Origin of the sequence: Salinivibrio sp. VYel1 (assembly GCF_009377945.1) — a bacterium.
GTDB classification, from domain to species: domain Bacteria; phylum Pseudomonadota; class Gammaproteobacteria; order Enterobacterales; family Vibrionaceae; genus Salinivibrio; species Salinivibrio siamensis.
The window spans coordinates 1-57671 of record NZ_RSAM01000018.1 but is presented as its reverse complement, the minus strand read 5'-3'; the positions used below and the strand labels follow the sequence as shown (position 1 = coordinate 57671).

The 57671-nt window shown below is 50.3% G+C and carries 55 protein-coding genes (1 of these 55 running past the window's edge); 29 read left to right on the top strand and 26 right to left on the bottom strand.

The window, feature by feature from the left end; genetic code table 11:
- From EHW58_RS14770 to EHW58_RS14735, 8 genes are all read right to left on the bottom strand, one after another.
- Positions 1-686, bottom strand: the 5' portion of a protein-coding gene (locus EHW58_RS14770; RefSeq protein ID WP_046074150.1) for an ABC transporter substrate-binding protein. Its footprint begins 94 nt before the window's first position; the window shows 686 of its 780 coding nt (coding positions 1-686); the start codon lies at positions 684-686; its stop codon lies off the left edge, out of view.
- A 38-nt stretch (positions 687-724) separates the two neighbouring features.
- Positions 725-1441 (bottom strand): ABC transporter substrate-binding protein, encoded by a 717-nt coding sequence (locus EHW58_RS14765; protein WP_194163230.1) that lies wholly within the window; start codon positions 1439-1441, stop codon positions 725-727.
- Between the two features lie 179 nt (positions 1442-1620).
- On the bottom strand, positions 1621-3444 hold the full coding sequence (gene phaC, locus EHW58_RS14760; protein ID WP_046074152.1) for a class I poly(R)-hydroxyalkanoic acid synthase: 1824 nt from the start codon (positions 3442-3444) through the stop codon (positions 1621-1623).
- 79 nt (positions 3445-3523) lie between these two features.
- Complete coding sequence (locus EHW58_RS14755; protein WP_046074153.1) at positions 3524-3871, bottom strand: phasin family protein; 348 nt, start codon at positions 3869-3871, stop codon at positions 3524-3526.
- Between the two features lie 58 nt (positions 3872-3929).
- Positions 3930-5141, bottom strand: coding sequence for an acetyl-CoA C-acetyltransferase (locus tag EHW58_RS14750; RefSeq protein WP_046074154.1), 1212 nt, complete (start codon positions 5139-5141; stop codon positions 3930-3932).
- A gap of 15 nt (positions 5142-5156) precedes the next feature.
- The gene (locus tag EHW58_RS14745; protein ID WP_046074155.1) at positions 5157-5897 is read right to left on the bottom strand and encodes an SDR family oxidoreductase; all 741 of its coding nucleotides are present in this window, start codon (positions 5895-5897) and stop codon (positions 5157-5159) included.
- A 508-nt stretch (positions 5898-6405) separates the two neighbouring features.
- Positions 6406-6831 (bottom strand): cysteine desulfurase sulfur acceptor subunit CsdE, encoded by a 426-nt coding sequence (gene csdE / locus EHW58_RS14740; RefSeq protein ID WP_152797200.1) that lies wholly within the window; start codon positions 6829-6831, stop codon positions 6406-6408.
- Positions 6832-6850: 19 nt separating this feature from the next.
- A complete protein-coding gene (locus EHW58_RS14735) occupies positions 6851-8062 on the bottom strand; it encodes an aminotransferase class V-fold PLP-dependent enzyme (protein WP_152797198.1) in 1212 nt (403 codons plus the stop codon).
- Between the two features lie 356 nt (positions 8063-8418).
- On the opposite strand from EHW58_RS14735, the gene EHW58_RS14730 reads away from it, so the two are divergent.
- The 4 genes from EHW58_RS14730 (at position 8419) to rlmM (ending at position 11532) form a co-directional block, all read left to right on the top strand.
- On the top strand, positions 8419-9324 hold the full coding sequence (locus EHW58_RS14730; RefSeq protein WP_152797197.1) for a transcriptional regulator GcvA: 906 nt from the start codon (positions 8419-8421) through the stop codon (positions 9322-9324).
- Positions 9321-9959, top strand: coding sequence for an alpha/beta family hydrolase (locus tag EHW58_RS14725; protein ID WP_152797195.1), 639 nt, complete (start codon positions 9321-9323; stop codon positions 9957-9959). The genes EHW58_RS14730 and EHW58_RS14725 overlap by 4 nt, the downstream gene beginning before the upstream one ends.
- Positions 9956-10336 (top strand): DUF423 domain-containing protein, encoded by a 381-nt coding sequence (locus EHW58_RS14720; RefSeq protein WP_152797193.1) that lies wholly within the window; start codon positions 9956-9958, stop codon positions 10334-10336. Before EHW58_RS14725 ends, EHW58_RS14720 begins: the two co-directional genes overlap by 4 nt.
- 119 nt (positions 10337-10455) lie before the next feature.
- Positions 10456-11532, top strand: coding sequence for a 23S rRNA (cytidine(2498)-2'-O)-methyltransferase RlmM (gene rlmM, locus EHW58_RS14715; RefSeq protein ID WP_046074221.1), 1077 nt, complete (start codon positions 10456-10458; stop codon positions 11530-11532).
- Between the two features lie 85 nt (positions 11533-11617).
- Here the strand turns inward: rlmM and xni are convergent, their stop codons facing one another.
- The 5 genes from xni to queF all read right to left on the bottom strand — a co-directional run bounded on the left by xni (position 11618) and on the right by queF (position 18887).
- Complete coding sequence (gene xni, locus EHW58_RS14710; RefSeq protein WP_152797192.1) at positions 11618-12409, bottom strand: flap endonuclease Xni; 792 nt, start codon at positions 12407-12409, stop codon at positions 11618-11620.
- Between the two features lie 117 nt (positions 12410-12526).
- The gene (gene ppnN, locus EHW58_RS14705; RefSeq protein ID WP_077607288.1) at positions 12527-13882 is read right to left on the bottom strand and encodes a nucleotide 5'-monophosphate nucleosidase PpnN; all 1356 of its coding nucleotides are present in this window, start codon (positions 13880-13882) and stop codon (positions 12527-12529) included.
- Between the two features lie 119 nt (positions 13883-14001).
- Entirely contained in the window at positions 14002-15558 is a 1557-nt protein-coding gene (locus EHW58_RS14700) for a diguanylate cyclase (protein ID WP_052708027.1), read from the bottom strand.
- Positions 15559-15635: 77 nt separating this feature from the next.
- A complete protein-coding gene (locus EHW58_RS14695; RefSeq protein ID WP_152797191.1) occupies positions 15636-17981 on the bottom strand; it encodes a GGDEF domain-containing protein in 2346 nt (781 codons plus the stop codon).
- Between the two features lie 57 nt (positions 17982-18038).
- Positions 18039-18887, bottom strand: coding sequence for an NADPH-dependent 7-cyano-7-deazaguanine reductase QueF (gene queF / locus EHW58_RS14690; protein ID WP_046074164.1), 849 nt, complete (start codon positions 18885-18887; stop codon positions 18039-18041).
- Positions 18888-18950: 63 nt separating this feature from the next.
- Between queF and syd the strand changes: the two genes are divergently transcribed.
- Together syd and EHW58_RS14680 are read left to right on the top strand one after the other, a co-directional pair.
- Positions 18951-19499 (top strand): SecY-interacting protein, encoded by a 549-nt coding sequence (gene syd, locus EHW58_RS14685; protein WP_152797189.1) that lies wholly within the window; start codon positions 18951-18953, stop codon positions 19497-19499.
- Positions 19496-20275, top strand: coding sequence for a Zn-ribbon-containing protein (locus EHW58_RS14680; protein WP_152797187.1), 780 nt, complete (start codon positions 19496-19498; stop codon positions 20273-20275). The genes syd and EHW58_RS14680 overlap by 4 nt, the downstream gene beginning before the upstream one ends.
- Here the strand turns inward: EHW58_RS14680 and EHW58_RS14675 are convergent.
- From EHW58_RS14675 to EHW58_RS14660, 4 genes are all read right to left on the bottom strand, one after another.
- Positions 20272-20550, bottom strand: a complete 279-nt coding sequence (locus EHW58_RS14675) for a hypothetical protein (protein ID WP_077578881.1) — start codon at positions 20548-20550, stop codon at positions 20272-20274. The two genes, EHW58_RS14680 and EHW58_RS14675, sit on opposite strands and share 4 nt — an antisense overlap.
- 36 nt (positions 20551-20586) lie before the next feature.
- Positions 20587-20820, bottom strand: a complete 234-nt coding sequence (locus EHW58_RS14670) for a DUF2789 domain-containing protein (RefSeq protein ID WP_046074168.1) — start codon at positions 20818-20820, stop codon at positions 20587-20589.
- A gap of 875 nt (positions 20821-21695) precedes the next feature.
- Positions 21696-22019, bottom strand: coding sequence for a DUF3301 domain-containing protein (locus EHW58_RS14665; protein ID WP_152797185.1), 324 nt, complete (start codon positions 22017-22019; stop codon positions 21696-21698).
- Complete coding sequence (locus EHW58_RS14660) at positions 22009-23061, bottom strand: DUF3549 family protein (RefSeq protein WP_046074170.1); 1053 nt, start codon at positions 23059-23061, stop codon at positions 22009-22011. The genes EHW58_RS14665 and EHW58_RS14660 overlap by 11 nt, the downstream gene beginning before the upstream one ends.
- A 139-nt stretch (positions 23062-23200) precedes the next feature.
- On the opposite strand from EHW58_RS14660, the gene EHW58_RS14655 reads away from it, so the two are divergent.
- Together EHW58_RS14655 and truC are read left to right on the top strand one after the other, a co-directional pair.
- Positions 23201-23518 carry a YqcC family protein gene (locus EHW58_RS14655; RefSeq protein ID WP_046074171.1) on the top strand — a complete coding sequence of 106 codons (318 nt, stop codon included), beginning with the start codon at positions 23201-23203 and terminating at the stop codon, positions 23516-23518.
- Positions 23515-24267: a tRNA pseudouridine(65) synthase TruC gene (gene truC / locus EHW58_RS14650; RefSeq protein WP_227986324.1), complete on the top strand. Its 753-nt coding sequence runs from the start codon at positions 23515-23517 to the stop codon at positions 24265-24267. The genes EHW58_RS14655 and truC overlap by 4 nt, the downstream gene beginning before the upstream one ends.
- A gap of 46 nt (positions 24268-24313) precedes the next feature.
- On the opposite strand, the gene EHW58_RS14645 is transcribed toward truC, so the two are convergent.
- The 3 genes from EHW58_RS14645 to map all read right to left on the bottom strand — a co-directional run bounded on the left by EHW58_RS14645 (position 24314) and on the right by map (position 28237).
- Positions 24314-24691: a DUF3461 family protein gene (locus EHW58_RS14645; RefSeq protein WP_046074172.1), complete on the bottom strand. Its 378-nt coding sequence runs from the start codon at positions 24689-24691 to the stop codon at positions 24314-24316.
- A gap of 78 nt (positions 24692-24769) precedes the next feature.
- A complete protein-coding gene (gene glnD, locus EHW58_RS14640) occupies positions 24770-27388 on the bottom strand; it encodes a bifunctional uridylyltransferase/uridylyl-removing protein GlnD (RefSeq protein WP_152797183.1) in 2619 nt (872 codons plus the stop codon).
- A gap of 54 nt (positions 27389-27442) precedes the next feature.
- Positions 27443-28237, bottom strand: coding sequence for a type I methionyl aminopeptidase (map, locus tag EHW58_RS14635; RefSeq protein ID WP_152797181.1), 795 nt, complete (start codon positions 28235-28237; stop codon positions 27443-27445).
- A gap of 446 nt (positions 28238-28683) precedes the next feature.
- Between map and rpsB the strand changes: the two genes are divergently transcribed.
- From rpsB to EHW58_RS14540, 19 genes are all read left to right on the top strand, one after another.
- On the top strand, positions 28684-29412 hold the full coding sequence (rpsB, locus tag EHW58_RS14630; protein ID WP_046074175.1) for a 30S ribosomal protein S2: 729 nt from the start codon (positions 28684-28686) through the stop codon (positions 29410-29412).
- A gap of 132 nt (positions 29413-29544) precedes the next feature.
- Positions 29545-30387, top strand: coding sequence for a translation elongation factor Ts (gene tsf, locus EHW58_RS14625; protein WP_046074176.1), 843 nt, complete (start codon positions 29545-29547; stop codon positions 30385-30387).
- 82 nt (positions 30388-30469) lie between these two features.
- On the top strand, positions 30470-31198 hold the full coding sequence (gene pyrH, locus EHW58_RS14620) for a UMP kinase (RefSeq protein WP_046074177.1): 729 nt from the start codon (positions 30470-30472) through the stop codon (positions 31196-31198).
- A gap of 53 nt (positions 31199-31251) precedes the next feature.
- Positions 31252-31809: a ribosome recycling factor gene (gene frr, locus EHW58_RS14615; RefSeq protein WP_046074178.1), complete on the top strand. Its 558-nt coding sequence runs from the start codon at positions 31252-31254 to the stop codon at positions 31807-31809.
- Between the two features lie 75 nt (positions 31810-31884).
- Positions 31885-32655, top strand: a complete 771-nt coding sequence (locus EHW58_RS14610) for an isoprenyl transferase (protein WP_046074179.1) — start codon at positions 31885-31887, stop codon at positions 32653-32655.
- A gap of 15 nt (positions 32656-32670) precedes the next feature.
- Positions 32671-33522, top strand: coding sequence for a phosphatidate cytidylyltransferase (locus EHW58_RS14605; protein WP_046074180.1), 852 nt, complete (start codon positions 32671-32673; stop codon positions 33520-33522).
- A gap of 18 nt (positions 33523-33540) precedes the next feature.
- Positions 33541-34737, top strand: a complete 1197-nt coding sequence (gene ispC / locus EHW58_RS14600; protein ID WP_152797179.1) for a 1-deoxy-D-xylulose-5-phosphate reductoisomerase — start codon at positions 33541-33543, stop codon at positions 34735-34737.
- Positions 34734-36089 carry a sigma E protease regulator RseP gene (gene rseP, locus EHW58_RS14595; RefSeq protein WP_046074182.1) on the top strand — a complete coding sequence of 452 codons (1356 nt, stop codon included), beginning with the start codon at positions 34734-34736 and terminating at the stop codon, positions 36087-36089. The genes ispC and rseP overlap by 4 nt, the downstream gene beginning before the upstream one ends.
- A 33-nt stretch (positions 36090-36122) precedes the next feature.
- Positions 36123-38555 (top strand): outer membrane protein assembly factor BamA, encoded by a 2433-nt coding sequence (gene bamA, locus EHW58_RS14590; RefSeq protein WP_152797177.1) that lies wholly within the window; start codon positions 36123-36125, stop codon positions 38553-38555.
- A 20-nt stretch (positions 38556-38575) separates the two neighbouring features.
- A complete protein-coding gene (locus EHW58_RS14585; RefSeq protein WP_046074184.1) occupies positions 38576-39085 on the top strand; it encodes an OmpH family outer membrane protein in 510 nt (169 codons plus the stop codon).
- 14 nt (positions 39086-39099) lie between these two features.
- A complete protein-coding gene (gene lpxD, locus EHW58_RS14580) occupies positions 39100-40125 on the top strand; it encodes a UDP-3-O-(3-hydroxymyristoyl)glucosamine N-acyltransferase (RefSeq protein WP_046074185.1) in 1026 nt (341 codons plus the stop codon).
- An 83-nt stretch (positions 40126-40208) separates the two neighbouring features.
- A complete protein-coding gene (fabZ, locus tag EHW58_RS14575) occupies positions 40209-40661 on the top strand; it encodes a 3-hydroxyacyl-ACP dehydratase FabZ (protein WP_046074224.1) in 453 nt (150 codons plus the stop codon).
- Between the two features lie 2 nt (positions 40662-40663).
- Complete coding sequence (gene lpxA, locus EHW58_RS14570; RefSeq protein WP_046074186.1) at positions 40664-41452, top strand: acyl-ACP--UDP-N-acetylglucosamine O-acyltransferase; 789 nt, start codon at positions 40664-40666, stop codon at positions 41450-41452.
- A complete protein-coding gene (lpxB, locus tag EHW58_RS14565) occupies positions 41452-42606 on the top strand; it encodes a lipid-A-disaccharide synthase (protein ID WP_152797171.1) in 1155 nt (384 codons plus the stop codon). The genes lpxA and lpxB overlap by 1 nt, the downstream gene beginning before the upstream one ends.
- Entirely contained in the window at positions 42599-43198 is a 600-nt protein-coding gene (gene rnhB / locus EHW58_RS14560; RefSeq protein ID WP_152797169.1) for a ribonuclease HII, read from the top strand. Before lpxB ends, rnhB begins: the two co-directional genes overlap by 8 nt.
- A gap of 46 nt (positions 43199-43244) precedes the next feature.
- A complete protein-coding gene (gene dnaE, locus EHW58_RS14555; protein WP_152797167.1) occupies positions 43245-46724 on the top strand; it encodes a DNA polymerase III subunit alpha in 3480 nt (1159 codons plus the stop codon).
- A gap of 55 nt (positions 46725-46779) precedes the next feature.
- A complete protein-coding gene (accA, locus tag EHW58_RS14550; RefSeq protein ID WP_077578861.1) occupies positions 46780-47739 on the top strand; it encodes an acetyl-CoA carboxylase carboxyl transferase subunit alpha in 960 nt (319 codons plus the stop codon).
- A 95-nt stretch (positions 47740-47834) separates the two neighbouring features.
- Positions 47835-49145, top strand: coding sequence for a tRNA lysidine(34) synthetase TilS (tilS, locus tag EHW58_RS14545; protein WP_152797165.1), 1311 nt, complete (start codon positions 47835-47837; stop codon positions 49143-49145).
- Between the two features lie 194 nt (positions 49146-49339).
- Positions 49340-50689 carry a sodium-dependent transporter gene (locus EHW58_RS14540; protein WP_152797163.1) on the top strand — a complete coding sequence of 450 codons (1350 nt, stop codon included), beginning with the start codon at positions 49340-49342 and terminating at the stop codon, positions 50687-50689.
- A gap of 69 nt (positions 50690-50758) precedes the next feature.
- Here EHW58_RS14540 and EHW58_RS14535 read toward each other — a convergent pair whose 3' ends face one another.
- From EHW58_RS14535 to EHW58_RS14520, 4 genes are all read right to left on the bottom strand, one after another.
- Positions 50759-50947, bottom strand: coding sequence for a DUF4250 domain-containing protein (locus EHW58_RS14535; protein ID WP_046074193.1), 189 nt, complete (start codon positions 50945-50947; stop codon positions 50759-50761).
- Position 50948: 1 nt separating this feature from the next.
- Positions 50949-51152: a YaeP family protein gene (locus EHW58_RS14530; RefSeq protein ID WP_046074194.1), complete on the bottom strand. Its 204-nt coding sequence runs from the start codon at positions 51150-51152 to the stop codon at positions 50949-50951.
- Between the two features lie 62 nt (positions 51153-51214).
- Positions 51215-52069: a GGDEF domain-containing protein gene (locus EHW58_RS14525; RefSeq protein WP_077578858.1), complete on the bottom strand. Its 855-nt coding sequence runs from the start codon at positions 52067-52069 to the stop codon at positions 51215-51217.
- A 120-nt stretch (positions 52070-52189) separates the two neighbouring features.
- Complete coding sequence (locus tag EHW58_RS14520) at positions 52190-53320, bottom strand: patatin-like phospholipase family protein (protein WP_077578856.1); 1131 nt, start codon at positions 53318-53320, stop codon at positions 52190-52192.
- 165 nt (positions 53321-53485) lie between these two features.
- On the opposite strand from EHW58_RS14520, the gene EHW58_RS14515 reads away from it, so the two are divergent.
- A complete protein-coding gene (locus EHW58_RS14515) occupies positions 53486-54106 on the top strand; it encodes a superoxide dismutase (protein ID WP_152797161.1) in 621 nt (206 codons plus the stop codon).
- Positions 54107-54172: 66 nt separating this feature from the next.
- Here the strand turns inward: EHW58_RS14515 and EHW58_RS14510 are convergent, their stop codons facing one another.
- Together EHW58_RS14510 and tsaA are read right to left on the bottom strand one after the other, a co-directional pair.
- A complete protein-coding gene (locus tag EHW58_RS14510) occupies positions 54173-55888 on the bottom strand; it encodes a proline--tRNA ligase (protein ID WP_077578853.1) in 1716 nt (571 codons plus the stop codon).
- A 44-nt stretch (positions 55889-55932) separates the two neighbouring features.
- Positions 55933-56658 (bottom strand): tRNA (N6-threonylcarbamoyladenosine(37)-N6)-methyltransferase TrmO, encoded by a 726-nt coding sequence (tsaA, locus tag EHW58_RS14505; protein ID WP_152797159.1) that lies wholly within the window; start codon positions 56656-56658, stop codon positions 55933-55935.
- Positions 56659-56779: 121 nt separating this feature from the next.
- Here tsaA and gmhB point away from each other — a divergent pair, with 121 nt between their 5' ends.
- Positions 56780-57334 (top strand): D-glycero-beta-D-manno-heptose 1,7-bisphosphate 7-phosphatase, encoded by a 555-nt coding sequence (gmhB, locus tag EHW58_RS14500; protein ID WP_077607274.1) that lies wholly within the window; start codon positions 56780-56782, stop codon positions 57332-57334.
- The last annotated feature ends 337 nt before the right edge of the window (positions 57335-57671 follow it).

Genomic DNA, 57671 nt, shown 5'->3' with positions numbered 1-57671 from the left:
CCACGGTTTAAGCGTTCTACCCAGCGTGTGCTCTCAGGATGCTGGCGACTCAGTAGAACATGGAGGGGGGTGACACGCAGAGGGGTAGGGTGAAAAGTGATGTGCTGACGCGTGTCATCAGGCATCACAGTGCGTAGGATATCCATCACTACATATTGGTTACCAATAATTACATCGGTTTCGCCAGTGAGTAAGCTGCGCAGCTTCTCGACTTCGTTAGGATAGCGGCGTATCACCACGTCGCCACCTTGCTGATTAAAGTTTGCCAGCATGGCATCTTCTATATAGCTCTCGCTGATCCCGACGCGTAAGCCGTTTAGGCTGGCTAACGACTGCCAATCAAAGTGTCGGTTTTTGAGATGAAAAAACACCACGGTTTCGGTATAAATGGGAGCAGAGTAAACAAAGTCATTTTCACGTTTTGGGGTGTAGCCCCAGCCAACGGTCCCATGAACCGCGCCTTCTTGCGCCTTCATTTTTGCTTGCTGCCAAAGTGTAAACGCGATCTCTATCTCTAGCCCTTGTCGCTTCCCTGCCTCTTTAACGATATAGGCAATCACCCCTTGATGCGCTAAGCGATCTGAGAGGAAAGGGGGGTAATCGCCTGCCAACAATTTTAGCTGAACCTGTGCGGCGGCGATGGAAGGTAAATAAAGGAGCAGGGTCACGAGCAGTATTCGCCGCATAACACCTCCAAGATATAAAACGTCGTTACGGCCAAGGCCTAATGATTGTAGTGGGCGTGGCGAAAATGACTCCAGATCATTTGATACCGCCCATCCGCTTTGAGTCGCCGTAATGCTTTGTTAAAGCGCTCTGCCTGATCATAGCTATGCTTTGTTTGTCGGCTAAATAAAACGTACAGCGGGGTAATTCTTATTGGTCGCGGATGATGGGCAACGTTTGGTTTTTGGCTAGGGGCCACCTCTTGTGCGATCACCCTTTTGAGTACGTCTATATTGCCTAACGCCAAGTCGATTTGCTGAGCGAGTAGCGCATCGATTTTTGATTTTTCATCAAGGAATTCTTGGATTTTAACGTCAACGCCTGACTTTTGCAGTTCAGTCAGTGTCTTAACGTCAATAAAGCCTTTGGTCACCCCGATGGCAAAGCCATCTAGATCTTGTGGGGACTGCCAATCAAACTCGCGTTCGGTAAGGTAGAAAAAGCCAACGCTTTCGGTATAAATTGGGTCCGAGTAGATGAAGTTATTCGCACGTTCTTGTGTGTAGGCCCAGCCTATGGTGCCGTCCCATTCGCCGGTTTGAGCGAGATTCATCGACTGATGCCATGGGAAATAACCTAGTGATACCGCGATGTCTGCCTCTTGCGCCGCCTGCATCACGATTTCAGTGATCGGGCCTCCATCAGGCACAGTCTGAGTAATAAAGGGCGCATATTCACCCGATGTCAGACGCAGTGTTTGAGCCTGTACGCTCATCGAAATGAAAAGAAGAGTGGTTAATAGACAGTACCATGCCCATCTCATATTGACGCTACACCGTTTTGTTTCCATGGCTTTGAGTGTAGTTCAATCATATAAAAAAAGGTGCACCTCAGCGTTTACCACCGAGTGTGCACCACTATTCTCAATATTGAGACGCAGGCTGTGACGTCTGATCAGGCCTGTTCTTCTTCAGGGGTTGGTGTTGCCTGAGCTTGCTGAGCCTCCGCTTCAATAGGCAGAACGTGGCGAACATATTCGCCGGGCGCCGTATCAAGCACAGGATAGGTCTCAGAGCCTATTGAGTATGGCTCCACTTGTTCTTCTGGACTGTAGCTACGTAACCATTTTTCCCAGTGGGTCCACCAAGAGCCAGTGTGATGTGACGCATTATCGAGCCACTCATCGGCACTATCAGGCAAGCTATCGTTGGTCCAAAAACCGTATTTTTTCTTCACGGGGTGGTTCACGATACCGGCAATATGCCCTGACTCGCCCAGTACAAAGGTTTTATTCCCGCCAACATTCAGTGCACCACGATAGGTGCCTTGCCAAAGTGCGATGTGATCTTCTTTGGTTGAAATGAAATAGCTGGGCACTTTGATCTTATTGAGATCAATCCAGACGCCACCGACTTTGACCCCTTTGTCTTGCACCAATTTGTTTTCAAGATACAAATCGCGCAGGATAAAGTTGTGGGTTTTCGCCGCCACGTTGGTGCTGTCACTGTTCCAATACAGCAAGTCAAAATCGACAGGACTATTTCCCTTGAGATAGTTCTCAATGTAATAGTTCCAGTACAAGCTGTTTTCGCGAAGCAAGCTGAAGGTGACGCTGAGTGAACGGCCATCCATATAACCACGCGCCGTGTTTTGCGCTTCAATGGCTCGAATCAAGCTGTCATTGATATAGGCACCAATTTCCCCCGGCTGCGAGAAGTCGAGTAAGGTGGTGAAGAAACTCGCCGATTTAATCCGTGCTTTCATGCGCTTCGCGGCATAGTAGGCGATAGTACAAGCCAGAACGGTACCACCGATACAGTAACCCACACCGTTAATCTGCGATTGGCCGGTAATGTCTTCGATGGCACTGACCGCCTTGACGGTGCCTTGGGTCACGTAGTCTTCGAAACCAATTTCGGCTTGTTCGGCAGAGGGGTTACGCCAGGACATCAAGAATACCGTATGCCCTTGTTCAACCAACCAACGAACCAGTGAGTTTTTCTCTCGTAAGTCAAGAATATAGTATTTGTTGATGAACGGAGGCACGACCAAGATGGGGGTGGTATGCACTTTTTCCGTCATCGGACGATACTGAATGAGTTCGAATAACTCATTTTTATACACCACGTCGCCAGGTGTGTTGGCGACATCATCACCCACGCGAAACGCGTTATTATTGGTCATGCGCACTTTAAGAATATCCGCGCTAGACTCCATATCCTGCTTAAGCTGTTCCATGCCGCGCAGTAGATTTTCGCCCTGAGACTCCAATGTCATTTTGAGCAGTTCAGGGTTAGTCGCAATATAATTACTCGGGGCCATGGCGTTAATCGCTTGGCGTGAGAAAAATGAGAGACGTTCACGGGTTTTATCATCAAGGCCTTCAATGGCATCGATGGTTTCCATATAGGTACGCCCAAACAGCAGATAGGACTGTTTGATAAAGTTGTAAAGGACATCTTCCTGCCAAGCCTTATCCTTAAAACGTTTATCGTCGCTGCCTTCGCTCACTACCTCTCCCGTGTTATCACGCGCGAGCATGGCGTTCTGCCAGATTTGCATCTGTTGTTCCCACCACTGCATTTGCACTTGTAGAAGTGCAGCGGGTTGTTGAGCCGCGCCTTCCAGCAACTGAGCAGTGTCTTGCAGGCTGACTTCCTGCATGGCTTGATTGAACGGTGTATTTACGGCTGCCTTGCCCTGCTCAAGATCCTGCCACCATTGCTGGTTTTGTTCTTGCAGCCTGGCAAGGTAGTCCGAAAAGAAGTGATGAAACATAGTCTTGCCCTCTTGATCGGATAAGCACTACAAAGGCCTGCCGTCAATGACAGCAGGCACTAGTGCAAAAACCCTGCCTTTATGCTGGGGTGCCGGCTTTCATATTCTCAGCCGTGAGTTTGTCGATATCTTCTTTAAACTCTTTGGCGATGTTTTGCAGCTTGGCGCTGTCATCCATCATTTGCTGAGACAGCTTGGTCAAAGCGGCCAGCTGTTGGCTGCTGAATGACGTCATACTTGAGACATCTTTCACTTCGCTGGCTGCTTTCATTTGCTCTAGACCGAGCTCGCTATAGGTGCGCATAGCATTCATTTGTAGCTCAGTCAGCGTCTCAACATTTTTGGCTACCAACTTGTTGAAATTAACATAGGGAGCCAGGGCTTTTTCAGATTGCTCAGAAAACGCTTTAAACATATCTGTGTACATGGTGTATCTCCTGATAGTGTTGTGTATGGGTTTCTAACCCAAGGTCGCAAGTGTCCGTTTATGCTTGTGTACGCTTAACAATTAAAGCTGTACCCATGCCGCCGCCAATACACAAAGAAGCCACCCCGTGGGTTTCGCCTCTTCGCGCGAGCTCGTGTAGCAAGGTCACCACAATGCGGTTACCTGATGCCCCGAGCGGATGACCGAGTGCAATGGCACCGCCGTTGACATTGGCACGCGCCAATATCGCATCAGGTGTTGTTTTGTGGTGCTCCGCCAATTGGTGTATGACCCCCAGTGCTTGTGCTGCAAATGCTTCATTAAGCTCAAATAAATCAATGGTGTCGAGAGTCAGGTTGGCTTTCTCCAATGCCGTATTGACAGCCCCCACTGGGCCTAAGCCCATGATGCTCGGATCGACACCGTGCTGAGCGTAGGCGGCAACTTCTGCGAGTGGTGTCAGCCCGTGTTCTTTGACTGCGGACTCAGACGCGAGGATCACCGCACTCGCGCCATCATTGATACCCGAGGCGTTACCGGCCGTTACTGAGCCTTCTTTATCAAATGCTGGGCGCAGCTTGCTGAGGCCCTCTAGCGTGGCGTCTGCTTTTGGGTACTCATCGGTATCAAAAGTAATGGTTTGCTTGCGCTGCTTAATCTCAATCGGGATGATTTCATCTTTAAACCGACCCGCTTCAATGGCTGAAACGGCTTTTTGTTGGCTGCTAAGCGCAAAGCTATCTTGTTGCTCACGGGTAATCCCGACTTCTTTGGCAACGTTTTCGGCGGTGACTCCCATGTGATATTGGTTGTACACATCGGTAAGCCCGTCATTAATGAGCAAGTCTTTCATGGCGAAGTTGCCCATTTTTTGCCCAGTGCGGAGGTTGCCCGCTGCCGCAAATGGGATTTGTGACATGTTCTCAACCCCAGCCGCGACGACAACCTGCGCATCGCCGGCTCGGATGTGGGTGACAGCATCCATGATACTTTTCATGCCGCTGCCACAGACCATATTGATTGAATAGGCGGGAACATGGGTCGGGATATCCGCGTAAATCGCAGCTTGACGACCGATCCCCATCCCTTGTCCTGCGCTGACCACGTTACCCACGATGACTTCATCAATCGCGGTTGGGGCAAGTGATGTTTCACTTAGCGCGCCTTTAATGGCGTAAGCGGCCAGTTGCCCCGTTGGGACGTCTTTGAGCGTGCCTGAGAAGGCACCGATGGCGGTGCGTTTTGCCGCCACAATAAAAATCCGTTCCATCAATCTTTCCTTGATTTATTGCATGTAGAGGCCGCCGTTTACCGACAGCGTCTCACCCGTAATGTAAGCGCCTGCGTCGCTGGCAAGGTAAGCCACTGAGGCTGCAATTTCTTCTGGCTTGGCCAAGCGCTTCATCGGGATCTGGTTGGTGATTGACTCCAACACATCGTCGCGCATGGCGGTAACCATTGGTGTCGCGGTATAGCCTGGCGCCACGACGTTGACAGTGACACCGGCCCGCGCCCCTTCTGCCGCGAGTGACTTACTGAAGCCCATCATGCCGGCCTTGGCGGCGGCATAGTTGGCTTGGCCAAATTGGCCTTTTTGGCCATTGACGGATGAGATGTTGATGATGCGTCCTCCCCCTTTTTCGCACATGGCGGCGAATAAGGGCTGAGTGACGTTAAAGAGGCTGTTGAGGTTGGTATTGATGACATCATGCCATTGTGAGGCATTCATTTTCTTGAACACACTGTCGCGGGTAATCCCCGCATTGTTTACCAGTACATCCACCGTGCCTTCTTCTTCTAAAAGCTTAGCAATCCGTGAGGCGCATTGTTCGGTGTCGGTGACATCAAGCTCAAATAGACGAACTTGGTCGTGGTTAAATTTCTTTTCGTCAAACCACTCTTGGGCGCACTCTGCTCCCCCTGTAAAGTGGGTCGCGATGACGCGATATCCGTCTTCTACCAATTTCTCGGTAATTGCCGATCCGATCCCACCTTTCGCGCCGGTTACTAATGCCAGTTTTTTCATTTATGACTCCATTCACTACAACAAGCAAACTAAACGAGATGCCTGAAGCCGCATCTGGAACCACTTCAAACCAGAATTACAGTCATCTTTTTCTCACAGCAGCAATAGTTGTGCCAAAAATCAACTTATCATTCTGCCGATATTGTTAGGCAGCCTAACGGATGGGTGTGACCCTTTTATGACTGCATGCTTCTAAGCTAACGAATCTAGACAAATACGCAAAGTATAAAAACCTGATGTTCTGCATTCGAGATCTTGGTCAAACTAATAGGGAAACACTGCAATTAATTGTTAGCAGTATGTTTATTTTGTGTTTTTTTGTGGGTTTGTCATCGAGTTGCTCAGTGCTCGGCTAAGTCCATGAAATGGATTGCATTAGCGGTGTAACTTGCGGCTTTTTGGTTGGAAGTGCCTTGTTAAATAGTCATTATGGTCAAAAAACAAACACTACTTGTGAGGTGAGTGGCGAGCGATCGCGGTGGCGACAGGCCACCACGTGTGCAAAGGGCTAACGAGTGATCTGATGAATGTATTCAATGATGGCGTGCAAGCCATTGGTGCGTGACTCACTTAAATGGTGCGCCAGTCCCGCTTGCTGGAAAACGCGGTCTATGTCGAGGGTGTGAATGGTATTACCGTGTTGGCCGTGAACACAGGCAAGCACGATCGCTAATAAGCCTTTAACAATTCTGGCATTGGAGTCGGCGGCAAAGTAATGGGTGTCCCCCTCGGCCTGATGGAGAAACCAAACCGCACTCTCACAGCCGTGCACTTGGTTTGCTGTTTGTTTTTGCGCATCGGTAAAGGTTGGCAGCCGTTTTCCCCACAAAATTAATTGTCGGTATTTATCTTCCCAGCTGGTGTGTTGCGCGAGCATCTCGGTGACCGTCGTTTGGTTAAGCTCGGTGCCAAAAGGGTGATGGGGTAACGCCATTGTCTATCCTGCCTTATGATTAAATATCGAGTAGATCCAGGGTCTTATCTAATGCTGCAATAAACTGTGCGATGTCCTGGTGTGTATTATAGGCCGCTAAAGAGACCCTGATGGTGCCATCGACACCAAGCGCCTTAATAAAAGGATGGGCACAATGATGGCCAGAGCGAACGGCAATACCTTGTTGGGCCAATAATTCAGCCACGTCTGCATGATGCTCGTCGCCAACGACAAAAGAGACCATGGAGCTGGTCGCCTGTGGCGCGATCAAATGAATGCGCGGCCTCGTGCGTAAAGCTTCTATAAGTTGTTGGTAACAGCTTGCTATGTGTGCCTCCACTGCTTGGCTGTCTTGTTGTTGGAGCCAATGAATGGCAGCGGCAAGGCCAATTGCGCCGGCGGTGTTAGGCGTGCCTGCTTCAAAACGGGCGGGAATGGGGGCGAGAGTATGATGGTCAAACGACACGTCTGTGATCATCTTCCCGCCCCCGTGGAAAGGCGAGAGCGCGCTCAGCGCTTCTGGTTTTCCATACAAGACACCAATCCCTGTGGGCCCATAAAGCTTATGGCCAGAAAAAACATAGTAGTCAGTGTCCAGTGTTTGCATACAGACAGGTTCATGGACGATGCCCTGTGCGCCATCAATGATCACGGTTGCACCAAATTTGTGCGCAACTTGGGTCATTTCCTCGATGGGATGGCGGGTGCCGGTGACATTGCTAACATGACTGATCGCAACAATGCGTGTCCGTGCGGTTAAGCGTTGCTGATACACCTTCATGTCTATTGTGCCCGTGCGAGGGCAGCAGGGGATTTTTACCAGTTGAGCGCCAGTGCGTTGCGCCATCAATTGCCAAGGGATCAGGTTGGCATGGTGCTCCATTTCGCTGACCAGGATCTCGTCTTGTGGGGTAAGCGAGTGGCTTAGGCCATAGGCGATCAGATTAATGGCTTCTGTCGCGCCGCGGGTCCAGACGATATTGTGTGGGTTGGCACCGATAAAATGTGCTACATCTCGCCGCGCTTGCTCAAACTGTTCGGTTGCGGAGAGGGACGCTTGATGCTGACCGCGGTGTACATTGGCCGTCGGCATCATGTAACTGCGACTGATCGCATCAATCACTGGCTGCGGCTTCTGGGCGGTAGCGGCACTGTCTAGATATACCCAGCCTGGCGTATTGAAAGCGGGAAACTGGGCGCGTAGGGAATGGGGATCAAAACCGTCGGTCATAGTCATCGTCCGAAATAAAATCCCGTCTATGATCGCTATCTCGTGGATGTAACTCAAGCCTGTTGTTGGCTCTCACCTTATTACAGACAAAAAAAAGCACTGAGCGAGGCTCAGTGCCAACAAATATGTAATGACAGACAATGTCAAAATACAGGAAGTTAAAAGTGGTAGATACGACTACCTGTCTAACCAGTGTTAGACAAATGCAAACACAACATCGCAACCACGGAAACAGTCTAAATAGAGAGACGTCACAAGTGGATGCGGGGAGCACTATAGGAGTTTGCTGGTATATCAGCAATCGACAATTTATAATGCCAATGATTAGAAAAATTAATGCATAGAGGTGTCAGCATATGGCGAGGCGTCTTCCTCCACTCAACGCGCTGCGTGTGTTTGAAGCAGCCGCACGACATTTGAGCTTTACACGAGCGGCAGAAGAGCTGTTTGTCACTCAAGCGGCCGTTAGTCATCAAATCAAGGCATTAGAAGAGTTTCTCGGTTTGAAGCTGTTTCGCCGGCGTAATCGTTCGTTACTATTGACCGAAGAAGGACAAGGGTATTTTCTTGATATAAAAGATATTTTCTCTGAGCTTTCCTATGCGACGGATAAAGTGCTGGAGCGCAGTGCCAAAGGGGCGCTGACGATTAGTTTGCCGCCCAGTTTTGCGATTCAGTGGCTAGTACCTCGATTAGCTGATTTTAATACCGCGCACCCTGATATTGATGTTCGGATAAAAGCGGTTGATTTGGAAGAAGGGTCTCTGACCGATGATGTCGATGTTGCCATTTACTATGGCCGAGGTCACTGGTCGGGATTACGCTGTGATCTTTTGTATCAAGAATGCTTGCTGCCTGTATGTTCGCCACTGCTACTGGAGTCTGGGCAGCCGCTAAAAACTCCAGATGATTTGGTTCATCATGTTTTATTGCATGACCGCTCGCGTAAAGAATGGAAAGCATTTGCGAAAGCCCATCAACTTAGTGAGGTGAATGTTGAGCATGGGCCGATTTTTAGTCACTCATCCATGGTGTTGCAGGCGGCGGCACATGGGCAAGGTGTCGCGCTAGGAAACAATGTGCTTTCTCAACCAGAGTTGGCATCTGGGCGCTTGGTTCAGCCTTTCGAGCAAGTACTAAAGAGCGATAATGGCTTCTACTTGGTCAGCCAGCAACGCGATGCTGATACCGGACGTATTACCGCATTCCGAGAATGGATGTTGGCGACGGCAGCGAAAGAACAAGAGAAAATGAATTTATGACAGGTTTAGAGGTTGACGGGCCGGAAACGGCAACAGACTGGGTGATTTTTGCCCATGGTGCGGGCGCTGGAAAGGATCACGAGTTCATGGCTGATATGGCCGCGCGGATAGGGAAACACTGCAAAGTGGTGCGATTTAACTTTCCCTATATGGAAAAGCGCGAGCAAGAGGGAAAAAAGCGCCCGCCCGATCGCGCTCCAAAATTGCTTGCCCATTTTGAGTCTGTGATTGAGCACGTGGATGGTTTGCGCCCTGCTGGGAGCCGATTATGGTTAGCCGGTAAGTCGATGGGTGGGCGTATGGCGAGTCATTTGACTGATCATGCCTCTGTCAGTGGGGGGATTTGTTTGGGCTTTCCATTCCATCCCCCAGGGAAGCCGGAAAAGTATAAAGGAGCGCATCTGGCGACCGTTGAGCGTCCACTGCTGATTATACAAGGTGCACGCGATACGTTCGGCCGTGAAGACGAAGTGATGCATTATCCGCTGTCTCCCTCGGTTCAAGTGATTGTTGTCCCGGATGGCGATCATAGTTTTAAGCCTCGTAAAGCCTCAGGGTATACAGAGTCAGATAATCGCCAGTGGGCGGTGGATAGCCTATACCAGTTTATTAAACAACAAGGTCAGCAAGGATGAAATTACATCATTGGGTGTGTGTAGCGGCGATCGGCGCAGGGTTAGCCGTGGGGCTAGGCGCTTTTGCCGCGCATGGATTAAAAGCGGTGCTGTCAGATTATCAGTTAGCCATTTTTAAAACGGGCGTAGACTACCAAATGTGGCACAGTCTCGCCTTATTGGGGATTTGCGGTGTCGCCTCCCAGGTTTCTTCTCGCTGTTTTGCCATTGTGGCTTGGGCTTGGCTTATCGGTGTTGTGGCGTTTAGTGGTAGCTTATACCTCCTGGCGCTGACATCTTGGTATTGGCTTGGACCCATTACCCCAATGGGAGGTGTGAGCTTTCTGGTCGGCTGGGTGGGGCTAGCCATAGGAGCCTGGCGTTCTTCTCAGCGCTGAGTCCGCTGACATGAATAAAAGCCTCGCGGGCATTTCTTTCTGGTCTGGATGGCAGATATAATGCGCAGCTTATTTTTACCGCCACACAGCGTGGTGATATGTTCGAGCCAGAGGGTGTTATGAATCAGGTTCTGCTTTATTGTCGTGCGGGGTTTGAGAAAGACTGTGCCGCAGAGATCCAACAAAAAACCACCGACATGGGGGTATATGGGTTCCCGCGCGTGGTCAATAACAGTGCGTATGTCCTGTTTGAGTGTTACCAAGAGGGCGATGCCGAGCGTGTTGTTCGTGATCTCCCGCTAGACTCACTGATTTTTGCCCGGCAAATGATCGCTATCACCGCGTCTCTTTCTGAGCTTGACCCTGACGATCGTATTTCACCGATTTTGGCAGTGGGCGAGCGTTTACCCAAAGGCGGCGACTTACGGGTGGAAACCCCAGATAATGATGAAGCGAAAGCCCTGTTGAAATTCTGTCGTAAGTTCACCGTGCCATTGCGTCAGGCGCTACGTAAGCAAGGCGTGATGCTGGCAAAGGATAACCCGAAAAAGCCGGTGATCCACGTGTGCTTTACCGCCCCAGGCACCTGTTTGATCGGCTATTCACTGACAACCAATAACTCCCCGCATTATATGGGGTTACCACGCATGAAGTTTCCGGCTGATGCGCCGAGTCGCTCCACCTTAAAATTGGAAGAGGCATTTCATCACTTTATTCCCAAGCAAGAATGGGAGACGCGTTTAGCGCCCGGCATGTGGGCGGTCGATTTAGGTGCGTGTCCGGGAGGTTGGACCTATCAATTGGTCAAGCGCTCGATGTTTGTCCACGCGGTGGATAATGGGGCGATGGATGAACAGCTCATGGATACAGGGCAAGTGTTTCATCACGCCGAAGATGGATTTAAATTTGAGCCTACGCGAAAAAATGTCACTTGGCTGGTGTGCGATATGATTGAAAAGCCTTCTCGTGTGGCCCAATTGATGGGTGAGTGGCTGATTGAAGGGTGGGCAAAAGAGGCAATATTTAATTTGAAATTGCCCATGAGCCGCCGCTATGAGCAGGTGACGGAGAACCTCGACACTTTAGGTGCATTTCTTGATGACTACAAGGTGGCCTATGAAATGCGCGCGAAGCATCTGTACCATGATCGCGAGGAAATCACGGTGCACTTACGGCGGGTAAAACGTCAGCGCTAGGTGCAGCAGTGTGGGCCTATCTTAGCACTACATACCGGCTTTATACTTATTCATCACCACTGAACTTCATCACCACTGAATACGGTTACGAGGGTTGGCCCTCAGCGGCAGGTTCAAAACGGATATCTTGTAGGTTAAAGCCTAGTGGGATATCCGTTTTTAGTTGCGCGACCTTTTTGCAACGTTGAGCTAGCTCATAATGACCGTTGAGTTTTTTTTGCCACTTAGGTGCCAGATCCTCAGCAGCGAACACTGCATCGATAGTGGCATAGTCGCTCAGCAAGCTGGCGGCCGTTTTGGGACCGATCCCTGGCACGCCACTGATCTCACTACTGCTGATCCCTGCGAGCCCCCAAAAATCGCAAAGCTGCTCTGGGCGAACGCCGAATTGTGCTTGGACGAAGGCGAGATCTAACCAGCGCTGCTGAAAGTAATCGCGGATCCTGACTGTCGGTTGCAATAGCTGACAGTAGCCTTTGTCAGTCGATACGATTGTGACATCTTGCCGGCGCTCGGCCACTTTTAAAGCCAGGGTGGCAATCATGTCGTCAGCTTCATCGCCTTGAGAAAGCAACGAGTCGACGCCGTGCTGCCAAAATGCATCTTGAATCGCATCTAATCCTTGCTCGAGTACTGCAGGCATTGGTTTACGGTGTTGTTTGTATGCCGGCAAGATCTCTGCGCGCCAGCCACGATCATTACCCAGGTGATCAAAGACAGCAATAATATGGCTCGGCTGGCTATGATTGATGATTTTATTGAGGGTTTTGAGGCAGGCATTCACCGTGGTGTCGATGGCATCGCCTTCAGGCTGAGCCGCGTGGACACGGCGAATGAGGTTCATTGCATCGATAATGACAACATGGAGGTTAGACATAATAAAAAACCAGTAATAACGCGCAGCATGAGCCGCGCATTATACCTGTGTTAGTGGCATAACGCAGTGTGCGAGATGCAGGTTATCGACAGCTCGCCGGCTCAGTGCGCGTTCAGGCTAGGAAACAATCTCATAGCACGGCACATAGGCGGTGCCTGGCAGCTTCATCCGTTGTTGGTCGACGAAGCTTTGTAACAGTTTGTCCATTTTTGCCATCAAATACTTGTCCCCATCAATTTTAAATGGGCCGTGTTGCTCGATATTGCGCATCCCCTCGTCTTTAACATTCCCTGCCACAATGCCCGAGAATGCCTGACGTAACGCTGAAGCGAGTAACTCTGGGCGCTGATTCATGTGCAAGTTGAGGTTAGCCATGTTTTCGTGTGTTGGCGCAAAGGGATGTTGGAAGTCCGGCTCGATTTTCAATGACCAATTGTACGAGTAGGCATCGCCGGTGGCTTTGCGATGCTCTTTGACGGCAGGCATGGCATTTTTCATTAATCGTGCGGCTTTGGCTGGATCGTCAATCACGATTTCATAATATTGGGTGGCTTCCTCGCCCAATACATCACGAATAAAGGCATCGATATCGCGAAAGTAATCTTCACTTTCTTTCGGGCCGGTTAACACGATAGGCAAAGGCTGTGAGCGGTTATCAGGGTGCATCATGATGCCAAGAATATAAAGCAGCTCTTCCGCTGTCCCTGCGCCACCTGGGAAAATGACAATCCCATGCGCGATACGGACAAATGCCTCTAGGCGCTTTTCAATATCTGGCATGATCACCAGCTCGTTAACCATGGGGTTCGGCGGCTCAGCAGCGATAATAGAGGGCTCGGTTAAGCCAATAAATCGGCTGTCATACGTGCGCTGCTTGGCATGGCCGATGGCTGCGCCTTTCATTGGCCCCTCCATCGCACCAGGGCCACACCCCGTACAAATATCCAGTTCACGCAGACCAAGCTCATGACCCACTTCACGCGTGTATTGATATTCGATGTCGTTGATTGAATGCCCCCCCCAGCAAACCACTAAATTAGGATCGACTCGCGGACGGAGCGTTTTCGCATTACGCAAGATACCGAATATTAAGTTAGTGATATGCGGTGAGCTATCGAGGTTGAGGGCAGGACTATGCTCGAGCTGCACATTGACGTGAATAATGTCGCGTAGTACCGAGAACATATGCTCTTGAATGCCGCGAATGATCTTACCGTCGACAAAGGCATGATCCGGTGGATTAACCAGCTCGAGTTTGATGCCCCGCTCTCGGCGCAACACGCGAATTTCAAAGTTGGCGTGTTTTTCAAGAAGTGCTTTGGAGCTGTCTGTATGGCTGCCTGAATTTAAAACGGCCAATGAGCAGTTGCGGTATAAGCGGTACAGATCACTGCTGGCGCTGGCTTTTAAACGATCGACCTCGATTTGAGAAAGCAGATCCATCGTTCCAATCGGACTAATGTGTGTGATCATAGCGACAACCTCTTACACGCCGACATCCTGTTTAACGCAAGCCAGGCTGTCGAGCGGTGCTATAAAAATCAGTGTGTTAATTAAAAATACACACGCTAGCCACAATTGACCAGTAAAAATTAACACCAGATGATTTGGTTGCGACCACTGTTTTTCGCTTGATAGAGCGCTTGGTCAGCACGCTCTAGCACCGGCGTGGGGGTATCCTCACCTTGGAAGAGGGTGGCACCAATTGAGACGCTAATTGAAACGCGCTCGTTTTTAAACTTCAGCGGGAGTTTGCGAATGGTGTGGCTAATATTGGCCAAAATATCGGTCCGCGTTTCATCATCCGCATCAGGCAGTAAAATGACAAACTCTTCGCCACCAAAGCGGGCAATAAAGTCGGTGTCGCGCAGACATTGGTAGATGCTGCGCGCGATAATTTTCAACGCTTTATCACCGACTTCGTAGCCAAATTGTTGATTCACTTGTTTAAAGTGGTCAAGATCAATGACGGCAAGGCAAAACTCGCGCTGGTACTTTTTCCATAACCGGTACTCATGCTCCAAACGATCGTTAAGGGCGGCACGGTTGTAGACGCGGGTCAGCGGGTCTAACAGGCGTTTACGTTCTTGGTCGCCGACGCGACGATGTTGATCGAGGGTTTGCTCTGCTAAGGCGCTAAGTTGGTTCTGATTGTGTGCCAACTGCTCTTCCAAGGCTTGTTCGCGATTTTTGAGCGCTTTGTTTTCTTGCGCGATCACTTTCAGCTCTGCAAGCGCTTGGGTTAATGCGGCTTCTGGGTTGGCTTTTGCCGCGCCTTTCCGTTTGAGTTCGTGTTCAATATCGTTAATGGTGCGATCGAGGCGCTGATCGACACCTTGATGTGCCAGCCGTAGTTGTGTCGCATGATCATGCGCACGGGTATTTTGTTGGCTTATTGAGACGAGGTCATCATTGACTTGACTGAGAAATTGCTGCGAAGCCCGCCGCTCTGATTGGGTGGCTTCCAGAATCAGTTTGAGTGCCGCCAACGTCAAAGACACCACGGTAGCCGGTGATATATCGGTCAGCAGTTCACGGCGGATTTCAAGCAACTTATCGCCTGCTTGACCGTTGATATCGAGCTCTGTAATCAGGTTTTGTAGTTCATCAGCGACGCGACGTATCTGATCGTTGTCGATGTCTGGTGTTTGTTGGGTGCGGGGCCTAGCAACTTGCAAGGTCACGGCGCGTTCGTAAAGCTGAAGTAACTTAATGAGGTGTTGTGTGCGTTCGGTATCACCGTTCGCCGGTTGCGCTAATAGATCTCGCAAGTCACGTTTCAATTGAGCGGGGAGACCTGTCACTCGCTGTAGTGTTTCACCACTGGTGTGAAATTGCTCATCGAGGTGTGACTGTGCTTTTGCTTGTGTCATGTTTTGATGACCCACCATGCGTTCAATAACGGCTAAACGCGGAAGCAACGCGCTAACATCCTGCGTTGAATACAATACGTCACGGAACTCGGCCAGTTTTTGGTCGACCAAGTTATTTTTACCCGAGCACGTGGCGATAAAGCGCGAAACCAGCCGTTTAAGGCTATGGATTTCTCGACGCGACTTAAGCGCCAGCTCCCGATACGTTGAGGGCGACGCATTATTACCCGCCTGAGCGGGCTGGGCCGACAACGGTGATGGGGTGGACTTAGTCATTTTATCGAGGAAATACCTGATTATATTCGCGTTTTGGCGCCATTGGTAGCGAAAACAGTTTCACTAACTACCTGTAGCTATACCGACTTATTGCTCTGATCATCAATAACTGACGATGGCTTTTTATCAGATTCGTGATCCTTCTGCCAGTTCAATAAGTCGTTCGCTGAAGATTTAACCTTTACCAATCCAGAGTCAATCCCTTTCAAGCAAGCATGACGTAAGTTGGTGTTCACGAAGCTCGCGGCGGGCGCTGTGTTAATCGCGCTAAAGTGTACCCAATGACTTTCTCCGGTCTGTTGCGCGAGATCACTGGCTTGATGAGTAGCCGTTAATAAAATCTCGATTAACTCTTGGTCATTAATCGATGTGTACGCGCGCGGTAAAAAAGGGTATTCCGCGAGACCAATGGCGACTTGCGGCGTGAGCGCTGGAGGTTGGTGACCTGCATTCACCGTTTGTGCCTGACAGCTTTGGTAGTGGCTGACAAAGTCTGCGATCAAAGACTGCACAAAATGAGCAAGCGCATCAGGCTGGGTATCTTGATCCCAATTGGTCTCGATATAAATAAACAAGGTATCGGCGAAATGATATAAGCGGCCAGATTGAGTGACACGCTCGGACAAATAGTCGCCAAGCTGACGCTCGATATCTTGCGCCCTTTGATAGCCGAGACGCAAAAATAGCGCTTTTAGAAAGGCTACATCGAACATGGCAAAGCGTAGCCGATCACTGAGTGGCTGGTGGATCATGTCGTTCAGATACCATTGCTCAAAGTTGGCGTTACTTTTTTCCAACGAACGCGGTAACTTGGCATTCAGCATGCGTAAGTTCCTCAGCCCGGTGCGCGGGTGCGTATAAAAGTCATCACGCAGCTCTTCGAGTTCTCCCTGACGCATCACCGCGGCACGATGACGAAGGTAAACAATGGCCACTAACACCCCAAGGCTGCCTAGTAGGAAATAGTTGACCTTTTGTAGGTGGAGCTGCTCTTGGTGTGCGCTATCTAGCTGGCGCTGCAATTCATCCATCTGTAGCTGTCGCTCGACCACACGCTGTTGTTGTTTAAAGGTATCGGCTTGTTGCTGTTGCTCTGATTGTGTTTGCTGTGCGCGCAGCTTTTCATAATCACGTTGCATCATCAGAGCCGCTTGATACTTGCCTTGCGATTCCAAGGCTTTGGAGAGGGCGTGATGCGCCATCGTCATGGTTTTGCGGTCTTTTTCTACCTCTGCTCGCTCCAGTGCGGTGCGAATTTCTTTCTCTGCTTGCTTTGGTTGAGACAGTGCAAGATGAATACGTCCTTGTAACAACATTGCCTGTGTGGTCAGCGGCGAGTTGGGTAGGCTACCGACCAGTCTTAACGCATCTTGAATGTATCTGTCACTGAGCGGGAAATGCTCTAGCTGATAATAAGTGCGAGCGATGGCTAGGTGGACTTGCGCAAGCGGTTGGAGGCGACCGAGTGCTTGCTCAATTTCAAGCGCATTAAAATAATGCACCAAGGCAAAATTATAACGGGCTTGCTGCTCATAAATGGTGGCCAAGAGGCGCTGTGACGCTGATAAACGCCGGCTTAATGAGAAGTGCTCAAAAAAGGCAGCGGCTTGGTTCGCGTGCTCAAGGGCTTGATTGAGCACGCCTTGCTGGTTATACAGCTTGGCCAGCTTCATATTGGCATCCGCAATCAATGCCGTGTATTCGTTCTCGCTTGCTATCCAGAAAGCACTGAGTAACTCGGTAAGGGCACTTTCATGTTGCTTTTGGTCGAGTAAAAAGCCGCCCAACGAGAGCTGAAACTCGACTTTATCCCGCAAGTCTTGGGGATCATTGCTAAGCTGGCTTCGCGCATTCTCATAGGCGACAAGCGCGGTTTCACTGTCTGCGGTTGCCGCGAGAATATTGGCACGCAGTAAAGCGCTTTTAAAGCGGCTTGCTTGGCCGTTTAAGCTGTTTTCCGGCAAGGCTTTAATCGCTTTTTGGGCGGCATCGAGTGTCGCTAAGGCGCGCGTCGAGTCGCGATCAAGGTGCCAGATAAGAGAGGCCTCGGTCAGTAAAACTTGCACTTGTACGTGTTTTAAGTCGTATTCATCGACCACTTGATACGCTTTTTGTAGCGCGGCTTTAGCCTCTATGGGTTGATCGAGATACGCATAGGCTCGGGCACTGATCAAATAGGCATACACGGTATGCAATGGCGTGCGAATCGAGCGATCCGTGTCGTTATTGACGTGTGAGCGGTTGGCACCTGTGGTTAGGCGGCGTTGGGCTAAAAACCGATTGCTGATTTCCAACGATTGCGCTGGAGAGGTCTCGAGAAGCTTTTCGGCATTGGTTAGCACAGGTGAGGAGTGGATAGCGGCAAACGCCGTTATCGACGTTAACCAAAAAAGCAGGCCTACGAGTAGTCGGCTGATGCGCATGCGCCATCCTCTAAATAAAGCGATGAGAGAAAGGCTGCCCGCAGGCAGCCTGTGGTGTTATTGTCTTGCCAAACGGTTGTTTTCGCTTGGTGTTTTACCCATGTTCGTACGGTATGGATTAATATCTAAACCACCGCGACGCGTGTAACGGGCATAAACGGTGAGCTTTTCTGGCTGGCAAAAACGCATGATATCCATAAAAATGCGCTCCACACATTGCTCATGAAACTCATTGTGCTCACGAAATGACACCAAGTAGCGAAGCAGCTTCTCACGGTTTATCTTGTTGCCTTTATAGGCGATTCTCACCGAGCCCCAGTCTGGCTGATTGGTAATCAGGCAATTTGATTTGAGTAAATGGCTGTGAAGGGTCTCAGACACAACCGCGCCTTGAGCGGCACCGTCGAGCCAGTCTGGGTTAAATGTGTAGTCATCGATGCTGATGTCTTGGTGATCGATGCATTCACCCGCTAGGCCAGCGATGGTTTCTCCCTCTAACTCACTGAGCGGTGATAAGGTGACATCCACCTCTTCGCCCGCACAGGCGGATAAATCGGTTTGCAATGCGTTAGCTACCTGTTGCCAGTTATCAAAGCGGGTTTGATTAAAGCTATTGAGGTACAGCTTAAATGATTTTGACTCGATCAAGTTGGGGCTAGAGGCCGGTAGACGGACTTCGCCAATCGCGACCTGGGGCAAACCATTTTTGTTGAGCCATGACAGCTCATACAAGGTCCAGGTGTCGTAACCGGTAAAGGGCATCGGCGCATTATCTAGTCCGATGGCCTGACGATTTAGCGCGCGAGGGACGGCACGCAGTTGTGACGGATCGTACTGGGTTGGATAATCTGTTTTTTCGCCAAGTGATAAATTGGCGAGGGCATCGGCATCTTGATAATTGCTCATACGGATCTGCTATTGATTCAAGTAGAATGGGTAAAGTTTACTGAATCTTGCTATAGGTTGCGAATGGAGAACACAGTACATCGTGCCCTTTGGGCGCTAACACAGAATTATATGGCGGTATGGCAGAGTCATTATCAACATTTACCCTGTACAGATGCCTACATTGGCTTGCCATCTCCATGTGTTGTGAGCGAAAACGATCACCAACTACAATGGCAACCGGTCAAGCGCGACGCTTTGGCCGATTTTTCCAATGTAGAACAAGCAATTGCGTTGCGTTTGCATAGCGATATTAAAGATTTTTACAACGCATTTTATTGTGCAGATTTATCGGTTCGTTATCAGGGGGAGTCGATAAGCTTGCTTCAGGTATGGAGTGATGATGACTTGGCGCGCTTACAAGAAAATATCTTGGGGCATCTGATGATGCAGCGTCAGCGCAAGCTTACGCCGAGTGTCTTTATTGCGACCACAGCCGATGAAATGGTGATCATTGCAATTGATAACATGAGCGGAGAAGTGATCAGAGAAACCCTTAATAAAGGGACGCGTGATGTGATTGCCCCCAACCTGGAAACATTTCTCGCGGCATTAGAGGTTGATGTGGCATGATTCTCACGGAACTGACCTTTGAGTGCTTTGATAATACCACCGTTAGTGCGGTCGACCGTACTATCAACGGCCTCATGGATGCATTACGTTATAATGGCCAGGTGCTTGGACGCGAGTTTCCGATCTTGATGCAAGAAGGCCAGTTTCAGCTTCGTGTTGTCTGCCCAGATGAAGACGCCTTGCACCCACGCTTTCACAGCCCACAAGTGAAACGGGCTTTACAGCAGCTAGCCGATGCGTGCTTAACCCAACCGAAAGTGCGTGTGCTGGGGCGCGATTTGAACTCAGAACAAGCCGCTCCAAGTGTCTCACCGGCCTGGCAAGTGCTTTACACCACCTTTGTTCACACGTGTTCGCCGCTGCGTTGTGGTGATACCCTGCTCCCCATCCCGCTTTATCGCTTACCCGCCACCTTTAACGGTGATCACAAAGCGGTCATCAAATGGCAAACAGAATGGCAAGCCTGTGATGAGTTACAAATGGCCGGTGCCAGCGATGCCGAATTTGCAGGCTTGAATGAAATTGGGTGTCCCAATACGCGCCTATTTCAACGCGGTTGGGATTTACGTGGGCGGATAGAGTACTTAACAGGCACGCCGACTTACTACTATCAATATCGTGTTGGCGGTAAAGATAAAGAGAGTGAGCTTCATCGTCCATGCCCTCAGTGTGGCGAGCCTTGGCGGCTTGAGGCCCCGTTACACGATATTTTTCTGTTTAAATGCGACCGTTGCCGGCTAGTATCCAACCTTTCTTGGGACTTTAAACTGGCTTAGCGGCTTGAATACTGGGCTTCTAGCGTCGCTAATCGCTCGCTTAACTCGGCCACGTGTTGTTCGAGCTGGCTGATACGCTCAGCATCAGATAGCTTGATGTCATCGACGGGTATCTCGGGTAGCGGTGTATTGGTCTTCGCGCTCTTCACCGCTTGAATAATCAAGGGGAGGGGGACTTGCGTTGTCAATTGGGCTTTCACCTTTGCCACGGTGACGGTTTGCCCTTTTGCGTCGAGCACCTTGAGTGCTCGCGCCAGCTCAGCTTGATAGCTCATCAGTTAATCCTAGCGACAGAACAGGAGAGAGAAAGATTAGGGCTTTCTCAGCAGCGCATCAAGCATATCAACCTGTTCCGCCCAATCCGCGTCTTCCTTTATGGCTTCATCAATAAACGCCCGTTGTGCCGCGTTCCAAAATGGGGCATCGACCAGTGTTTGCCCTTCAACCAAACAGTGGCTGGATAGGAAGTGCTCAATTGAGGCCTTATCGGTTGCTAAGCCCAGCTGCTCAAACAGGTGCTGTAAGTCGTGTTGAAAGGTTTCCATTGTCCCTCCCGGCTGCTCGATACGCGTCTATACTCACTATAGTAGCAGCCTCCGCCCCATGTTGTGATGAAGCGGTGCCTGTGAGCATAGGACAATGCATAGAAAAGGTCCCTGCTCCGTGTGAGATATCTCTTACAAGAGCGTGGGATAAAAGCAGAATCTTGCTACGAAAATTGACCCCCTTGTTTTTATTTTTTCTTCTATTACATGTGCTTACTGTTTATTCTTTGGTTTAAGATAAAAAATGAGAGATTGAGCAGGTGAGAATGGCTTGTACCAAACGCTCAGTCGCGTAATCTTATCGGTGTCGGAAGGGAACTGACACAGGGAACAGGAATCACCAAGGACTTGGTACCTCAGGATGAGGCAGTACTTCAGGAAGAAGCGCTGGCATGGATTGCAAAAAGGACAACGGATGGAGCCGTTCTCTACAAGCAGGAAGCTTGTACGTCAGGAAGACTTAGGACAACCCAGGATGGGGGCTTAAGGACTACTTCAGGACGAAGTCATGGACACCTCCAGGATGGAGAGCTTATCGAAAACGGGAATTTCGGTTTGTCAGGATGACGAAAGGACACCTCCAAGACGGAGAGACATGGAACGACGCTGAAGGATTTGGCGACTGATCAAGGAATGATGCAGGGAGCACCTTTTAGTAGCAGGATGGCTGCAAGTAAAACTCTAGGGCGCGGCGCAAGCTGCGCCCTTTCCTTTTTTCTGGCCGGTTAAACCGACACCGGTGACTCCCTGTCACGCACCGTTAGCACTAACCTTGCGTGTGCACCATACTTCTAATCTAGTACAGCTTTTCACGTCGCGCGAATAATTATCCCCGCCTTTTTAGTATCAACATGGTTGGCGTTGTCGGGTGACATCTAACCGTCGGTTTGGCCTGCTCTTGGCATCGCATGAACCGGTGTGTCTATAGCCTTTAATCTTAACCCTCGAAGCTGAGCGTGACCGATATAATGATCATCCCCGGTGGCAGAAAACTCGAACCAGTATTGAGTGAGCCATTGCCACCCTTGCTCAGTTCTCCGTATGGTGTGACGGCCTCGTGCGATAGACAATAATTGCAACTCCATCCGCTGGCAGTATTGGCGAATGTACTGGTGCGCTTGCTCGGATTGTCGCCGCTGTTGCCAGAACAGTAAAGCGACAACAACAACCAAGAGAATGGTCAATAGATCAGTGATCATGGTGGGTTTGCTTCACCGCTTGCTGCATGCGTGCCATTGCTTGAGTCAGAGCGGGTGATGTATGGCCATGTAAACGACCCAATAGCGCGCCACGAAGGGGAGGTAACATCACCAGATCCGCATAAACCTGTTGAAATAACGTCGCATCGTGCTGATCGGCGAGAGCAATCAAAAAGCGATCCAGAGCAGCATCATCGGTCAAGTGATGCCAGCAGCGACCGGCTATCGCGACAAAAATCTCGCGATGGTGTAATTCAGCGCGATCAAGTACCGCATCAATCAGTTGATGCCGAGTGGCTGATGGGGCGCCCGCATGTGCGCGGATTAATGCGCTGACCAAAAAAATATCAACCTCTTGCGTCTGACACATTTGCTGAAACATATCGCGCAAGCTTGCCGCGAGTTTGTCATTGATTTGGCAGTGCTCCAAGCACCCGAGAAGGGCGTACAGTGGCGTGGTCGGTAGATGATTGAGCGCTTTGCGGACGCGAGTGGCATTGTTTTGCTCGGCCATGCGTACACAGGTATCAGCGAGCCCTTGTAGGCCCACCCCTTGCCAATTATCCCAGCCAAGCTCGCCATTTAAATAATGCTGTGCATGATCATAATACTGGCTAGCTGGCCGGCCCAGTTGATAGGTCAATGTGGCATGAAACATCGCCATTTTGTCGTCGGTGGGCGTAAACGTATAAGGGTTATTGGCCAGTTTCTCACGCTGCTCTTTATTCGGTGTCGCGGTTAAGCGCTCTCCCATGGCCGCACTGACATACTGTAAAAAGTCTCCCATCGCGGTGTGATTGAGGAGGCCGCGTTCATCGAGAGGCATTTTTAAGAACCATACCCAAGGAGCGCCGCCTGGCGGCCAAAAGGCGATAGCCATATGCGCGTGTTGACGCAAGGGGTAAGGGTAAGGTTGTTGATTGGCCTCAACCGCACGAAAGGCCGTTTCATCCAGTTGACAAACACGACGGCCTAGGTCGTAAATACTGAATTGACAACCGGCGTGGTCGAATAGGGCGCTGAGGGCGTGAACCGTTTCCATGATGTCCGCTCTTAGTTATCGCTTGATGCGCGCGAGTATATCAGTTTTTCCTGGCTAGATGCTTGTCTTGTTGATGTTGTCTTTGTCGGGATCATGCTATGCTTCGCGGTTTCTAATTTGAGTAATGATGGGATTGTCAATGACACTTTACCAACAGTGTGAGCAACTTCTGGATGAGCTTGAGCAAGTGTTAGATGCGTGTGACCTACTCCAGTCCGAGCCACCATCACCTAAACGACTGGCCAGCCGCGAGCCTTTTGCGGTGGATACGCTTGATTGCCATGAGTGGTTACAGTGGATATTTATACCCAAAATGCGTGCCTTGGTGGTTGCTCGCCAGCCGTTGCCAAGAAATTTTGAAATCGCCCCCTATGTGGAAGAAGCGATGAAAGAGCAGCAAGGGGCGACGGCGGTGGTCAAAGTAACTTATCGTATTGATGCGCTTTTAACCCAATGATGAGTGAACAACCATTATCCATTTTATACCGCGATGAGTCATTGGTTGTGGTGAACAAGCCTGCAGGGATGCTGGTCCATCGTTCGTGGCTGGATAAAGGGGAAACGCGTTTTGTTATGCAGACACTAAGGGATCAGATTGGTCAGCATGTTTACCCTTTACACCGACTCGATAAACCGACGTCTGGTGTGTTGGTGTTTGCGCTGTCGAGCGAGGTGGCGTCCTTGATGATGCCTCAGTTTGCGCAAGGGCAGATTAAAAAAGCCTACTATGCGGTGGTCAGAGGCTGGATCACAGAGGCCAGTCGACTCGATTACCCACTGGTGGAAGAACAAGACAAAATAGCAGATAAAAAGGCGAGCCAGCCGCCCACGGCCAAACCGGCCGTGACGGATTATCAACCGCTGGCGTCGGTGGAGCTGCCTATCGCAACAGGACGGTATGCGACCAGCCGTTATAGCCTCGTGGCGATGCAGCCGCAAACGGGAAGAAAACACCAATTGCGTCGCCACATGCATCACCTCAGTCATCCGATTATTGGCGATACTACGCATGGCGACGGAAGGCACAATCGTGTTTTCCGCGAGCATTTTCACTGCCATCAGCTTTTACTTCATGCCAATGAGATGCAGTTTATCCATCCCGTTAGCGCTGAGACGGTCAAGGTACAGGCGCCGCTCGATACCACGTGGCAGCGTGTCCTGTCGGCATTGGAGTGGGATGTGCCTTGCACAACCTCCTTGGCGTAAACAGCCCGCTGCAGGCCGCACCTTGCAGGCCGCACCAATATACGTGTTAGAGCTTATCTAGCTCGGCTTCGATTTCGGCAATCTTACTGGCGACCACTTTTTCCAGATGACGGAGATCGGTGAGTACTTTTTGCTTCACGTCTTGTTCGGTGTGCTCGTGCTGAACGATACGATCCAGTTCATCGATCACCAGAGACAAGCTGCGGTTGATCTCAGTGACCTCTCGAGAGCGTCCGGTGCCACTGTCGACAACCACATTCTTCCGCTGGCGTGGATACTTAAATTTCATGCTTCGCGCAAAAAGGTCGCCCTTTTGCTTGCTGAAGTACACTTTGAGCGTGTCATAACTGGCTTCTTGACGCAGAGAATAACGCTCAATCTTTTCCGGATGTTCAATACCGATATTTTTCAACTGCTGATACATAGCCACCTCATGGTTGAATGTTTTCTCGATTAAGCGACGAACTCACCGTCGCTTAGCATAGTTGATGGGGGTTGCTTGTTACTTGGCGCGAGCGAGCGCTTTCTCCAGTGCCGCTTTTAACTGTTCCTGATGCTCGGAAGTTAATGCTTGGTTCTCTGCGTCGGTGACGATAAAAAAGTCTTCGGCGCGCTCGCCAATGGTGGTGATTTTAGCGGCATGGACACTGACATTTTGGCGTGCAAAGACGGCCCCGACCCGAGCCAGTAGTCCAGGTGTGTCGAGTGCTACTAGCTCCATCAATGTGCGACGACCGTTTTTCGTGGGTAAGAAAAGTACCTGGGTTTTAACCGAAAAATGCTGAAGTTTTTGCGGTGCTCGCCGTTTGGGGATAGTCATTGTCCCGGTTTCTCCCAGCGCCTTGCTGACCCCTTTGATAATGCTCGGGTGACGGTCAAGAGGAATGGCATCGTCATTTTGGTCTAGCACCATAAAGGTATCGAGGGCGTGACCATCTTTACTGGTCATCACTTGTGCATCATGGACGCTCAGGTTTTTCTTATCGAGAGCCGCTACCACGCGCGCAAACAAACTGGGCCGGTCTTGGCAGTAAACAAAAATCTCGGTCCCGCCACGGGTTGCTTTTTTACTTACCAGCACCAGTGGGGCGTCGCCGGTGTGATGAAGGAGATGCTCACTGTGCCAAGCAATTTGTTTATGGGTATGGCGCAGAAAGTAGTCCGCCTTGAAACGCTGCCATAACACTTCTATATCCCTCGGGCTATGGCCTTGCTTACGTAACATGGCAGCCGCTAAATGTTTGTTATGACGAATGCGTTCACGCACATCTGGCGGGTTTTCTAAGCCTCGGCGGAGCGCTTTTTGTGTAGAGTAATACAGCTCTGCGATCAGTGTGCGCTTCCAACTGTTCCATAAGTCTGGGTTGGTGGCATTAATGTCTGCGACGGTGAGACAAAGGAGGAGATCCAGTCGTTCTTCGTCGCGCACTTCTTTGGCAAAATCGGTGATAACATCAGGATCGTATATATCGCGGCGCTGTGCGGTGACGGACATCAATAAGTGATTACGGACGAGCCAGCTAACAATATTCGCTTCTGGTTTTGACAAGCCATGCTCTAAACAAAAATCATGCGATTCAATGGCGCCAATTTCGCTATGATCCCCCCCACGTCCCTTGCCAATGTCATGGAAAATGGCTGCAATCAACAAAAGCTCGCGGCGTGCTAAACGGGGGAAGACATCACAACAGATCGGATGGCGGTCTCGGTTGGCCTCGTCATCAAATAAGCGCATATGTTTGAGCAGTCGGATCGTGTGCTCATCAACCGTGTAGACATGGAACAAGTCAAACTGCATCTGCCCAACAATTTGACTCCACTGTGGTAAGTAGGCTGACATCACCCCGTGGCGATGCATTAAGCCAAAGGCCTTGTGCAGCGCATTGGGGTGACGAACCAAGGCCATGAATTTTTCGCGCGCGTCTTCTTGCTGACACAAAAAGTGATTGAGTCGACGTCTTGCTGTACGCAACTGCCGCAGGGTAGGCGCTGCAATCGCTTCAATCGACGTGTCATTGGCAATATGCAGCATCATGTCGAGAATGGTTTCCGGTCGCGCTTGAAATAGCGCGGGTTTGCGCGCTTCGATGGTGCGTCCGCAGCGCTGAAAATCATCACTTAAGACGTCGATTTCTCCAGCGCGACCATTATCGATGATCACTTGATCAAAGATTTGTAGCAGCATTTTGTTGAGCTCACCGACCCGCCCAAGCGTGCGGAAGAAGTCTTTCATCATGGTTTCGACCGCACGATTCCCTTCACCGCGGTAACCGAGTAGTTCCGCGACCGATGTTTGATGCGCGAAGGTGAGGCGATTCTCGTAACGGCGCAGCTCAAGGTGAAGCGCAAAGCGAATTCGCCACAATACATTTTGACACTCATTGAGCTCGCGATATTCCGCGTCGGTTAAAAAGCCAAAATCACTCATCTCTCGTAAGCTGGTGGCACCAAAGTGACGGCGCGCAATCCACGATAAGGTGTGAATATCGCGCAGGCTGCCAGGACTGAGTTTCAAATCAGGCTCAAGCTTGTAGGCGGTGTCATGATAGCGGCGGTGGCGGGCTTTTTGTTCTTCAACTTTGGCTTGATAAAACCGTTCGCTGGGCCAAAAGCTGTCATCATGCACGCGCGTTTCAAGCGCATCAAAAAGCTGCGCGTCACCACATAATAAGCGAGATTCTTGTAAGTTGGTGGCGACAGTCAAATCGTCCAGCCCAACCCGAATGCACTCGTCGACGGTGCGTACACTGTGGCCGACTTCGAGCTTTAAATCCCATAAAAGAGTAAGCAGATCGCTTAAACTTTGTTGCTGGCGAGCATCTAATGGGGCCTGGCAGAGCAGGAGTAAATCGATATCCGACAGAGGGTGCAGTTCGCGCCGACCATATCCCCCCACCGCGACTAAGGCAAGTGAGGTGTGTGCGAACCCAAAGTGATGCCACAAGCGTGCCAGTAAGGCATCCATATAATCGGTGCGCTGGTACACCAATTCCGCCACAGGAACATTGGCCAAAAAGTCCTGTTTTTGCTGTTCAAGCAATTGCTGAAATTGGGCTTTGAGGGTGATGGGGTCGAGCTGATCATCCTCAAGGTGTTGTGGCGTAATCACTGTGTCTGTCATGGCGATCCTTTGCGCAAAAAAAAGCCGGAGCGAAGCCGGCTTTTAAGGGTTGGATTAGTGGTTGATGTAACGCGGGAGGTTTTCTTCCTCTCTCAACGTTAATACCTCGACGCCCGTCTCGGTGACCAGCAGGGTGTGCTCCCACTGGGCCGATTTCTTACCGTCGATGGTGTATACCGTCCAGCCGTCGTCTTCATCAAGCACGGTACCGTATTTACCTGCATTAATCATAGGCTCAATGGTGAAGCACATGCCAGGTTTGAGTACAGTGCGATCATTATTTTTGTAGTGCACCACTTGAGGGTCTTCATGGAAGCTCGCACCAATGCCATGCCCACAGTACTCTTTCACGATAGAGTAGCGTGTATTGCTATTTTTAATGAATTTTTGAATGGCGGTCCCGAGCTCACCCACGGTAGCCCCCGGCTTTACCTTTTTGATCGCGTGATAGAGACTTTCTTGTGTCACACGACAAAGACGTTTGTCTTCCAAAGAGGCCTCTCCGACTAAAAACATCTTTGAGGTATCGCCATGGTAGCCATCTTTAATCACGGTCACATCGATGTTGACAATATCGCCATCCTGCAACACATCATTATCATTCGGAATGCCGTGACAAACCACGTGGTTAATCGAGGTGCACATTGACTTTGGAAAACCGTGGTAGTCCAAGGTAGCCGGCGTGGTGCCTTGCACTTCAGTCATGTATTGGTGGGCAATGTCATCCAGCTCACGCGTGGTGATACCGGGTTTTACATGGTCGCCAAGCATGACGAGCACGTCGGACGCCAAGCGGCCAGCGACGCGCATTTTTTCAATTTCTTCTTCTGTTTTAATCGGGATTGTCATTTTGCTTTCTCACTTTAATTTGGGTCGCTCAATGATGACGATAAGAACGAGAGCCGGATCTTTTCACGCTCGGTATCATCGAGCACAGCCGCCCAGACCTGCTACGCTTGCCGCAGTGACTGAGGTGATCAGCCGTATGATGTGGCGCTATGGTACCAAGCCATCTGCATTCTGGAAACCAAAAGGGGCAGGATCCCGATGAGATGCAGTGGCAACCACGCTTGACCGAATGCGCAATATTGCTGGATTTTGCTGGTGTTTTTGTGGTATAAAGCGCGCCGAAAACCGTCATTGTGATCAATCTAGCCGAGCTGGGTTTCAGTTTGATGGTCTTCACTCAATACTTTTTATTTTAAATCACACACATATCGACACATTAACCGGGGTGCCCTCAAGCGGGTCGGTGAATGGGATATGTGGAGGCCTAACCCCAAGAGGAAATTATAATGGCTACTGTTTCAATGCGCGACATGCTCAAGGCGGGCGTACACTTCGGTCACCAAACTCGTTACTGGAACCCAAAAATGAAGCCTTTCATCTTTGGTTCACGTAACAAGGTGCACATCATCAACCTTGAGAAAACTGTACCAATGTTTAACGATGCTTTGGCTGAACTGTCAAAAATCGGTGAGCGTAAAGGTAAAGTCCTGTTCGTTGGTACTAAGCGCGCAGCAAGCGAAGCGGTAAAAGCGGCAGCAGAAAACTGCGAGCAGTTTTATGTAAGCAACCGTTGGTTGGGCGGCATGCTCACTAACTGGAAAACCGTTCGTACATCTATCAAGCGTCTGAAAGACCTGGAAACTCAGTCTACTGACGGTACGTTTGAGAAGCTGACCAAGAAAGAAGCACTGATGTACACCCGTGAGATGGAAAAGCTCGACAAATCACTGGGTGGTATCAAGAACATGAACGGCCTGCCTGATGCAATGTTCGTTATCGATGCGGATCACGAGCACATTGCCATCAAAGAAGCGAACAACCTGGGTATCCCAGTATTTGCAGTGGTAGATACTAACTCTAACCCAGACGGCGTTGACCACGTCATTCCAGGTAACGATGACGCAATCCGCGCTATCCAGCTTTACCTGAATGCCGCGTCTGACGCTTACAAAGAAGGCCGTAGCCAAGACATCGTTGCGCAAGCAGAAGACGAGCTGGTTGAAGTCGCTGAATAAGACGACAGCTCCTTGTGAGCGTTCTTAGCCATCAGCGTGTCATCTTTCATGCTGTAAGCTAAGTATGGTTAGCAGGGGCCGATTTCGGGCCCCTGTTTTTTACCCAAATAGTTTCGAATCGAGGATTGAACAATGGCAACTGTTACCGCTGCCCTGGTTAAAGAACTTCGCGAGCGCACTGGCGCTGGCATGATGGAATGTAAAAAAGCACTGGTTGAAGCGAACGCAGATATCGAAGTGGCAATCGAGAACATGCGTAAGAGCGGTGCGGCAAAAGCAGCGAAAAAAGCTGGCCGTGTTGCTGCTGAAGGTGTGATCCTAGTGAAAGAAAACGAAGGCAAAGCAGCGATCGTTGAGATCAACTGTGAAACTGACTTCGTTGCAAAAGACGCAAACTTCGCGGAATTTGCTGATCAAGTTGCTGAAACTGCACTGGCTGAAGGCCTTGAAATCGACGCGCTGAAAGAAAAATTTGAACAGCAGCGTGCTGATCTCGTCGCGAAAATTGGTGAAAACATGGATATCCGTCGTGTTTCATTCATCGAAGGCGAGAAAGTGGGTTCTTACCGTCACGGCGGTCGCATCGGTGTTATCGTTGCGGCAAAAGCGGACGAAGAAACCATCAAGCACGTGGCTATGCACATTGCAGCGTCTAAGCCTGACTATGTTAACCCTGAAGATGTACCTGCCGACGTGGTAGAGAAAGAGAAGCAAATTCAGGTTGATATCGCAATGGAATCAGGCAAGCCTGCTGACATCGCAGAGAAAATGGTTGCTGGCCGCATGAAGAAATTCACCGGTGAAATTTCTCTGACGGGTCAAGCATTCGTCATGGACCCATCACAAACTGTGGGCCAAATGCTGAAAGAGAAAGGTGCCGAAGTGACCGACTTCATCCGCTTTGAAGTGGGCGAAGGCATCGAGAAAGAAGAAGTAGACTTTGCTGCAGAAGTTGCTGCGGCACAACAAAGCTAATTTTTCTGACTCAGACCGCGGTGCTCGCCGCGGTCTTCCATAACCTTCTTCCCTAACTAGTGCCTAATAGAAAGGTAGTGAAATGACTACAAATCCTAAGCCAGCTTATCAACGAATTTTACTTAAACTTAGCGGTGAAGCCCTGCAGGGCGATGATGGATTCGGGATTGATCCCGCCGTGCTAGATCGCATGGCACAAGAAATCAAAGAACTGGTCGAGCTGGGTGTTCAAGTGGGTTTGGTTATCGGCGGCGGTAATCTATTCCGTGGTGCTGGTCTTGCTGAGGCGGGAATGAACCGTGTTGTGGGCGATCACATGGGTATGTTAGCCACCGTGATGAACGGATTGGCAATGCGTGACGCACTTCATCGTGCCTATGTGAACGCGCGAGTGATGTCAGCCATTCCCTTGAATGGTGTGTGTGATAGCTACAATTGGGCAGAAGCGATTAGCCAGCTTCGCAATGGTCGCGTGGTGATATTCTCCGCCGGGACAGGTAACCCTTTCTTCACCACGGATTCGGCGGCGTGCTTACGCGGTATCGAAATTGAATCTGATATCGTGATTAAGGCAACCAAGGTTGATGGTGTTTACAGTGATGACCCAACCAAAAACCCGGATGCAACGCTTTATGACTCGCTGACATATCAAGATGTTTTAGAAAAAGAGTTGAAAGTGATGGATTTGGCCGCATTTACGTTAGCACGCGATCATAAGTTGCCACTTCGTGTCTTTAATATGAACAAGCCAGGTGCATTGCGCCGTGTCGTGATGGGCGAGGCAGAAGGCACTTTGATCACTAACAGCTAAGCCGGTATTGGTGGCATAATCTTACAAACTAATTCAATCGCAAGGATACTCCCGTGATTAATGACATAAAAGACGACGCGAAAGCGCGTATGGATAAAAGTGTAGAGGCGCTAAAACACACGCTAGGTAAATTGCGCACAGGCCGTGCTCACCCCAGTTTACTGGAGGGGATCACTGTCGAGTATTATGGGGCTCCAACGCCACTTAATCAGCTCGCCTCTATCGTGGCTGAAGATGCGCGTACGTTGGCGATCAGCGTATACGACAAGCAAGTGACTCAAGCGGTTGAAAAAGCAATCATGACCTCAGACTTGGGTCTCAACCCAGCCTCTGCCGGCACAGTGATCCGTGTCCCTTTGCCGCCGCTGACCGAAGAGCGTCGTAAAGACATGGTGAAAGTAGTGCGTGCCGAAGGCGAGCAAGGCCGTGTGGCCATTCGTAACATTCGCCGTGACGCTAACAATGAGCTTAAAGCGCTGCTTAAAGACAAAGAAATCTCTGAAGATGATGAACGTCGTGCGCAAGATGATATTCAAAAGTTGACTGACGAAGCGGTCAAGAATGTTGATGCACTTCTTGATGCAAAAGAAAAAGAGTTGATGGAAGTCTAAATCTCATTAGACTTTACCGCCGATGCTAAAGCGCTGTGCGTGCAGTACAGCGCTTTTTATTTGCCAAGGAGAAACATGAGTTCCCAGTCTCTTGATGCGCAGCTCGAATCTGCCGCTTTACCGCAGCACATTGCCGTAATCATGGACGGTAATGGACGCTGGGCCAAGGCACGAGGCAAAGCCCGTGTGTTTGGACATAAAGCGGGTGTGAAAGCGGTGCGTAAAACGGTGAAAGCAGCGTCTGAAATCGGGGTAAAAGCCCTCACCTTGTTTGCATTTAGCAGCGAGAACTGGCGTCGCCCTGAAGACGAAGTGAGTGTATTGATGGAGCTGTTTATCAATGTGCTTTCTCGTGAAGTTAAACGACTCGACAGTCATGGGGTGCAACTACGCATCATCGGTGATACCTCTCGCTTTAGCCCGTCACTGCAAGCCAAAATAGCCGAAGCCGAAGCCCTAACGGCTGACAATGACCGTTTAGTGCTCAATATTGCTGCCAATTATGGTGGGCAGTGGGACATCACTCAGGCCACACGCCGTGTGGCTGAAGAAGTCGCGGCAGGACAGTTGCAGCCCAATGATATTGGCGAACAAGATATTGCGCGCCATCTCATGTTGGCCGACTTGCCGGATGTGGACTTGATGATCCGCACCAGCGGGGAGTGTCGCATTAGTAACTTTATTTTATGGCAAGCCGCTTATGCCGAGCTGTGTTTCACCGAGCAATATTGGCCGGACTTCAACGAACAGAGTTTGTATGATGCTGTGGCTTGGTACGTCAACCGGGAGCGACGGTTTGGTTGCACGGGCGAGCAAATCAAAGCCATGATAACAACGGACAAGTAACCACGAGGAATCAGTTTGCTCAAACAACGAGTTTTAACCGCGGCTTTATTAGTCCCGTTAGTGGTCGCGGGCGTCTTCTACTTACCCTTTCCTGCCTTTGTGGCAGCGATAGCGGTCGTCACGCTTATTGGGCTATGGGAGTGGACGCAATTTGTTTCAGCGTCTTCACGCCTGCTGACTTTTATCATTCCCGCTGCTGCGTTGGCATTGTCTCTGTTTGCTCTCCCTTTTGATGCCATGGCATTGGGGCACGTACGTTTTCCGCCTTTTGCGGTTGCTGCTGCGGGGGCGGCGTGGTGGCTGTTTGCCACCGTTTTAGTGCTCGCGTTCCCGCGCTCGGGTAACTATTGGACTCACAGCAAGCTACTCCGTCTTGTCTTTGGCCTGCTTACTATGCTGCCGTTTATGTGGAGTGTGTTGTTATTGCGGGCGGCGGACTATCAGTTTTCGACCTATTACGGTGCGAAGCTAGTCTTACTGGTCTTTGTATTGGTGTGGTGCGCCGATAGTGGCGCTTACTTTGCCGGAAAGAAATTTGGCAAACACAAAATGGCGCCGGCGGTAAGCCCTAATAAAACCCTCGAAGGGTTGCTGGGTGGACTTTCCGCAGCGGTCGGTGTGACCTGGCTTGGCGCCCATGTCCTCGAGCTTCATTTTGCCAACCTCGGTATCTTGTTGGCGATTGCAATGGTGACGGCCCTTGCGTCGGTATTGGGGGATCTCGCGGAAAGCATGTTTAAGCGTGTGGCAGGGATTAAAGACAGCGGGAACCTGCTGCCCGGTCACGGCGGCATTCTCGATCGTATTGATAGTCTGACGGCGGCATTCCCTGTTTTTACCGTGTTGTACTTCGCGTTTGCGAATTAAGTGAAACGAGTCGTTGAAATGCAAAAAATCACCGTGTTAGGCGCGACAGGTTCGATTGGTTCAAGCACATTGAAAGTGGTTGAAGCGAACCCTGAGCAGTATAAGGTAGTGGCACTGGCTGCCCATACCAATGTGGAAAAAATGACCGCTTTGTGTCTTTGTTGGCAGCCCGCTTATGCGGCGATGGCCGACCACGATGCTGCTCAGCAGCTCAGGAAAAGACTCGCGAGCAAAGGCCTAGCTACCGAGGTGCTTGCTGGAGAGGAGGGGCTGTGTCAACTGGCTTCGCTACCTGAGGTAGATATGGTGATGGCTGCCGTGGTTGGGGCGGCAGGGTTATCCTCGACCATGGCGGCGGTGAAGGCGGGCAAACGTGTTCTGCTTGCCAATAAAGAAGCCTTAGTGATGTCTGGACAGTTCTTTATTGACGCCGTTTATCAATATGGCGCCGAGCTGCTCCCTATCGACAGTGAACACAATGCCATTTTTCAATGCTTGCCGCAGGCGGTTCAACACACACCTGGGCGTTGCGATCTTCATGCCGCGGGGGTCAGCAAAATCCTGTTAACCGGCTCTGGTGGCCCGTTCCGTTATCGCGATCCGCAAAGTCTTGCCAGTGTGAGCGTCGAAGAGGCAGTCGCACATCCGAACTGGTCGATGGGCCCTAAAATCTCAGTCGACTCAGCCACCATGATGAATAAAGGCTTGGAATACATAGAAGCGCGTTGGTTATTCAACGCCAAGCCTGAACAGCTGGAGGTGGTGATCCATCCTCAGTCAGTGATCCACTCCATGGTGCAAATGTGTGACGGCTCGGTGTTAGCACAATTAGGGACGCCAGATATGTGTACCCCTATTGCTCATGCGATGGGGTACCCTGAGCGTGTTCATGCCTCCGTTGCGCCGCTGGATTTTACCCAAATTGGCGAATTTACCTTTATGGCACCGGATGCTCGACGTTATCCCTGCTTATCGCTCGCGATCGCGGCCTGCGAGCAAGGACAAGCGGCGACGACGAGCTTGAATGCGGCCAACGAACAGGCGGTAGCAGCCTTTTTGGCAGGAAAAATCGGGTTTATGGATATTGCGCGTATCAATGAACAGGTTTTGACCCAGTCCTCGCTTCCTACGCCAACAAGCTTGGATTGCTTATTTGAGCTGGATAGAATAGCGCGCATCACTGCAAATGAGCAGATTGCTAAGGTGACACCATGAGCGGATTTCTATGGAATGCAGCGGCGTTTATCGTCGCGTTGGGCATACTGGTTGCGATTCACGAGTTCGGCCATTTTTGGGTGGCTCGCCGTTGTGGCGTGAAAGTGGAGCGCTTTTCCATTGGTTTTGGTCGCGCATTGTGGCGAAAATTTGGTAAGGATGGTACCGAATATGTGATTGCCGCGATCCCCCTTGGCGGCTATGTCAAAATGCTGGACGAGCGCATCGAAGCGGTGCCGGATGCTGATAAACCGCGCGCATTTAACAACCAGCCTTTGTGGCAGCGCAGTGCTATTGTTGCCGCTGGCCCCATCGCTAATTTCGTATTTGCCGTTTTTGCATACTGGCTGGTGATGATGATAGGTGTTCCTGCCGTCAAACCTGTGATTGGTGAAATTGCACCCAATTCGATCGCGGCAGAAGCGGGAATTGAACCAGGTATGGAACTAACCCAGGTTTCAGGCGTCGAAACCGCTGATTGGCAAGCTGTTAATTTTGCGTTGATTGGTCACATTGGTGATGAGAGCATGACCCTCACCGCCAAACCGAGCCCAACGTCTAGTTATGGCAGAGACTATCAACTGGATTTACGCCAATGGCAGTTTGACCCAGAGCACCAATCACCTCTGACGACGCTGGGGATCACCCCCTATCGCCCTGCGATTACTTTATCGATCGCGCAAGTGGTAGAAGGAAGCGCGGCAGAGCAAGCGGGTCTCAAGCAAGGCGACAAAATTATTGCAGTGGCTGATACCGAGCTGTCGTCATGGCAGCGCTTGGTCGAGGTGATTAAAGCGAGCCCAGACCAAGCCCTGTCGCTGACAATATTGCGACAGGGACAGCGTCAATCTGTGGTATTAACGCCGGATGCGCGTCGCAGTCATGGTGAGGTCACAGGCTATGCTGGCATTGCGCCGCAAATGGACGAGTGGCCCGAGTCATATCGATTCACCCAACAGTATGGACCATTCGCAGCGATACCGGAGGCAGTGGGGAAAACAGGCCAAGTGATCAGTATGACGGTCAATATGATCAAAAAACTGATTACCGGCGATGTTGGGGTGAATAATTTGAGTGGCCCAATATCGATAGCAAAAGGCGCGGGGATGACCGCGGAGATCGGGCTGATCTCATTTTTAGGGTTTATGGCACTGATTAGTGTGAACCTAGGCATTATCAATTTACTCCCTCTGCCCGTATTGGATGGCGGCCATTTGCTGTTCTTTGGGATTGAGGCTGTCACACGGCGACCGGTATCGGAGCGTGTGCAGGACTTTGGGTATCGAATCGGCGCTGCCGTGTTGATGATGGTAATGGCAGTGGCATTGTTTAACGACTTCGCCCGACTTTAAACGGTTAGTATTCAAGGATAAGTCAGATAGCAGATGGCGATGAAAAAACTATTAATAGCGTCTCTTTTAGTAAGCAGTAGTATGGCGCATGCTGACACATTTCAAGTCAGCGATATCCGCTTTGAGGGACTGCAACGAGTCAGTCTAGGGGCCGCTTTGTTGTCAATGCCAGTGCGTGTCGGCGACAAAGTGGACGACGACGATGTGGCTGACATTATCAATGCACTTTTTGCCTCTGGTAACTTTGAGGATGTGCGAGTATACCGCGATGACGAAGCACTGCTGGTCAAAGTGGTAGAGCGTCCGACCATTGCCAGTATTTCCTTTTCAGGGAATAAGGCGATTAAGGAAGAGCAGCTAAAAGAGAACCTGACATCGTCAGGCCTTCGTGTCGGTGAAGCGCTCGATCGCACCCAACTGAGCAAAATCGAAAAAGGTCTTGAAGACTTTTACTACAGCGTCGGTAAGTACAGTGCGTCGGTGAAAGCGGTGGTTACTCCCTTGCCGCGTAATCGTGCCGATTTGAAATTTGTTTTCACTGAGGGCGTATCGGCCAAAATTGAGCAAATTAACTTTGTCGGCAATGACGTGTTCAGTGATGAGCAGCTGCGTGATAATTTTGATTTGCGTGCCGACGTGCCGTGGTGGAACTTCCTCGCCAACGAAAAGTACCAAAAACAGGTTCTTGCAGGCGATCTTGAAAAACTACGCAGTTTTTATCTCAATCGCGGTTACCTTAAGTTCCGTGTTGAGTCGACACAAGTGGCTATCTCACCTGACAAAAAAGGGGTCTACATCACCTTGAATGTCAACGAAGGCAAGCCTTATCAGGTCGCTGATTTGGACTTTCGTGGTGATCCACAGAATGAAGAGATTTACCGTTCATTAGTCACCTTCACCCGTGGTGATACCTATAACGGTGATAAAGTGACTGCACTTGAAGAGGCGATCAAACGCCACTTAGGCGAGACAGGCTTTGCCTACCCCAAAGTGAACACCTTACCCAGCTTTGATGATGACAATCAGCAAGTGTCGTTAACGGTCAATGTCGAGCCAGGTAAGCGTATTTACGTGCGCAATGTCCGTTTTTCAGGCAATACCACCACCAAAGATGAAGTGTTACGCCGTGAAATGCGACAGCTTGAAGGCACTTGGCTTAACTCAAAAGCGGTCACCCGCGGTAAAGAGCGTCTCAGTCGAACCGGCTTTTTCCAGAATGTTGAAGTGGACACTCAGCGCGTACCAGGCACTGATGATCAAGTCGACGTTAACTACAAAGTTAAAGAAGCCAACTCAGGTAGTATCAACTTTGGTATCGGTTATGGCACTGAGTCAGGCGCGAGCTTACAGCTCGGCTTACAGCAAGATAACTTTGCGGGCACTGGGAACCGGTTCGGTATCAACGCCATGGTCAACGACTATCGCAAAAACCTGACGCTTGAGTACCGTGATCCTTACTTTACGCTCGACGGTGTGAGCCTGGGCGGTAAGGTATTCTATAACGAGTTTGAAGCCCGTGACGCTAACATCGTTGAGTATACCAACCAAAGTTACGGTACCAACCTCACCTGGGGTTTTTGGACTGATGAGCTGAACTCGATTGATTTCTCGCTAGGTTACACGCACAACAAGATTGAGAACCTCGGCAGTTATTATCAAATTGATAAGTTCTTAGACCTTCACCAAGATAATCTTAATCACAATGAAGGCTTGGAAGTTGACGACTTTGATATTTCAGTATCCTGGACGCGCAACAACCTCAACCGCGGCTATTTTCCAACCGCAGGTAACTACCAACGTGCCTCGTATCGGATGACGGTACCCGGCTCGGATGTACAGTACTTTAAAATGCAGTATGACATCCGCCAATACGTGCCGCTGACACAAGAGCACGAGTTTACGCTGTTGATGCGTGGCCGACTTGCGTATGGTAACGGTTATGGGCAAACCAATGGCCAAGATCACATGCTGCCGTTTTATGAGAACTATTACGCGGGGGGCTTCTCGTCACTGCGCGGCTTCCGCTCGAACTCGGTGGGACCGAAAGCGGTGTATGAGAACGGTGGTTCCACGCAGCCTGGTAGTGACGATGTTGAGAAAAATGAAGGGGATTACGGCTCTTCAGACTCCGTCGGTGGTAACGCTATGGCACGCGCCAGTGCTGAGCTGATTGTGCCAACGCCGTTCGCCTCAGAGGAAGCGCGCGAACAAATCCGTACCAGTGTGTTTATTGATGCCGCCTCAGTGTGGGATACCGAGTATGACGTATCCGCTGCTGCTAATTACAGTGGCCGAGATAACATTAAGGATTATTCAGATCCATCCAATATCAGTGCCTCTTATGGTATGGCACTGCAGTGGATGTCCCCGATGGCACCTTTGGTATTTTCCATCGCAAAACCTATTACAAGCCAGCCTGGCGACGATGAAGAGTTCTTTACCTTCACGATCGGGCGCACATTCTGATGATCAGAAAGGAGACTATTGTGAAATCATTTTTGAAAGCAGCGGGACTGAGTGTCGCGGTATTGACGACGTCCATGTACGCATCAGCGGCTGATGCTGCACAGAAGGTGGGCTATGTATCAACCGGGGCCGTGATGTCGCAATTGGCGAAGAAAAACAACCTCAATGAGAAGCTACGCGGTGAGTTTAAAGACCGAGTGGCCGAAATTGAGCGCTTGAAAGAGAAGCTCTCTGAAGGCGTGGAAAAGCTCAAGCGTAATGGTGAGTTGATGAGTGAAGACGAGCGCGTAACGCTTCAGCGTAAACTCCAATCAATGGAGTCCGATTACAAGCTGAAAGTGAAAGCGTTACAAGAAGATCAACGCAAGCGTGGTGGTCAAGAAGAGTCTAAACTGGTCAAAAAGCTGAAGACAGCGGTCGATCAAGTGGCTGAGCAAGAAGGCTACGACATGGTGATTGACGCCAATGCCGTTTTATACGCCAACCCAAGTGATGACTTGTCTGAAAAAGTGATCAACGCAGTTAAATAACAGTCGAGGAGCCCATGGTTTCGATTACTCTCGCTGAATTAGCGGATAAACTGGATGCACAGCTCCACGGAGATGGCGCTGTAACGATAACCTCGCTTGCAGGGATGAATTCAGCGGGAGAAGGGCAAATCACCTTCTTATCCAGCCCTAAATACCGTAAAAATTTGGCACTCTGCCGCGCCAGCGCTGTGATGCTAAAAGAGGGCGATCTATCGTACTGCCAAGGCAACGCCTTGGTGGTGTCAGACCCCTACTTGGCTTATGCCCACGTCGCGCAAATTCTCGACTCGACGCCAGCTTGCGCCACCGACATTGCCCCATCCGCGGTGGTGGCCGATGATGCAGTGTTGGGAGAAGGTGTGGCGATTGGACCGAATGCGGTGATTGAATCCGGCGCGCTCATTGGTGATGGTGTGCAAATCGGTGCGGGTTGCTTTGTCGGCAAAGGGACAAAGGTGGGCGCTCGGACCAAGCTTTGGGCGAATGTCACCCTTTATCATGAGGTAGTGATAGGGCAAGACTGCTTGATTCAAGCGGGTACCGTGATCGGTGCGGACGGCTTTGGCTATGCCAATGACAAAGGCAAGTGGGTTAAAATCCCTCAGCTTGGCCGCGTTGTGATTGGGGATCGGGTCGAAATTGGTGCGTGCACCACCATTGACCGGGGCGCACTGGATGATACCGAAATTGCCGATGGGGTGATTATCGACAACCAGTGTCAGATTGCGCATAATGTGTCGATCGGTGAGAACACGGCAATCGCCGGCGCGACTGTCATGGCAGGCAGCCTCAAGGTAGGTAAACACTGCATCATTGGTGGCGCCAGCGTGTTTAATGGCCATATGGAAATCACAGATAACGTGACCATCACGGGAATGGCGATGGTGATGCGGCCAATCACTGAGCCGGGCATGTATTCGTCCGGCATTCCGTTGCAGCCCAACCGCGAGTGGCGGAAGACTGCCGCGCGTGTACTCAAGATTGATGAGATGCACAAGCGGCTCAAAGAGCTGGAAAATCAGCTCGAAAAACAAGATTAACGCCGAGATGACAGGCCCGCCTTAGCAACGCGGGCCGTTTTGCGTTAATGAAGTCAGTATTGGATTTGAACGGGAATACTACCTTGACTCGCGAAAACAAAGTTCTACATATCAACGAAATCAAAGAGCTGTTACCACACCGCTATCCTTTTTTGTTGATTGATCGCGTTATCGATTTTGAAGAAGGGCAATACCTTCACGCGATTAAAAACATCACTGTCAATGAGCCTCAATTTACGGGTCATTTCCCGCAATTGCCTGTTTTCCCAGGCGTACTCATTTTAGAGGCCATGGCGCAAGCAACAGGCTTGTTGGCGTTTAAGACCTTCGGTAAGCCGAAAGACAACGAGCTATACTACTTTGCAAGCATTGATAATGCGAAATTCCGCCGTCCGGTCTCACCGGGTGACCAATTGGTGCTTGAGGTGGAATTTATTAAAGAGCGTCGAGGTATTGCGGCCTTTAATGGGGTGGCGAAAGTAGACGGCGAGGTTGTCTGCTCGGCGGAACTGAAGTGCGCAAGAAGAGAGATCTAATTGTGATCCACGAAACGGCTTACATTCACCCCACTGCGGTTGTCGAAGACGGCGTCGTATTGGGCGAAAACGTAAAAATCGGCGCTTTTTCTTATATTGGCGAAGGGGTTGAAATCGGTACAGGTACCGAGGTGATGACACATGTTGTGATCAAAGGCCCGACCCGTATCGGCGCAGACAATCGCATTTATCAATTCGCTTCCATTGGTGAAGCGTGCCAAGATCTTAAATATGCTGGGGAGCCAACCACGCTAGAAATCGGTGATCGTAACACCATTCGTGAAAGCGTGACGATGCACCGTGGTACGGTCCAAGATAAAGGCGAAACCAAAGTTGGCAGCGACAACCTGTTTATGATTAATGCCCACGTCGCCCATGATTGTGTGGTCGGTAATCATTGTATTTTTGCCAACAACGCTACCTTAGCGGGCCACGTTCATGTCGATGATTATGCGATTGTCGGTGGCATGTCAGCCATTCACCAGTTCTGTGTGATTGGCAGCCACGCCATGCTCGGCGGTGGCTCGATTGTGGTTCAAGACGTCCCCCCTTATGTGATGGCACAGGGCAATCATTGCGCGCCATTTGGTATTAATGTGGAAGGCCTGAAGCGACGCGGGTTTGAAAAATCAGCGATTCGCGCCATTCGGGCGGTATATAAAAATATGTACCGCTCCGGTAAAACGTTGGAAGAAGTGAAAAAAGAGCTTGCAGAGCAAGCCGAGAGCGAGCCGGCGCTGGCTCTTTTCATTGACTTCTTTGAGCGTTCGACGCGAGGCGTTATTCGTTAATGTTACCGAGTGAACGTCCATTACGCGTTGGAATCGTCGCCGGAGAAATCTCCGGCGATGTTTTAGGTGAAGGCCTGATCAAAGCGATGCGAGCTCAACACCCTAATGTTGAGTTTGTCGGTATCGGTGGCCCAAGAATGATGGCTCAAGGCTGTCACAGCTTGTTCGATATGGAAGAGCTTTCTGTGATGGGGCTGGTGGAAGTGCTAGGACGACTGCCACGTTTGCTGAAAGTAAAAACGGCGTTGGTCAAGCATTTTACCGTCAATCCGCCGGATGTGTTCATTGGTATCGATGCCCCAGATTTTAATTTACGTCTCGAGGCATCATTAAAAAAAGCGGGGATCAAAACCGTTCACTATGTCAGCCCATCAGTGTGGGCATGGCGGCAAAAGCGGATTTTTAAGATTGCTGCAGCCACTGATCTGGTTCTGGCTTTTTTGCCCTTCGAGAAAGCGTTTTACGATAGGTTTAATGTGCCTTGTGCGTTTGTTGGCCATACCATGGCCGATAGCATTCCGATGCAGGTGGACAAACTCGCCGCGCAGCGTGCTCTTGGGTTAGATAGCCAAAAACGTTGGTTAGCAGTGCTGCCTGGCAGCCGTGGCAGTGAAATGTCGATGTTAGCTCCGCCGTTTTTACAAGCGTGTCAGCAACTAGCGGCGCGATATCCGGACTTGGGGTTTGTGGTCGCGCTCGTTAATGAAACCCGGCGACAGCAATTTGAGCAGGCTTGGCAAGCGATCGCGCCAGAGCTTTCATTTACCCTGGTTGATGATACGGCGCGCCAAGTGATTAGCGCCGCCGACTCGGTGCTGCTCGCTTCTGGCACCGTAGCGTTAGAGTGCATGTTACTTAAACGCCCGATGGTGGTGGGATACAAGGTCAAGCCGGTCACGGCATGGCTTGCCAAACGCCTGCTTAAAACGCAGTATGTTTCCTTACCCAATATTCTCGCTGACGCGCCTTTAGTGCCGGAACTGCTGCAAGAAGAGTGTGAGCCAGGCGCACTGGCTGACGCGGTCAGTGCGCAATTAGACAGTGATAACCAGGCATTGTTGACCACCTTTACTGAGTTGCATCACACCATCCGCAAAGATGCGGATACGTCTGCAGCCAATGCCGTATTAAATTTATTAGATAGCCATGACTGAACACCCTTTTCACTACCCTGACGCACAGCTTATCGCGGGGGTCGACGAAGTCGGACGTGGGCCCTTGGTCGGTGCCGTGGTTACTGCCGCGGTGATTCTCGATCCGGCTCAGCCTATTGCGGGTCTAACGGACTCGAAAAAGTTGAGCGAGAAAAAACGGCTCGCGCTCTATGATCAAATCAGACAAAAAGCATTGGCTTGGTCAGTGGGGCGCGCAGAGCCTGATGAAATCGATTCGCTGAATATCTTAAATGCGACCATGCTGGCGATGCAGCGTGCGATTGATGGCTTATCGGTCACCCCTGATTACGCATTAATTGATGGCAACCGGGTACCATCCTTGCCGATGCCGGCACAAGCCGTGGTAAAAGGGGATCTGCGGGTAGCAGAAATTAGCGCTGCCTCGATCTTGGCGAAAGTCGATCGCGATCATGAAATGGCCATGTTGGATGCCGCTTACCCGAACTATGGGTTTGCTCAACACAAAGGCTATCCCACTAAGGTCCACATGGCGGCGTTGGCCGAGCATGGCGCTCTGCCAATGCATCGCAAAAGTTTTAAACCTGTTAAGCGCGCACTGGGCATTGACTAGTGCGTGTGGTGAATTCCAGCCCTATTACCGTTAAGTAACGAGCCGTATGTCTGAGCCACGTTTTGTCCATTTACGCATCCACAGTGACTTTTCCATGGTAGATGGGTTGTCCAAAGTGCCGCCACTGGTAAAAAAAGTGGCGGAAATGGGCATGCCCGCCATGGCGCTGACCGATTTCAGTAACCTTTGTGGGTTGGTCAAATTCTACAACACGGCCAATAACGTTGGTGTTAAGCCGATTATCGGCGCTGACTTTCTGGTCCAGTCTGACGCCTTTGGCGAGGATCTTTGCCAGCTTACCTTGTTGGCGACCGATAAAGCCGGCTACAAGAACTTGACCTTGCTGATCTCCAAGGCCTACCTCCGAGGCCATATTCAGCACCGCCCAGTGATCGATCAGCAGTGGTTGGTTGAGCATGCACAAGGATTGATTGTGTTGTCTGGTGGCTGCCGTGGTGACTTGGGTAAAGCCTTGCTTAAAGGCAATCAAGCGCTGGCAAAAGAGTGTGCTCACTTTTACCAGACCTATTTCCCGGATGCGTATTACATGGAGCTGGTGCGCACTGGGCGCCAGGATGAAGAAGTCTATCTACATTTTGCAGTTGATTTCGCGACCGAGCATGACTTGCCTGTGGTGGCGACCAATGAAGTCTGCTTCATTTCATCTGAGGAGTTTGATGCGCATGAGATCCGAGTTGCGATTCATGATGGTTTCACGCTCGATGATCCTCGTCGCCCCAAGAAATACAGCGCCGAACAGTATTTGCGTACCGAGCAAGAGATGTGTGAGCTCTTCGCGGATATTCCCGAGGCACTGACCAATAGCGTAGAAATCGCCAAGCGATGTAACGTCCCGGTGCGGCTGAATGAGTACTTTTTGCCTAACTTCCCGACTGAGGGAATGGAAATTGATCAATACTTGGTCAAGCGCTCACAAGAAGGCTTGGAAGAGCGTCTTGCCTTTCTCTTTCCTGATGAAGTGGAAAGAGCGCGCCGACGCCCCGACTATGATGCACGACTAGAGCGCGAGCTTGGGGTCATCAACCAAATGGGGTTTCCCGGCTACTTTTTGATCGTCATGGAGTTTATCCAATGGTCAAAAGACAATGATATCCCTGTGGGCCCAGGGCGAGGCTCAGGAGCCGGCTCTTTGGTGGCTTATGCGCTAAAAATTACCGACCTCGATCCACTCCAGTTTGATCTTCTCTTCGAGCGCTTTTTGAATCCCGAACGGGTTTCCATGCCCGACTTCGATGTCGACTTTTGCATGGATAAGCGTGATCTAGTGATCGATCACGTCGCTGAAATGTACGGCCGTGATGCGGTATCTCAGATCATTACTTTCGGTACCATGGCTGCGAAAGCCGTGATCCGCGATGTGGGCCGTGTGTTAGGGCACCCTTATGGTTTTGTGGACAGGATTTCCAAGCTGGTGCCACCAGACCCAGGCATGACCCTCGAGAAAGCCTTCGACGCCGAACCTCAGCTGGTCGAGGTTTATAACAACGATGAGGAAGTCAAAGCGCTGATTGACATGGCGCGGATGCTTGAAGGGGTAACCCGAAATGCGGGTAAGCACGCGGGCGGGGTGGTGATATCACCCACCACGATCACCGATTTCGCCCCCCTTTATTGCGACAGTGAAGGGCATCATCCGGTCACGCAGTTTGATAAAAACGACGTTGAAACCGCCGGTCTCGTGAAGTTTGACTTCTTGGGTCTGCGGACGCTGACCATCATCGACTGGGCGCTGGGGATGATAAATCCGCGCTTACAGCGTCAAGGGAAAGATCCTATTGATATCGCCGCGATTCCCATGGCGGACCAAGCGTCATTCGAGATGCTGCGTAAGGCAGAGACGACTGCGGTATTCCAGCTTGAATCGCGGGGCATGAAGGAGCTGATTAAGCGCCTTCAGCCGGATTGCTTTGAAGATATGATCGCTTTGGTGGCTTTGTTCCGGCCTGGGCCATTGCAATCTGGGATGGTGGATAACTTTATCGACCGTAAGCATGGCCGTGAAGTCGTGTCTTACCCGGATGAAAAATGGCAACACGACTCGTTGAAAGAAACGCTTGAGCCGACCTATGGCATCATTCTCTATCAAGAGCAGGTGATGCAGATTGCTCAGACACTCGCAGGCTACACCTTGGGTGGGGCGGACTTGTTGCGCCGGGCAATGGGTAAGAAAAAGCCAGAAGAAATGGCCAAGCAGCGAGACATCTTTGAAAAAGGGGCGATTGCCAACGGCATTGATGGCGAGCTGGCAATGCGGATCTTTGACTTGGTAGAAAAGTTCGCCGGCTATGGCTTTAACAAGTCGCACTCAGCCGCATACGCGCTGGTCTCTTACCAAACCTTGTGGTTGAAAGCTCACTACCCGGCGGAGTTCATGGCGGCGGTAATGACCGCGGATATGGATAACACCGATAAAGTGGTTGGCTTGGTCGAGGAGTGTCGGCGAATGAAGTTGACGGTGTTACCGCCGGATGTGAATGCGGGACTGCACCATTTCACCGTCAATGAGCAAGGGGAAATTGTTTACGGTATTGGGGCGATAAAAGGGGTCGGTGAAGGCCCTATCGACACCATTGTCGCCGCGCGAGAGCAAGACGGTTATTTCCGCGACTTGTTTGATTTTTGCGCCCGCATTGATACCAAAAAAGTCAATAAGCGCGTGATAGAGCGCCTGATCCGCGCTGGTGCCATGGACAAACTCGGCCCTCATCGTGCGGCGATGATGGCCTCGGTCGATGAAGCTATTCGTGCTGCGAGCCAACATCACCAAGCGGAAGCCTACGGGCAAACCGATATGTTTGGGGTGTTGACCGATGCCCCCGAAGAAGTCGAGCATGCCTATGCGCATGCCAACCCGTGGCCAGATAAAGTATGGTTAGAAGGGGAGCGGGAAACACTGGGCTTGTATCTGACCGGTCATCCGATCAACAGTTACCGCAAAGAGCTAAAAAACTATATCACGTGGCGGCTCGAGGATGCTCATGCAACGAAACGCGATGTGGTGTCGACGGTGGCAGGATTAGTGATCGCAGCTCGGGTGATGACCACTAAACGAGGGTCTCGATTAGGGATCCTCACACTAGACGATCGCTCAGGGCGTATGGAAGTGATGCTTTTCTCTGATGTGCTCGACAAATATCTCGATTTAGTGGAGAAAGATCGAATTTTAGTGGTCTCAGGACAGGTCAGCTTTGATGACTTCAACGGGGGGCTTAAAATGACCGCCCGTGAAGTGATGGACATTAGTCAGGCGCGGGAAAAATATGCGCGTTGTTTAGGGATATCGATGACATCTGAGCAGGTCGATGCGCCCTTTTTTGAACGGTTTCATGATGCACTGGCACCCTACCGATCCGGTACCGTTCCTGTGAATCTTTACTATCAGCGCGACGATGCGCGCGCGCGGTTACGCTTAGGCGCAGAGTGGCGCGTAACGCCAACCGATGAATTAATCGACACCTTGAAAGGCTTGCTCGGTAACGAGCAGGTCGAATTAGAGTTTAACTAAGCCAGGCTGGTGACGTAACGCGTACACTGGCGGTGACCAATAGGATTCTCTTGGTATGAGTCTTAATTTTTTAGAGTTTGAACAACCTATCGCAGAACTAGAAGCCAAAATTGAGGCCCTTCGCGCTGTCTCTAAGCGGGGTGGAGAAGACGCGGTTAACTTAGATAAAGAAATTGAGCAACTGGAAACAAAAAGCCTTGAGCTGACGCGAAAGATTTTTGGTGATTTAGGCGCATGGCAGGTGGCACAACTGGCGCGTCATCCTCAACGTCCTTATACCTACGACTATCTGGATCGCATTTTCCATGAATTTGATGAATTGGCTGGCGACCGCGCCTATGCTGACGATAAAGCATTGGTGGGAGGAATGGCGCGATTAGAAGGGCGTCCAGTGATGGTGATTGGTCATCAAAAAGGACGAGACACCAATGAAAAGGTTAAGCGTAACTTTGGTATGCCCAAGCCTGAGGGCTATCGAAAAGCGCTGCGTCTGATGAAAATGGCCGAGCGTTTTAATATGCCGGTGATTACCTTTATCGATACCGCAGGCGCTTACCCAGGTGTCGGTGCCGAGGAGCGAGGCCAATCAGAGGCGATTGCACGTAACCTCAAAGAAATGGCGGGCCTAACCGTGCCGGTAATTTGTAATGTGGTCGGTGAAGGTGGTTCAGGTGGCGCGTTGGCGATTGGCGTGGGTGACTATGTCAATATGCTGCAGTACTCCACCTACTCGGTGATCTCCCCCGAGGGTTGTGCATCTATTTTGTGGCGTGATGCTGCAAAAGCGCCGCAAGCGGCTGATGCGATGGGGATAACCGCCCCACGCCTCAAAGAGCTTGGCTTGATTGACAGTGTGATCACTGAGCCACTGGGGGGCGCACACCGCGACATTAACGCGATGGCTGAGAGCATTAAGCAAACACTGCTTACCCAGCTAAGCGATTTAGACAGTCTTGATATCGAAAGCTTGCGGGATCGCCGCTATCAGCGCTTGCTCAATTACGGTTACTGCTAATCGTGATGGAATGAACTGCGATAAAGGGCCTGCGGGCCCTTTTCTTTTACGTAAAGGGCAGTAACAATGACACATTATATCAATGATGAATGGCTATGCTTTACCATCAACTGAGTGACACATTAGCCCCGCTGACATCGGCACCGCGACAGGTGGTGCTAGCGCTCAGTGGCGGGTTAGACTCTCGCGTGTTGCTTGAATTATTGACGCAGTATCGCGACCAGCACCCCCAACATGATTACCTTGTGGTTCATGTTCATCACGGTTTGCATCCCGACGCAGATAGATGGGCGGAACAGTGCCAAATGTGGGCGGACAACGCCGGATTTCGCTGTTGCGTGGAAAGGGTAAGATTGGATACGTCGCTCAGTGTGGAACATGCGGCAAGACAAGCAAGGTATCAGGCAATCGCGCACCTGATTGAGCCCAATGGACTGGTGTTAACCGCTCAGCATAGCGATGATCAGGTTGAAACCTTTTTCCTCGCGCTAAAACGCGGCAGTGGTTTGGAAGGATTAGCAGGAATGCCAGCGGTGCGAGCTTTGGGGCAAGGCTATCTGGTGCGTCCTTTTTTGACGCAATCACGGGCGAGCCTCGAGGCGTATGCGCGCCAACATCAACTCGATTGGGTAGACGATCCGAGCAACCAAGACACGCGATTTGATCGCAATTTTTTGCGTCAGCACTGGTTACCGCAAGCGGATACGCGCTGGCCAGGGTTTCGTAAAGCGGTACAACGGACCCAACTTCTGTGTGCCGAACAAGCTTCGTTATTGGCACGTTTGATTGAGCCTATGGTGACACAGGCGGAGACAGAAGCAGGTAGCCTGCCTATTACCGCATTACCACAAGACGATTTAGCACTCACGCAGGCCATGCTGCGCCATTGGCTAAAGCGTCACAGTATTACCTTAACGCAAGCACAGTTACAGGCATTGCTCTTTGATGTCATCAACGCTAAACCGGATGCCAACCCAAGCTTGAGCGTGGGAACGGTGAGCATTCGCCGCTTCCAGCAACAGCTTTATATCGTGATGCCTGATGCAGATTTATCTCAATGGCAGGGCACATTGACGTCAGAATCGCCGTTAGTGCTGCCAGATGGACTGGGTACCTTATACTTACTGCCTTATTCGTCGACAGCGAAAGGACTCGCGCTGGGAGATCTCGCGTCGCGGGCACTGCATGTACACTTTAACCCTCGTGGCTTATCGATTCATCCTGCTGGCCGACAAGGGCGTCGAAAGCTGAAAAAACTTTACCAAGAAGCGGGGATCCCCAGCTGGTTGCGCCGACGCCAACCGATTATTTGCGATGGCGAGACAGTGGTGGCCATTGCCGATAGGTATGTTAGCCAGACCGCGAGCGGTAAACAATGGCGGCTTGTTTGGCAGCATGAGTCTTAGTCTCCTTGTCACCTGCGCGATTTGCTCACTGAATATCGCTCGCTCACAAGGTGCCAGAGCAAACGTCGGGCGAGCTGGATGAGATCAGAACACTGAACTGGTGATGATTAATTGAGCAGTTAGGCTATCTTGTCTTGCTTAATCGTGACGAATTACTTAATGTACTAGTCTAATGATACATAAGGTAAGCAGTAATGGCATCAAGTCGCGAATTATTCGGTACTAGGATTGGCTTTGTTCTTGCTGCAGCAGGTGCTGCAGTTGGACTGGGTAATATTTGGGGATTTCCCACTCAAGCGGCCAGTAATGGCGGAGGCGCCTTTTTACTCGTCTACTTGTTGATGATTTTGCTGGTTGCATTTCCCATGCTGGTGGTGGAAATGGCGATTGGCCGTCATGGGCGTGCGAATCCACTGGATAGCATGCGTGCACTGAGTGATAATCCTTTGATGAAGCGCTTAGGAAGCGGTGTGGGTTTAGTGGGACTGGCCGTTCCTTGTATGGTGCTGGCGTTCTATAGCATTGTTGGAGGCTGGTTAGTGTCATTCCTCCTCGCGGCGGTTGCAGAGATCTTGCACTTTACCGACGTGGCAGCATGGTTAAAAGGCTTCTCGGCTTCACGTAACTTGTTTGGCGCCATCCTCTTTTATGTGTTGACTATCTTTATTGTGCAAGCAGGTGTGAAACAAGGTATTGAGCGTTGGTCAACCCGTTTGATGCCAGCGTTATTCGTGTTGTTTGCCGCGATGTTCGTCTACATCATGACGTTACCTGGGGCAACAGAGGGTTTAAAGCACTACCTTATTCCTGACTTCTCCAAGATCATGGACAGAGATCTGCTCTTGGCAGCGATGGGGCAAGGCTTCTTCTCGTTGACCATTGGTGGATGTTCGATGCTGATCTACGGCTCTTACCTGAGTCAGAAAGAAAACCTACCTAAGATGGCATTGAGTGTCACGCTGGTAGATACCGCGGTGGCAGTCATTGCCGGTCTGGTGGTTCTGCCCGCGATGTTCGTGGCGATGAATCAGGGCGTCGAAATCTATGCTCAAGATGGCAGCTTGCTGAGTGCCGATACACTGGTATTTACCGTGTTACCTTTGTTGTTTGAAAGCTTGGGCGCTGCAGGGCCTTATGTCTCTTTGGTCTTTTTCTTGTTGATGACCATTGCGGCGCTGACTTCTTCTATCTCGATGCTCGAGTGCCCGGTCGCGCTCGCCAGTGAACGGTTAGGCTCAAGCCGTAAAATCACCAGTTGGGTACTGGGTGGACTGATTGCTGCATTCAGTGCCGTTATCGTGTTTCATTTTGGCACTTTATTTGGACTTGTCGCGAAAGTGGCAACACAGTACTTCCAGCCTTTTGCTGCCTTGCTATTCTGCTTGTTTGGTGGGTGGATTTGGTCGCGTGACCGCAAATTGTCAGCCTTGCGTGAAGGATACGAGGAGATTGAGCAGAGCCTGTTTTGGAAAATATGGCCTGTCTACGTCAAGTTCGTTTGTCCTGTCTTAGTGGCAACCGTCCTTTGGGTTTCGTTGGGTTAACAAGCGTACTGGGAAAGTCAACGCAGACAAAAAGCGGACCATGTGTCCGCTTTTTCCGTAGGTATGGGCTTAGCGAAATTGGTTGGCGTCTTCGATATACGTAAAGCCTGCTTCTTCGAGCCGCGTGCACAACACGGCTTTGTCGATATCATAATAACGAACCAGATCCTCTAAGCTGTCAAACTCGTCACGTAGCTTCATATTGACGATGCTCATCAGCATGACAGGGTCCATGGTGGCGTAATTGTTTAAATCCATCTTAGTCCTCGTGATCGCTGATCAACAAGTTGGCTGCGGCAAATGCGGCTTGCTCTCGACGCGCTTGCTGGATCTCAGTGTCTTGTGCAATATCGTTGAGGGCTTTTAATGCGCAATGGATCGCCGCCGGTATATAGCCTTGTTCGCCACTGCCAATTTCCGCATAGCGTTGGCGAATTAAGTCACAGCAGTCTGCTATTTTCATGGTGTTCTCCTCAAGTAATGATGAGGATCACTATACCCAATCTCGTTGGGGAGAGGAAAGCGCTAACGTGCGCGTTTTTGCCGGTACATACTTTGGTCGGCGCGCTCATAGAGCGACAAGTTATTATCACCTTGTCGATAGACAGAGAAACCCACTGACGCGCTGATCTGGTGACTTGATAACAAATGATCTTGGCTAACTAAGCTCTTCACTCGTGAGGTCACGTGTTTCACTGAGCTCTTACTGGCAGGTTGCAAGATAACGGCAAACTCATCGCCACCGAGTCGATAACAACGATCGCTGCCACGCACGGCTTCTTTGACCAGCAATGAAAAACGACGTAGTACCTTATCACCATCCAAATGGCCATAGGTATCATTGACTTGTTTGAAATTGTCCATATCGAACATCACCATGACCAGACCAATATTTTCCCGTTCACAGACTGCGACGGCATGCTGAAGGTCTTGTTCAAAGCTGGTGCGGTTATGTAGGCCAGTGAGGCCATCGAGCAATGCCATGTTTTTCACTCGCGTATATTCAACGGCATTATTCAGCGGGCCGGCGAGCAGCTTGTGATAGGTATGGAGCAAGCTGATTTCATCTGGGTCGAGCTTGTAAGGGGTAGAGTATTGCAACACACCCAATGGCTGCTTATTGAACTTGATGGAAAACGTCTGACGAAATGTGTGTTGTGCGCCACGACGAATGATGTTGGAGATATCATCATGCTCCCAAATAATTCGCCCAATATCGATCTGCTTTTCTAGTTCACGCGCATACACTTCAAACAACACTTTGATATCAAGGTGGCCTTGCAGCTTTTGTAACAACAACAAACGTTGATCGGCACCGAGCGGGACAATCCGCGGGGCGCGATCAGAGTTTGTATATTGTTTGATGTGCGAGGCATTCATGCGTGATCAACTACTCAGTAACAACGTCGGTTTCAATCTATGAAGCAGGTATCGTGCCAGTCTATATATTTTTGCGAATGGCGATGGGTGGATGCGAGTGAGGATACTGTTTTAAAGTAACTAATCTGTCAATAAAGAAAGGATCTCAGACTGATGATTGTGTGCATCACGGTAACCAATGTCAATCAACTGGCGAAGGTATGCCGGCTCAAATAATAGATAACTGGCAAAGGTGGCATCTTGACTGGCATTAATCCCCAAAAGTTTAAGCAAGCTGCGCAATGCGAGTGGCATATGGCTGTAGTAGCGGTTCGCCATGGGTTCAAATGGCTCTGAAGGCCGAAGGTGGAGAACATCAATGTGGCGCAGCCCTAGACGCTCTTTTTGGTCGGGAGATAAAGCGCTGGCAACATGATTAAGCCGTTGTAAATGCTCTAAGTCTGCCGAGAGCGTATCGGCAAAGATCGCATTCATTAAATGACCGCCGAGCATCGCTAAACCTGGCGCGGTGTGTTTAATTTGTTCAGGCCGCCGTATCCCTGTGGTCAGATCCAGAATTAAAATCCGCTCCGCGTCCATTTTAACAGCGGGACGCAACGGGGAAATTTGGTGAATGGCGCCATCACCATAAAATTCGTGACCAATCCTGGAGGCGGGAAAAATGAAAGGAATGGCAGAAGAGGCCAGTAAGTGTTCGGTGGAAATTTGACTTCGTTTTCCCACTGCACGGGCTCTTTCCCATGGTTTGATATGTGATGCGCCTTGAAAGAAGCTCACCGATTGCCCCGTTTGGTAGTTTGAGGCCGTGACAGACAAGCCATTCAAATGACCAGCCAGTAATTGATAGTTAAGCTTGTTAAAGCTGATCGTTTGATTCAGTAATTCTCTTAATGGCCGGTTATTGAGCAACCCGAAAGGCTGAGTGGGCTGGTAGTGAGATTGAAAGCGTTGCCCGGTTTGCGACAAAAGATGGCCGATAAGTGCACTGGGCTGACTGGCGAGCACCCGAGAGGTGTTCAACCGATGCCATAGCCAAGACAATTTTTTGACGCCTAGTCGAAAACATGACGCATAGCTTGCCAAAGATACCGCGTTGATAGCACCGGCGGATGTGCCGCAATAAATGGTAAATGGACTCGTGTGCACACGCGGATACCAGTGAGCGATGGCCGATAAGACACCCACTTGATAAGCCGCTCGTGCGCCGCCGCCGGTGAGTACCAAGGCAATTTTAGGTTTGTTTTTTGACATAGGGCTACCATTATTACCGCGCTAACAGTTTGATTATAGATGCTCTTTTATCTCACGCGCGGCGGTATATCACAGACCCTAAATATCATTAATGATAATGAGGTTGAAAATTGTTATCAATTCGATCTAGGCTGGTGGTGTCTTAATCATCAATGGAGTGACACTATGACTTATCCTTTTCCGGATCTTCCTTATGCCTACGATGCGCTAGCGCCCCACATTGATGAGGCGACGATGCGCATTCATCATCAGCGTCACCACAAAACCTATTACGATAAATTTGTTGCGGCGATCGAAGAGACGGCGCGTAATGGTGAATCGCTTGAGGCTTTGTTTGCTGAGATTTCAACGCTGCCTGCTGCCATCCGTAATAATGGCGGTGGTTATTACAATCATTTGGTGTACTGGCAATCAATGACACCTAACCCTAAGGGGGCACCAGAAGGGCCGCTCTACGATGCCATTGTAGCGACGTACGGCTCACTTGATGCGTTTAAAGAGGCCTTTAGTCAGGCGGCCATTGGTCAGTTTGGTTCCGGCTTTGCGTGGCTGGTGGTGAAAGAAGATGGACAGCTTGCGATTACATCGACACCTAATCAAGACAATCCATTGATGGATGTTGCTGAGGTGAAAGGGGAGCCTCTGCTAGGTTGCGATGTGTGGGAGCATGCTTATTATCTTAGTTATCAGAATAAGCGGCCAGATTATGTCAATGCTTGGTGGCAAGTAGTCAACTGGGATTTTGCTGAAAAGGTATACCAAAAAGCGCTTGAGACGATTAGCTGATGCAACATTAGCTGATATAAAATGCCCCGCAGAGCGGGGCATTAAAATGGTACTGTCAGTTCCGACTTAGCTAAGCTTGGATTGAATAAACGTCAGTGCATCGTCGATAGCAAAAGGCACTTTTTCGCCCTCTCGACGGTGTTTATATTCGAATACACCGTTGTCCATGCTGCGTTCACCAATCACTACCGTGTGAGGCACGCCGACAAGCTCAATATCAGAGAACATTACACCTGGACGCTCTTTACGGTCGTCAAAGAGTACATCGATACCTGCCGCTGAGAGATCGGCGTATAGCTTTTCAGCCGCTTCACGCACACGTTCAGATTTGTGCATGTTCATGGGGACAATGGCCACCTTGAAAGGCGCGATAGCGTCAGGCCATATAATTCCGTTTTGGTCATGGTTTTGCTCAATGGCTGCAGCCACAACACGCGTAATACCAATACCGTAACAGCCCATTTCTAACAAGGCGTTCTTACCGTCTTGGCCTAGCACGCCTGCATTCATCTTTTGTGAGTAATTATTGCCCAGCTGGAAGATATGGCCCACTTCGATGCCACGCTTAAACATCAATGTGCCGTTACCACAAGGGCTAGGATCGCCTTCAATGACATTGCGCAGGTCGGCGACTTGACCCAGCTGTACATCGCGTTCCCAATTTATTCCGAAGTAGTGTTTGTCGTCGGTATTTGCACCGGCACCAAAGTCACTCATCACTGCAACACTGCGATCAACGATGAAAGGTGCGGGTAGGTTTACCGGGCCCAAAGAGCCAGGACCGGCACCGACAAGTGCACGTATCTCTTCTTCGGTGGCGAAAGTCAGCGGGGCGGCAACCTCTGGTAGGTTTTCTGCTTTCACTTCGTTGAGTTCATGATCACCACGGATGATTAGCGCGATAAGATCAGACTCGACCTGTTCAGACGCTTTGACGAAAAGCGTCTTCACCGTTTTTTCAATGGGAAGATCAAACTGCTCAACCAGTTCAGCGATGGTTTTTGCATTTGGCGTATCGACCAATTCCATCGCTTGGGTTGGCGCATCAGCCTGATCTTTGGGCGCGAGCGCTTCAGCTTTTTCGAGATTCGCTGCGTATTCAGACTCAGTCGAGAAAGCAATCAGGTCTTCACCACTGTCTGCCAAAACATGGAACTCGTGTGAGGCGGAACCACCAATTGCGCCGGTATCAGCCAGCACCGCGCGATAGTCTAATCCCATACGGTCAAAGATGGCGCAGTAAGCGGCACGCATCTTTTCGTAGCTCTGCTCCATGCCTGCTTTATCAATATCGAAACTGTAGGCATCCTTCATGGTAAATTCGCGAGAGCGCATGACGCCAAAACGTGGGCGTACTTCGTCACGGAATTTGGTTTGGATTTGATACAGGTTGAGCGGCAGTTGCTTGTAAGAATTAATTTCGTTACGCGCCAAGTGTGTAATCACTTCTTCATGCGTAGGACCCAAGACAAAATCGCGTTGATGGCGGTCAGCGATACGCAGTAACTCAGGGCCAAATTTTTCCCAACGTCCCGTTTCTTGCCATAAATCTGCTGGTTGCACGACAGGCATCATGGTTTCGACGGCACCGGCACGGTTCATCTCTTCGCGGACAATACGCTCAACATGTTGAAGGACGCGAACACCTGTGGGGAGCCAAGTATAAAGGCCTGAAGCGAGTTTTCGAATCATACCCGCGCGCAGCATCAGCTGATGGCTGACAATTTCTGCGTCGCTAGGGGTTTCTTTCAAAGTAGAAAGCAGATATTGACTGGTACGCATGTAAAGTTATCCGTTGATATTGGCGATCAATAAGTCCAAGCATATTAACAGCGTGGGGGAGTTTCGACAAAAGCTTCTATGGAAGCCACTTCGATTTGCTCGTTTTGAACGTAAAACGTGACGTTAAAGTCGAACAGGTGAACCGCATAGCGGCGATTATCCGGTTGACCTTTTCTGTATGCCGGGCGTGGATCTTGCGCTAAGACTTCAGCAATCACGCTTTGATAGTATGCTTGCTGAGGATATGGAGATAATGCCAATAAGGCGCGGTCAGAGAAATGAACATCGAGCGGAGTAGGTTTGGTTTGAGCAAATCCGCCTTGGGCGTCGGCAATACTGTCAGAGTAAGGAATATATGGCTTAATATCGACAATTGGAGTTTGGTCAACAAGATCACACCCTCGTAATACCAAGATGACTTGCCCGCTATCTTGAGTGACATCAACCAGCTCTACGGCTGACATACCAATGCCATTAGGACGAAATGTAGCCCGGCTAGCAAACACACCCATTCTCTCATTCCCCCCCAGTCGAGGTGGACGGACGGTTGGGCGCCATCCCCTATCGAGGTTCTTATCAAAAAGAAAAAGTAACCAAAGGTGGGAGTATTGTTCAATGCCTCGCACGGCGTCGATCTGATTGGCATCCCCCTGTAAGTAGAGATAAGCGAGTGCGTTAGGCGCTAACCCAGGTTGACGAGGTACCGCAAATTTCTCTTTAAAAGGAGAGTGAAGTGTGCCAATCGGCGTGATAGAAAACTGGGAACACATAACCAAATAAACCGAAAACAAAGTGGGTATACTTTAGCATGTGATAGAAGAGGGGAGTATGGATGCAAGTCAGTCTTGGGCGTGACATAATCCCAACATTATTTACCGAGGGGAACAACGCGTGAGTCTTCCAGCCGTTTTTATCGATCGTGATGGTGTCGTTAATGTCGATCACGGTTATGTGTCTAGTATCGATAGCTTTGAATATATTGAGGGCGTGTTCGACGCATGTAGGGCGCTGAAAGAAAGAGGCTATTTACTCGTCCTCGTGACCAACCAAGCCGGTATCGCGAGAGGTTACTACACTGAGCAAGACTTTTTGCAATTGACTGAATGGATGGACTGGAACTTTGCTGACAAAGGTGTCGATTTTGATGGGATATACTACTGCCCCCATCATCCCAGCGAAGGAAGCGGGGAATACCGCATCGAGTGTGAGTGTCGCAAGCCCAAGCCTGGAATGCTTCTAGATGCAGCGAAAGAGCTCAATATCGACCTCGTCCACTCTGTCATGGTGGGAGATAAAGCGGATGACATGATAGCGGCAGAGGCTGCGGGCATTACTACGCGTTTTCTTGTTCGCTCTGGTAAACCTATCACCGAGCAGGGCGTCGCATTAGCCACTGAGGTGGTTAATTCGATCGCGGATATACCCACGTTACTCGCTCGCCGCTAAAAAGCTGTCTTTATAGAGTGAGTTGGCGATTATTTGCTCGGTTAGATTTTTTTGAACAAAAACGCTTGCATCCAAAAATCTACCCTCTATAATTCGCTTCTCGTTGGCACGGCAAGCCGCGCTAACAACGGCAAAACAAACAAGCAAAACAAAACGCTTGACTCATTGCCGAGGTGGCGTAAAATGCCACTCCCGCTCAAGATTGAGCGGCGCTCTTTAACAATTTGACCTATGCAATCTGTGTGGGCACTCGTTGAGAATAGACAAAAAGATTTATTCGATGAACTGAGTGACCAAACGACAACTTTTACAGTTGTTCGGCACAGTCAATTCGTTT

Bases quoted from the DNA above. Each gene is read 5' to 3' on its own strand.
- EHW58_RS14765 (WP_194163230.1), bottom strand. From the start codon at position 1,441: ATGAGCGTACAGGCTCAAACACTGCGTCTGACATCGGGTGAATATGCG.
- phaC (WP_046074152.1), bottom strand. From the start codon at position 3,444: ATGTTTCATCACTTCTTTTCGGACTACCTTGCCAGGCTGCAAGAACAA.
- EHW58_RS14755 (WP_046074153.1), bottom strand. From the start codon at position 3,871: ATGTACACAGATATGTTTAAAGCGTTTTCTGAGCAATCTGAAAAAGCC.
- EHW58_RS14750 (WP_046074154.1), bottom strand. From the start codon at position 5,141: ATGGAACGGATTTTTATTGTGGCGGCAAAACGCACCGCCATCGGTGCC.
- EHW58_RS14745 (WP_046074155.1), bottom strand. From the start codon at position 5,897: ATGAAAAAACTGGCATTAGTAACCGGCGCGAAAGGTGGGATCGGATCG.
- csdE (WP_152797200.1), bottom strand. From the start codon at position 6,831: ATGGCGTTACCCCATCACCCTTTTGGCACCGAGCTTAACCAAACGACG.
- EHW58_RS14735 (WP_152797198.1), bottom strand. From the start codon at position 8,062: ATGACCGACGGTTTTGATCCCCATTCCCTACGCGCCCAGTTTCCCGCT.
- EHW58_RS14730 (WP_152797197.1), top strand. From the start codon at position 8,419: ATGGCGAGGCGTCTTCCTCCACTCAACGCGCTGCGTGTGTTTGAAGCA.
- EHW58_RS14725 (WP_152797195.1), top strand. From the start codon at position 9,321: ATGACAGGTTTAGAGGTTGACGGGCCGGAAACGGCAACAGACTGGGTG.
- EHW58_RS14720 (WP_152797193.1), top strand. From the start codon at position 9,956: ATGAAATTACATCATTGGGTGTGTGTAGCGGCGATCGGCGCAGGGTTA.
- rlmM (WP_046074221.1), top strand. From the start codon at position 10,456: ATGAATCAGGTTCTGCTTTATTGTCGTGCGGGGTTTGAGAAAGACTGT.
- xni (WP_152797192.1), bottom strand. From the start codon at position 12,409: ATGTCTAACCTCCATGTTGTCATTATCGATGCAATGAACCTCATTCGC.
- ppnN (WP_077607288.1), bottom strand. From the start codon at position 13,882: ATGATCACACACATTAGTCCGATTGGAACGATGGATCTGCTTTCTCAA.
- EHW58_RS14700 (WP_052708027.1), bottom strand. From the start codon at position 15,558: ATGACTAAGTCCACCCCATCACCGTTGTCGGCCCAGCCCGCTCAGGCG.
- EHW58_RS14695 (WP_152797191.1), bottom strand. From the start codon at position 17,981: ATGCGCATCAGCCGACTACTCGTAGGCCTGCTTTTTTGGTTAACGTCG.
- queF (WP_046074164.1), bottom strand. From the start codon at position 18,887: ATGAGCAATTATCAAGATGCCGATGCCCTCGCCAATTTATCACTTGGC.
- syd (WP_152797189.1), top strand. From the start codon at position 18,951: ATGGAGAACACAGTACATCGTGCCCTTTGGGCGCTAACACAGAATTAT.
- EHW58_RS14680 (WP_152797187.1), top strand. From the start codon at position 19,496: ATGATTCTCACGGAACTGACCTTTGAGTGCTTTGATAATACCACCGTT.
- EHW58_RS14675 (WP_077578881.1), bottom strand. From the start codon at position 20,550: ATGAGCTATCAAGCTGAGCTGGCGCGAGCACTCAAGGTGCTCGACGCA.
- EHW58_RS14670 (WP_046074168.1), bottom strand. From the start codon at position 20,820: ATGGAAACCTTTCAACACGACTTACAGCACCTGTTTGAGCAGCTGGGC.
- EHW58_RS14665 (WP_152797185.1), bottom strand. From the start codon at position 22,019: ATGATCACTGATCTATTGACCATTCTCTTGGTTGTTGTTGTCGCTTTA.
- EHW58_RS14660 (WP_046074170.1), bottom strand. From the start codon at position 23,061: ATGGAAACGGTTCACGCCCTCAGCGCCCTATTCGACCACGCCGGTTGT.
- EHW58_RS14655 (WP_046074171.1), top strand. From the start codon at position 23,201: ATGACACTTTACCAACAGTGTGAGCAACTTCTGGATGAGCTTGAGCAA.
- truC (WP_227986324.1), top strand. From the start codon at position 23,515: ATGATGAGTGAACAACCATTATCCATTTTATACCGCGATGAGTCATTG.
- EHW58_RS14645 (WP_046074172.1), bottom strand. From the start codon at position 24,691: ATGTATCAGCAGTTGAAAAATATCGGTATTGAACATCCGGAAAAGATT.
- glnD (WP_152797183.1), bottom strand. From the start codon at position 27,388: ATGACAGACACAGTGATTACGCCACAACACCTTGAGGATGATCAGCTC.
- map (WP_152797181.1), bottom strand. From the start codon at position 28,237: ATGACAATCCCGATTAAAACAGAAGAAGAAATTGAAAAAATGCGCGTC.
- rpsB (WP_046074175.1), top strand. From the start codon at position 28,684: ATGGCTACTGTTTCAATGCGCGACATGCTCAAGGCGGGCGTACACTTC.
- tsf (WP_046074176.1), top strand. From the start codon at position 29,545: ATGGCAACTGTTACCGCTGCCCTGGTTAAAGAACTTCGCGAGCGCACT.
- pyrH (WP_046074177.1), top strand. From the start codon at position 30,470: ATGACTACAAATCCTAAGCCAGCTTATCAACGAATTTTACTTAAACTT.
- EHW58_RS14610 (WP_046074179.1), top strand. From the start codon at position 31,885: ATGAGTTCCCAGTCTCTTGATGCGCAGCTCGAATCTGCCGCTTTACCG.
- ispC (WP_152797179.1), top strand. From the start codon at position 33,541: ATGCAAAAAATCACCGTGTTAGGCGCGACAGGTTCGATTGGTTCAAGC.
- rseP (WP_046074182.1), top strand. From the start codon at position 34,734: ATGAGCGGATTTCTATGGAATGCAGCGGCGTTTATCGTCGCGTTGGGC.
- bamA (WP_152797177.1), top strand. From the start codon at position 36,123: ATGGCGATGAAAAAACTATTAATAGCGTCTCTTTTAGTAAGCAGTAGT.
- lpxD (WP_046074185.1), top strand. From the start codon at position 39,100: ATGGTTTCGATTACTCTCGCTGAATTAGCGGATAAACTGGATGCACAG.
- lpxB (WP_152797171.1), top strand. From the start codon at position 41,452: ATGTTACCGAGTGAACGTCCATTACGCGTTGGAATCGTCGCCGGAGAA.
- rnhB (WP_152797169.1), top strand. From the start codon at position 42,599: ATGACTGAACACCCTTTTCACTACCCTGACGCACAGCTTATCGCGGGG.
- dnaE (WP_152797167.1), top strand. From the start codon at position 43,245: ATGTCTGAGCCACGTTTTGTCCATTTACGCATCCACAGTGACTTTTCC.
- accA (WP_077578861.1), top strand. From the start codon at position 46,780: ATGAGTCTTAATTTTTTAGAGTTTGAACAACCTATCGCAGAACTAGAA.
- tilS (WP_152797165.1), top strand. From the start codon at position 47,835: ATGCTTTACCATCAACTGAGTGACACATTAGCCCCGCTGACATCGGCA.
- EHW58_RS14540 (WP_152797163.1), top strand. From the start codon at position 49,340: ATGGCATCAAGTCGCGAATTATTCGGTACTAGGATTGGCTTTGTTCTT.
- EHW58_RS14535 (WP_046074193.1), bottom strand. From the start codon at position 50,947: ATGGATTTAAACAATTACGCCACCATGGACCCTGTCATGCTGATGAGC.
- EHW58_RS14530 (WP_046074194.1), bottom strand. From the start codon at position 51,152: ATGAAAATAGCAGACTGCTGTGACTTAATTCGCCAACGCTATGCGGAA.
- EHW58_RS14525 (WP_077578858.1), bottom strand. From the start codon at position 52,069: ATGAATGCCTCGCACATCAAACAATATACAAACTCTGATCGCGCCCCG.
- EHW58_RS14520 (WP_077578856.1), bottom strand. From the start codon at position 53,320: ATGTCAAAAAACAAACCTAAAATTGCCTTGGTACTCACCGGCGGCGGC.
- EHW58_RS14515 (WP_152797161.1), top strand. From the start codon at position 53,486: ATGACTTATCCTTTTCCGGATCTTCCTTATGCCTACGATGCGCTAGCG.
- EHW58_RS14510 (WP_077578853.1), bottom strand. From the start codon at position 55,888: ATGCGTACCAGTCAATATCTGCTTTCTACTTTGAAAGAAACCCCTAGC.
- tsaA (WP_152797159.1), bottom strand. From the start codon at position 56,658: ATGTGTTCCCAGTTTTCTATCACGCCGATTGGCACACTTCACTCTCCT.